The 57,671-nt window shown below is 43.9% G+C and carries 47 protein-coding genes, 1 tRNA gene and 4 pseudogenes (1 of these 52 running past the window's edge); 28 read left to right on the forward strand and 24 right to left on the reverse strand.

Translation table 11 applies throughout. The annotated features are described in order from the left end of the window. Positions 1-458 (forward strand): DUF2062 domain-containing protein (locus F6K57_RS07010; RefSeq protein ID WP_293066078.1); only part of this gene is annotated, 458 nt, incomplete at its 5' end. A gap of 29 nt (positions 459-487) precedes the next feature. Here F6K57_RS07010 and dndE read toward each other — a convergent pair. Then, positions 488-883 (reverse strand): DNA sulfur modification protein DndE, encoded by a 396-nt coding sequence (dndE, locus tag F6K57_RS07015; protein WP_293066081.1) that lies wholly within the window; start codon positions 881-883, stop codon positions 488-490. Between the two features lie 203 nt (positions 884-1,086). On the opposite strand from dndE, the gene F6K57_RS07020 reads away from it, so the two are divergent. Then, entirely contained in the window at positions 1,087-1,605 is a 519-nt protein-coding gene (locus tag F6K57_RS07020) for a hypothetical protein (RefSeq protein ID WP_293066084.1), read from the forward strand. Here the strand turns inward: F6K57_RS07020 and dndD are convergent. The 4 genes from dndD to dndC all read right to left on the reverse strand — a co-directional run bounded on the left by dndD (position 1,595) and on the right by dndC (position 5,956). Then, the gene (gene dndD / locus F6K57_RS07025) at positions 1,595-3,595 is read right to left on the reverse strand and encodes a DNA sulfur modification protein DndD (RefSeq protein ID WP_293066087.1); all 2,001 of its coding nucleotides are present in this window, start codon (positions 3,593-3,595) and stop codon (positions 1,595-1,597) included. The two genes, F6K57_RS07020 and dndD, sit on opposite strands and share 11 nt — an antisense overlap. Continuing rightward, positions 3,582-3,722, reverse strand: a complete 141-nt coding sequence (locus F6K57_RS07030) for a hypothetical protein (RefSeq protein ID WP_293066090.1) — start codon at positions 3,720-3,722, stop codon at positions 3,582-3,584. Before F6K57_RS07030 ends, dndD begins: the two co-directional genes overlap by 14 nt. Positions 3,723-3,796: 74 nt before the next feature. After that, positions 3,797-4,384: a DUF924 family protein gene (locus F6K57_RS07035; protein WP_293066093.1), complete on the reverse strand. Its 588-nt coding sequence runs from the start codon at positions 4,382-4,384 to the stop codon at positions 3,797-3,799. Positions 4,385-4,405: 21 nt separating this feature from the next. Continuing rightward, positions 4,406-5,956: a DNA phosphorothioation system sulfurtransferase DndC gene (dndC, locus tag F6K57_RS07040; RefSeq protein ID WP_293066096.1), complete on the reverse strand. Its 1,551-nt coding sequence runs from the start codon at positions 5,954-5,956 to the stop codon at positions 4,406-4,408. Between the two features lie 277 nt (positions 5,957-6,233). Between dndC and F6K57_RS07045 the strand changes: the two genes are divergently transcribed. After that, positions 6,234-6,407 (forward strand): hypothetical protein, encoded by a 174-nt coding sequence (locus F6K57_RS07045; protein WP_293066099.1) that lies wholly within the window; start codon positions 6,234-6,236, stop codon positions 6,405-6,407. Positions 6,408-6,513: 106 nt separating this feature from the next. Continuing rightward, the gene (locus F6K57_RS07050; protein ID WP_293066102.1) at positions 6,514-8,115 is read left to right on the forward strand and encodes a DGQHR domain-containing protein; all 1,602 of its coding nucleotides are present in this window, start codon (positions 6,514-6,516) and stop codon (positions 8,113-8,115) included. A 55-nt stretch (positions 8,116-8,170) separates the two neighbouring features. On the opposite strand, the gene F6K57_RS07055 is transcribed toward F6K57_RS07050, so the two are convergent. Further along, complete coding sequence (locus tag F6K57_RS07055) at positions 8,171-8,650, reverse strand: DNA phosphorothioation-associated protein 4 (RefSeq protein WP_293023306.1); 480 nt, start codon at positions 8,648-8,650, stop codon at positions 8,171-8,173. A 441-nt stretch (positions 8,651-9,091) separates the two neighbouring features. Here F6K57_RS07055 and F6K57_RS07060 point away from each other — a divergent pair, with 441 nt between their 5' ends. From F6K57_RS07060 to F6K57_RS41875, 4 genes are all read left to right on the forward strand, one after another. After that, positions 9,092-10,483: a DUF2252 family protein gene (locus F6K57_RS07060; protein WP_293066107.1), complete on the forward strand. Its 1,392-nt coding sequence runs from the start codon at positions 9,092-9,094 to the stop codon at positions 10,481-10,483. Between the two features lie 171 nt (positions 10,484-10,654). Further along, the gene (locus F6K57_RS07065) at positions 10,655-10,972 is read left to right on the forward strand and encodes a hypothetical protein (protein WP_075900184.1); all 318 of its coding nucleotides are present in this window, start codon (positions 10,655-10,657) and stop codon (positions 10,970-10,972) included. 122 nt (positions 10,973-11,094) lie between these two features. After that, positions 11,095-11,940, forward strand: a complete 846-nt coding sequence (locus F6K57_RS07070; RefSeq protein WP_293066110.1) for a YdcF family protein — start codon at positions 11,095-11,097, stop codon at positions 11,938-11,940. A gap of 177 nt (positions 11,941-12,117) precedes the next feature. Continuing rightward, complete coding sequence (locus tag F6K57_RS41875; protein ID WP_364301692.1) at positions 12,118-12,591, forward strand: hypothetical protein; 474 nt, start codon at positions 12,118-12,120, stop codon at positions 12,589-12,591. A 177-nt stretch (positions 12,592-12,768) separates the two neighbouring features. On the opposite strand, the gene F6K57_RS07080 is transcribed toward F6K57_RS41875, so the two are convergent. Together F6K57_RS07080 and F6K57_RS07085 are read right to left on the reverse strand one after the other, a co-directional pair. Further along, positions 12,769-12,996 (reverse strand): ferredoxin-thioredoxin reductase variable chain, encoded by a 228-nt coding sequence (locus F6K57_RS07080; RefSeq protein WP_293023313.1) that lies wholly within the window; start codon positions 12,994-12,996, stop codon positions 12,769-12,771. 179 nt (positions 12,997-13,175) lie between these two features. Next, positions 13,176-15,182, reverse strand: a complete 2,007-nt coding sequence (locus tag F6K57_RS07085; protein ID WP_293023316.1) for a protein phosphatase 2C domain-containing protein — start codon at positions 15,180-15,182, stop codon at positions 13,176-13,178. A gap of 229 nt (positions 15,183-15,411) precedes the next feature. On the opposite strand from F6K57_RS07085, the gene F6K57_RS07090 reads away from it, so the two are divergent. Beyond that, positions 15,412-15,843: an NfeD family protein gene (locus F6K57_RS07090; protein WP_293023318.1), complete on the forward strand. Its 432-nt coding sequence runs from the start codon at positions 15,412-15,414 to the stop codon at positions 15,841-15,843. 318 nt (positions 15,844-16,161) lie between these two features. Then, complete coding sequence (locus F6K57_RS07095; protein WP_293023320.1) at positions 16,162-17,154, forward strand: SPFH domain-containing protein; 993 nt, start codon at positions 16,162-16,164, stop codon at positions 17,152-17,154. 189 nt (positions 17,155-17,343) lie between these two features. Here the strand turns inward: F6K57_RS07095 and F6K57_RS07100 are convergent, their stop codons facing one another. Continuing rightward, positions 17,344-17,556 carry a hypothetical protein gene (locus F6K57_RS07100; protein ID WP_293023322.1) on the reverse strand — a complete coding sequence of 71 codons (213 nt, stop codon included), beginning with the start codon at positions 17,554-17,556 and terminating at the stop codon, positions 17,344-17,346. Positions 17,557-17,807: 251 nt separating this feature from the next. Beyond that, on the reverse strand, positions 17,808-18,215 hold the full coding sequence (locus F6K57_RS07105) for a transcriptional repressor (RefSeq protein WP_293023325.1): 408 nt from the start codon (positions 18,213-18,215) through the stop codon (positions 17,808-17,810). Between the two features lie 302 nt (positions 18,216-18,517). Here F6K57_RS07105 and purS point away from each other — a divergent pair, with 302 nt between their 5' ends. From purS to arsC, 7 genes are all read left to right on the forward strand, one after another. Further along, positions 18,518-18,799: a phosphoribosylformylglycinamidine synthase subunit PurS gene (gene purS, locus F6K57_RS07110; RefSeq protein WP_293023328.1), complete on the forward strand. Its 282-nt coding sequence runs from the start codon at positions 18,518-18,520 to the stop codon at positions 18,797-18,799. Further along, positions 18,796-19,491 carry a phosphoribosylformylglycinamidine synthase subunit PurQ gene (purQ, locus tag F6K57_RS07115; protein WP_293023330.1) on the forward strand — a complete coding sequence of 232 codons (696 nt, stop codon included), beginning with the start codon at positions 18,796-18,798 and terminating at the stop codon, positions 19,489-19,491. Before purS ends, purQ begins: the two co-directional genes overlap by 4 nt. A 303-nt stretch (positions 19,492-19,794) precedes the next feature. Then, on the forward strand, positions 19,795-20,097 hold the full coding sequence (locus tag F6K57_RS07120; protein ID WP_293023332.1) for an MSMEG_0570 family nitrogen starvation response protein: 303 nt from the start codon (positions 19,795-19,797) through the stop codon (positions 20,095-20,097). 14 nt (positions 20,098-20,111) lie between these two features. Further along, positions 20,112-20,249 carry a hypothetical protein gene (locus F6K57_RS07125; protein ID WP_293023334.1) on the forward strand — a complete coding sequence of 46 codons (138 nt, stop codon included), beginning with the start codon at positions 20,112-20,114 and terminating at the stop codon, positions 20,247-20,249. A 175-nt stretch (positions 20,250-20,424) separates the two neighbouring features. Continuing rightward, on the forward strand, positions 20,425-21,681 hold the full coding sequence (gene iscB / locus F6K57_RS07130) for an RNA-guided endonuclease IscB (protein ID WP_293023337.1): 1,257 nt from the start codon (positions 20,425-20,427) through the stop codon (positions 21,679-21,681). Positions 21,682-21,766: 85 nt separating this feature from the next. After that, on the forward strand, positions 21,767-22,483 hold the full coding sequence (locus tag F6K57_RS07135) for an MIP/aquaporin family protein (RefSeq protein ID WP_293066118.1): 717 nt from the start codon (positions 21,767-21,769) through the stop codon (positions 22,481-22,483). 197 nt (positions 22,484-22,680) lie between these two features. Beyond that, a complete protein-coding gene (arsC, locus tag F6K57_RS07140; RefSeq protein ID WP_293023341.1) occupies positions 22,681-23,076 on the forward strand; it encodes an arsenate reductase, glutathione/glutaredoxin type in 396 nt (131 codons plus the stop codon). 44 nt (positions 23,077-23,120) lie between these two features. On the opposite strand, the gene coaBC is transcribed toward arsC, so the two are convergent. The 6 genes and pseudogenes from coaBC to F6K57_RS07170 all read right to left on the reverse strand — a co-directional run. Then, entirely contained in the window at positions 23,121-24,365 is a 1,245-nt protein-coding gene (coaBC, locus tag F6K57_RS07145; RefSeq protein WP_293023343.1) for a bifunctional phosphopantothenoylcysteine decarboxylase/phosphopantothenate--cysteine ligase CoaBC, read from the reverse strand. Next, positions 24,362-24,574 carry a DUF2555 domain-containing protein gene (locus tag F6K57_RS07150; protein ID WP_075900150.1) on the reverse strand — a complete coding sequence of 71 codons (213 nt, stop codon included), beginning with the start codon at positions 24,572-24,574 and terminating at the stop codon, positions 24,362-24,364. The genes coaBC and F6K57_RS07150 overlap by 4 nt, the downstream gene beginning before the upstream one ends. An 861-nt stretch (positions 24,575-25,435) precedes the next feature. Beyond that, positions 25,436-26,731: a carboxyl-terminal processing protease CtpC gene (gene ctpC, locus F6K57_RS07155; protein ID WP_293023347.1), complete on the reverse strand. Its 1,296-nt coding sequence runs from the start codon at positions 26,729-26,731 to the stop codon at positions 25,436-25,438. 476 nt (positions 26,732-27,207) lie between these two features. Next, positions 27,208-32,409: a hypothetical protein gene (locus F6K57_RS07160; protein ID WP_293066123.1), complete on the reverse strand. Its 5,202-nt coding sequence runs from the start codon at positions 32,407-32,409 to the stop codon at positions 27,208-27,210. An 854-nt stretch (positions 32,410-33,263) separates the two neighbouring features. Further along, positions 33,264-33,407, reverse strand: a pseudogene (locus tag F6K57_RS07165) (IS982 family transposase); the annotation flags it as partial. 19 nt (positions 33,408-33,426) lie between these two features. Further along, positions 33,427-33,707 (reverse strand): annotated as a pseudogene (locus F6K57_RS07170) (hypothetical protein); the annotation flags it as partial. A 799-nt stretch (positions 33,708-34,506) separates the two neighbouring features. Here F6K57_RS07170 and F6K57_RS07175 point away from each other — a divergent pair. Beyond that, a pseudogene (locus F6K57_RS07175) lies at positions 34,507-35,267 on the forward strand (IS1 family transposase). 904 nt (positions 35,268-36,171) lie between these two features. On the opposite strand, the gene F6K57_RS07180 reads toward F6K57_RS07175, so the two are convergent. After that, positions 36,172-37,491: a P-loop NTPase fold protein gene (locus tag F6K57_RS07180; protein ID WP_293025339.1), complete on the reverse strand. Its 1,320-nt coding sequence runs from the start codon at positions 37,489-37,491 to the stop codon at positions 36,172-36,174. 433 nt (positions 37,492-37,924) lie between these two features. Between F6K57_RS07180 and F6K57_RS07185 the strand changes: the two genes are divergently transcribed. From F6K57_RS07185 to F6K57_RS07200, 4 genes are all read left to right on the forward strand, one after another. After that, on the forward strand, positions 37,925-38,767 hold the full coding sequence (locus tag F6K57_RS07185) for an FtsQ-type POTRA domain-containing protein (RefSeq protein WP_293025338.1): 843 nt from the start codon (positions 37,925-37,927) through the stop codon (positions 38,765-38,767). 218 nt (positions 38,768-38,985) lie between these two features. Beyond that, positions 38,986-40,257 carry a cell division protein FtsZ gene (ftsZ, locus tag F6K57_RS07190; protein WP_293025337.1) on the forward strand — a complete coding sequence of 424 codons (1,272 nt, stop codon included), beginning with the start codon at positions 38,986-38,988 and terminating at the stop codon, positions 40,255-40,257. A 107-nt stretch (positions 40,258-40,364) separates the two neighbouring features. Continuing rightward, on the forward strand, positions 40,365-40,514 hold the full coding sequence (locus F6K57_RS07195) for a hypothetical protein (protein WP_293025336.1): 150 nt from the start codon (positions 40,365-40,367) through the stop codon (positions 40,512-40,514). 72 nt (positions 40,515-40,586) lie between these two features. Next, the gene (locus F6K57_RS07200) at positions 40,587-41,165 is read left to right on the forward strand and encodes a hypothetical protein (RefSeq protein WP_293025335.1); all 579 of its coding nucleotides are present in this window, start codon (positions 40,587-40,589) and stop codon (positions 41,163-41,165) included. Between the two features lie 491 nt (positions 41,166-41,656). On the opposite strand, the pseudogene F6K57_RS07205 reads toward F6K57_RS07200, so the two are convergent. Both F6K57_RS07205 and nagA read right to left on the reverse strand, forming a co-directional pair. Further along, positions 41,657-42,432, reverse strand: a pseudogene (locus tag F6K57_RS07205) (IS5 family transposase). A 203-nt stretch (positions 42,433-42,635) separates the two neighbouring features. Then, entirely contained in the window at positions 42,636-43,745 is a 1,110-nt protein-coding gene (nagA, locus tag F6K57_RS07210; protein WP_293066128.1) for an N-acetylglucosamine-6-phosphate deacetylase, read from the reverse strand. A 46-nt stretch (positions 43,746-43,791) separates the two neighbouring features. Between nagA and purE the strand changes: the two genes are divergently transcribed. The 4 genes from purE (at position 43,792) to F6K57_RS07230 (ending at position 49,396) form a co-directional block, all read left to right on the forward strand. Continuing rightward, on the forward strand, positions 43,792-44,319 hold the full coding sequence (purE, locus tag F6K57_RS07215; RefSeq protein ID WP_293024152.1) for a 5-(carboxyamino)imidazole ribonucleotide mutase: 528 nt from the start codon (positions 43,792-43,794) through the stop codon (positions 44,317-44,319). Between the two features lie 312 nt (positions 44,320-44,631). Then, positions 44,632-45,168 carry an adenylyl-sulfate kinase gene (cysC, locus tag F6K57_RS07220; protein WP_293024150.1) on the forward strand — a complete coding sequence of 179 codons (537 nt, stop codon included), beginning with the start codon at positions 44,632-44,634 and terminating at the stop codon, positions 45,166-45,168. Between the two features lie 125 nt (positions 45,169-45,293). Further along, positions 45,294-46,481 carry a sulfate adenylyltransferase gene (sat, locus tag F6K57_RS07225; RefSeq protein WP_293024147.1) on the forward strand — a complete coding sequence of 396 codons (1,188 nt, stop codon included), beginning with the start codon at positions 45,294-45,296 and terminating at the stop codon, positions 46,479-46,481. Between the two features lie 608 nt (positions 46,482-47,089). Next, complete coding sequence (locus F6K57_RS07230; RefSeq protein ID WP_293066133.1) at positions 47,090-49,396, forward strand: caspase family protein; 2,307 nt, start codon at positions 47,090-47,092, stop codon at positions 49,394-49,396. A gap of 218 nt (positions 49,397-49,614) precedes the next feature. On the opposite strand, the gene F6K57_RS07235 is transcribed toward F6K57_RS07230, so the two are convergent. The 4 genes from F6K57_RS07235 to F6K57_RS07250 form a co-directional block, all read right to left on the reverse strand. Then, positions 49,615-50,181, reverse strand: a complete 567-nt coding sequence (locus F6K57_RS07235) for a Uma2 family endonuclease (RefSeq protein ID WP_293029288.1) — start codon at positions 50,179-50,181, stop codon at positions 49,615-49,617. 26 nt (positions 50,182-50,207) lie between these two features. After that, a complete protein-coding gene (locus tag F6K57_RS07240; protein ID WP_293066136.1) occupies positions 50,208-52,790 on the reverse strand; it encodes a sigma 54-interacting transcriptional regulator in 2,583 nt (860 codons plus the stop codon). A 251-nt stretch (positions 52,791-53,041) separates the two neighbouring features. Next, positions 53,042-53,114 (reverse strand) — tRNA-Arg (locus F6K57_RS07245). 139 nt (positions 53,115-53,253) lie between these two features. Continuing rightward, entirely contained in the window at positions 53,254-54,543 is a 1,290-nt protein-coding gene (locus F6K57_RS07250) for a peptidoglycan DD-metalloendopeptidase family protein (protein WP_293066138.1), read from the reverse strand. A 300-nt stretch (positions 54,544-54,843) separates the two neighbouring features. On the opposite strand from F6K57_RS07250, the gene F6K57_RS07255 reads away from it, so the two are divergent. Both F6K57_RS07255 and F6K57_RS07260 read left to right on the forward strand, forming a co-directional pair. Then, a complete protein-coding gene (locus tag F6K57_RS07255; RefSeq protein ID WP_293066141.1) occupies positions 54,844-54,969 on the forward strand; it encodes a hypothetical protein in 126 nt (41 codons plus the stop codon). A 581-nt stretch (positions 54,970-55,550) separates the two neighbouring features. Then, positions 55,551-55,814: a hypothetical protein gene (locus tag F6K57_RS07260; protein ID WP_293029301.1), complete on the forward strand. Its 264-nt coding sequence runs from the start codon at positions 55,551-55,553 to the stop codon at positions 55,812-55,814. 668 nt (positions 55,815-56,482) lie between these two features. On the opposite strand, the gene trmFO is transcribed toward F6K57_RS07260, so the two are convergent. Further along, on the reverse strand, positions 56,483-57,671 hold the 3' portion of the coding sequence (gene trmFO, locus F6K57_RS07265; protein ID WP_293066144.1) for an FADH(2)-oxidizing methylenetetrahydrofolate--tRNA-(uracil(54)-C(5))-methyltransferase TrmFO. Its footprint extends 176 nt past the window's final position; only the last 1,189 of its 1,365 coding nucleotides appear in the window; its start codon lies beyond the right edge, outside the window; its stop codon occupies positions 56,483-56,485.

Consider the following 57,671-nt stretch of genomic DNA (forward strand, 5'->3'; position numbering starts at 1 on the left):
GTCTCCAGTTATTTATAGGGATTTTGCTGGCGGTACTCTTGCGAGGGAACAAAATAGCTGCTACTGCTGGAACTTGGATTAGTAATCCCTTGACTTATGTACCGATTTTTGCATTCAACTTTCACGTCGGAGAATGGCTACTGAATCAGGATGAATTGGCTAATGTGAGTTTCCAATCTTGGCAGGAATTTAGAGAATTGGGCTCAGAAATTGTCCTAACCTTATTTGTTGGTTGTTTTGCCGTTGGGTTGGTTTGTGCTGTGGTTAGTTATTGGTTGAGTGTAAAGCTGATCTATCGATTGCGGAGTGCTCGTTCCTTGCAGCATCAGAAAAAGCGATGTTCCTTTGGAACTGCTTCGCGATGCTCTGAAAGAACTGCTACGCAAACGCACCGCATTGAACACTATAGTTCTCAATCCTCAGTGCTCAGTGCTGAGTCCGAGAATGCTAACTCCTGAGTCCTGAGTAAGACTTCACCTTTTATACTTCATCCTTGATCCTTGATAACAGCCAGGGCGATCAAATCCTCAATTTTTTTAATAGTGGTATCCCCTGCTAAGTAACCAATACCTCGATGAAGGTGCAGGCGAAACTGATTCCCTAGAGTTTCTGGCTCAAAACTTAAGCCATCGTTATGGCACCGTTGTTTCAGAGCAATCAGGATCAGATCAGCCATATCTCCTGCTATAACGCTCCAAGTGAGTTCGAGTTTACTATCAGCAGGTATGGTAACCGGGGAGGGCATTGTCGGTTCAGCGAGGGAACGGCAGATTGCCCAGCGGCAAAGGACATTCCACTGAGGGATTTTGGTTTGACGTTTGAGTTTTATTAGTTGGTCTTTGGCAGTTTGGGAAAGTGTGATCTGGTTTATTGGGGGTTGCATGTATATATTAATGAAATCAGGTTTACGGTTTATGAAAAACTACTTTAGTATTTGCCCAAAGTCGTGATAGTTTGGCAATTTGAATACTTGTAAAAAGATAGAAATATTCAGATCATGATTTAGCTATAAGTACTCAGCCGTCAGTAGAACTTTTTAGGGTAAATTGGCGTCTTTGATAGCAAATAGCGATAAAATTAACAAGCATGTACATTCGTAAAACTGTCTTCGCCATTGCCCTATTGATTAGCCCGTTATTGATTACTGCTTGCGGCTATAATGAGACAAAAGAGTTAGTAGAAGAACCACAGTTACTGTCAAAACCTCTAACCATCCGGACAATACTAGATAAAGAGCAACCAATTACTGCTGGAGAAACTGTCCAATTCGCTTTTAAAACTGTTGGTGACCCTGTCAATATCTTAGAGCCGATTCCGTTGAGAATGACTCTCTACCTACCAGATGGTAGCCAACAACAGTTTATGGTCGATTTGCAAAGTCCAGTTGTCTATTACCCTTGTGATCCTATACCAGGGGAAGACGATTCTTGTAACTATCCGAGGGTGGGTTTGGATCCTACGGCGGATCCTAGTCAGCCCTATCAACCAGGCCCTAGCATTACCTTGGAGCAAGAAGGAGAATACAGGATTACGTTAGACCCTGTCCTAGAAGTAGTGCAAGACAAATTACATGGGCAATCAACAACATTTATGGTCATGCCGTGACCTTTTCTGAGTCAAAGTAACCCGATTCCACGGTTGTTCGATGTTTTTCTGGGTCATAATTGAGTATATACTGTTGTGCGATCGCATCAGCTTCTCGTAATTGTTTAGCTTCGACCTTACCAATTTCCGTATCTGTAGACAGCAGAATCACCTGATGGGAGGCAGCGGGGAAGTAGCGTTCCACTAGGTTGCTGCGATGGGACGAGTCCAATCGTCCGAGGGGGGTATCAATGGCTACGGGTAGATTACGTCCAGAAACACGGGCTAGTCCCCACAATAATGCGATCGCTAATAATTGCTTTTCCCCAGCCGATAGACGATGTTTCGGTACAAGTTTTCCTTGTAGGTCGTACAGGGATAGGCTGAAGCTGTTGGTGTCGATGGCAACTCGATGGACTAGGTCAGATTTATGAAGGAGATAAAGAAAGCATTCGGTTACCTCATGTTCTAATTTATTCAGTTTTCTCAGAGTTAACTGTTCCCGGAAAACCTTAAGGCTCTGTTGGACTAATGCAGATGCTGCAAGCATATGCTGATCATTTTTGCGGTCAATGGTTTCTTCACCATACCTGGCTAAGTCTTTTTTGCTTTGTGCGATCGCATATCCTAATTTATCACAGCGGCGTTTAGCGATTTCGTAAGCTGCTTGAGCTTGAGCCAATTCCGTTTGTGCCTGTTTTAGTGCATCTTCGAGTTCTTGATAGGATTCCGGAGGAGCAGCTGTTGCTAGTTGTCGTTTAGTAGCATTAATATCTGCTTCCAGATTTTTGCGCTTAGCTAATTGCTCTTCAGCTAATTGCTTTTGAGTTGGTTGGTAGTAAGTCAGGAGATTAGTTAGGGAATGAAACATTTCTTCCTCAGCTCCTAACCAAGGGTCTTTAACCTCCCCAGCCTCTTGCTCTATTTGTTGATTTTCTTTTCCCAAGAACGCTTTAATTTTATCAAATTTTTTAGCAGGCAACTTGAGGGCAGTCAATAAATCTACCAGACGTTGATCACGCTGTTGTAAAATATCTCTAGCTAGTTTAGCCTGTGATGCCCGCGATTCTTTTTCTGCTTGAGCTTGAGCTTGGGTGAGTAGGGGTTCAATTAACGATAGAGGCAAAATACCAGCTGCTAATTCCCTCATCTGTTCACGAATTTGTTCAACTTTAGTATTGTAGTAATTTAGCTGACTCTCTAGTTGGTTCCGTTGGGCTGCTATTTTACCACCATCACAGACAAATTTATCAAAAGCTTGTTGCTGTTTTTCCCTGGTTTGTTCTAGCTGTTCTTGAATACTACATAACTCTTGTTTAGCTAGCTCATAGTCTGATTGTTGAGAGGAAAGCTTTTTTTCGATATCTTCCAAATTAGCAAGTTGCTGTTGATTCGCCATAGATTTGCGTTTGCGCGTCACTAAAATATCAAGGTCAATGGCTAAGCGGTCAGCAAGTTCTAGACCAAGTAATGATCGAATCGCTTCCACAACAACCGGGGGTGGTGTTTCCACTTCTGCTAGTTCTTTAACCTGTTCCCCATCAAAAAGAAATAGGTTTGATATTCCTAAGGGCAACAGATTTTCAATGTACTCGTCCCAGGTATTGGTTAGGGCAGAATCCAGCCAGTCTCCCTCTAAAATACCTAAGTTATCCTTACCATCTTTCGGTTTTTTTGTCCAAGTGCGTACAATCCGATACTCCATCGGCTGGTCGTTCTCAATATGTTCAAAAACTAATTCCACTCGGGTGTTGTCAATAGGTAAGGCATTGCGATTGACTGACTGAGTTAGAAAGTCGCTATAACTCAAATTGCCACGGGTGGAACATTGAGCGCGGTGTCCATATAAAGCCAGACGAATCGCATCCATCATAGTGGTTTTGCCGCCACCATTCATACCACCGACTAGAATAATAGGTCGAGAGTTATCATCTCTTTTTGGACAGAGATTGATTACCTGACGCCCGAGATAGGGGCCAAAGTTTTCTAGGACAAGTTCAAGGAAAATCACAGGATTTATCAAGTATGAATTTTCTAGGGAACAGGGAACAGGGAACAGGGAATCGGGAATCGGGAATCGGGAATCGGGAATCGGGAATCGGGAACAGGGAAAAGAGAAAAAAGTATGTGTACCTCATAACTATGATAAACGCTATAGTTGGTGTTAATCGTTTACCGTTAAATCTCAACGATTAAGTCTAAATAATTAACGCTAAAAAGATGAACCGGGCAGCTTTATAAATTCCTCCTCTTCTGGAGTATTAACCCGACCAAGGATTTTATTGCGATGGGGAAAGCGACCAAAACGTTCAATCACTTCTAGATGACGATAGGCATAATTAATGGTACTGGCACTATCGGGATCATCTTTAAGAGTCGAGAATAATTCAACACAGTAGCGCTGATGTTCGATATTTTCGCTATGCTCAAATGGTAAGTAGATAAACCAGCGCTGGACTGGTAAGAGTTCTTTGTCAAAGCCTCGATCAACAGCATACTGGGCAGTAGACAAGGCTTTGGAATCAGTAGCAAAAGCTTGGGGTTGACCCCGAAACATATTGCGAGGAAACTGATCGAATAGGATAATTAGCGCTAGGCAGCTATAGGGTGATGTTTGCCAATTATCTAACTCCCCAGTCACGGCTTGTTGATAGATGTCGAGGAAACGCGATCGCATTTCTTGGTCAAAATCTGGGTTCTTAGTAAACCAGACTTTGCGGGATTTGCCATATTCGGGTTCGTCCGGCTTACCAAACCAGAAATTTAATATCTCATTAAATCTATCCAAAGCCTGTATCATAAGTTACTCCAGTTTTAAGGATTACGAATTTTGGACTGGAAATTTTAAATTTGCCCAAGCCAGCTGCTTGACAGTGTCAACATCCCCTTCATCAGCAGCTGTTTTTAAATCTCGTTTCAAGTGAGCATTAGCGATCGCATCTTCTTTAGACCGAGAACTAGTATCAAAGCACCGCTCCAAAGCCTCATAGATACCAATACGACGAGACCTAGTCACATACTGGCGTTCTGTGTCTAGCAGTTTTGCCATTAGTTCGAGATGCATAGCATCATTGTCACAGATTTCTTCTAAGACCTGCCACTCATCAACACCAAGCAGATGGTTTTCAGCGCCAGGACGGATGTCTTTGAAAGGTTCACCAGTAACTTCCTCATAGATGCGGGGCAAACTGTCGTCAAATTCGTGTTTTTCTTCTAGCCAGATGCGACGAATCTCACTAAGTTCCTCTTGACTAATCAAGGTGATGTCCCCCATATTGTCTGGACAATTCTGACGAATTTCAGTTTCAACAGTAAGCAATCGCCTCAGCCAATACTCCCGTGCTTCTTTGGTATAAGGACCAGGAATTGGCTCAACAGAGATTTGTCCATCTAAATTCCGTTCATACAGTTGGACATTACCATTGCTACGTCTAAAATCTCGTCGCTCACGGTTTTCTCCAGGCTCCAACTCCTTTCGCAAATCCAGTAGAGGTTCCAGCCATTCCTTCTCTTCGTCATTATCAATCATCGCTGTCAGGGATTTATCCTGACTCACCAGTGTACAAACCCAGCAACCAAAACGAGAGCTACCACAACTAGGAGTAGAGGTATCCACAACTAATGGACATTCGTTATCAGCACTAGCCCCTCGATACATAGCAAATAGATCTTTATTGCTGTATTCCCAAGGGTTTTCCCATTGCATGAGATAGAGCCAAACCTCATCATTTTGCCAATCTTCAATGGGGCTATAAACCAACGAGTTGGGTAAATTCATATTAGGAGTTAGACGATCACGTACTCGTTTAGCTTCCATTTTTTTCATCCGTCTTGCCCGTTGTTGGCTTTCAGCTTTGCGAGTGCCTAAAACAACAATAGCCTCTCCACTAGATCGGATAACATTCCGAATAAAACGGTTAGAGGGTTTAATTTTCAAACGTTCAGTACACCAGCGAAATTTCCCCCGTGGGGCTGGGTAACCTTTGCCAATTAAACTTACCCAGTAGGTTTCTTTAACCTCCGGTTGTAAGAGATGGGGTTCAAAGGGCAATCCTTGAGCTTCAGCTGCCAACTTAATCTGTTTTAGGGAATTGCGAACCCAAGCTGAAACAATCGGATTCTCTACTAAGGTGTCTGTAGTGATGACATAGATAGTCTTAGTTCGCTGTTCTGGTGGCAGAGCTGCGATCGCATTCCATACCAGCTGTAGAGTGGCGGTGCTATCCTTGCCACCACTATACCCTATAACCCAGGGAATTGCGTCTAAGCAGTACAACTGTTGAATTTCGGTGGTCAGAGCAGTAATCTCTTCCACCAGCTCAGCCACAGTGCGATTTTTTGGCTTATTTTCTGAGAGTTTTACCTGATTCATCAGTCTTCACGGCAGTGGGGAAACCCCCTCTGGGAAAGAGCGGGGTGCTTACTCTCTGCTAAGACAAGGCTTGGCAGATTGGTCCTTTTTTCGAGCTTATCCCAAGTTTTGAATAAAATTTCTTGACAGTGGATCTAACGTTTTTCTTCCTAAATTGGTATGATTAATAGTTTTACTCTATCGAACCTCGAGTATAGGGAAATCAGCTAATTTGATTGTTAAAAACTTGTGCTAGTCTTAAAAATATTTATCGTAAGCATATGCGCTACGCGCACGCGTGCGCGTTCAGCGGTCAGCGGTCAGCCGTCAGCTAAAGGCTCATGCTACGGGAACAGCTTATTTTATTCAAAAGCACCGATTGCGCTACGGGCATGCTGCGCGAACAGTAGCGTGGCACAGGCTTTGGCTTTTGGCCACGCTGTGCGAACGACGCTGTGAGGTAGCGCATTAGCTGAATGCTGAATGCTGAATGCTGAATGCTGAATGCTGAATGCTGAATGCTGAATGCTTACTATTTATCGATAGCTTCTACAACGCAGCATTATGGGTTTAAAACTATGGTGATCAAAACTGAAAATCATCCCAATGACCTCGCCAAGCAAATACTTGAACAAGAAAGCCGAGATCGACAAGCGCTGGCGTTATTGCTCGATAGACATCTGGCTAGAAACGATCAAATCTTGGTGCAGAAAACTCACATGGGCACTACAGAGGCATTTATTGGCTCAGTCACTCTGGAATGGTTAGCGATTCGCGTCCGCTACGCCTCCCAACTACCGCTATTTCAACAAAAGTTTGATCAACAAACGAACAATATCGTCAGGGATGCCGATACCATCGAAGCGCTTCAGCAGCGTCCCCTTGATTGGTCACGTCAAGCTGCTCTGGCTCAATATCTAGCAGCCCGCAAAACTCACAAGTTTCCCCCAGTCTTGGTAGTGCTTAGCTCTGGGTGGGTAGATAATGCCCAAGCTGCTCAGTGGGATAAGAATCAACGCGCTCGGCAGTCCGCAGCTGAGTTCACCAGTTTAGATAAAGATCGCACAGTCGGACTGCTTGATGTTTCAGACCATGTTTCAATTTTTGCCTTAGATGGTCAACATCGACTGATGGGAATCCAGGCTCTGATGGAATTGATTAAAATTGGTACGCTCCAGAAATATAGCAAAGGGAAAAAGCCAATCGGCTCCCTGATTACAGTGGATGACTTGATTGAGGAGTATCACATCTCGCCAGGTTATCTCCAAAGTCTAGCGACAGAAAAAATTGGTATTGAGTTTATTCCTGCTGTCGTTCAGGGAGAAACCCGTGAAGAAGCACGGCGACGCATCCGATCGATTTTTGCTCACGTTAACCTGATGGCAGTAAGGTTGAGCAAAGGACAACTAGCGTTGCTCAATGAAGACGATGGCTTCTCAATCGTTGCTAGAAAAATTGCCATGACTCATCCTCTACTGAGGGAGATGGAAAATCGTAATCCTCGGGTTAATTGGGATAGCGCTACGGTTTCTGCTAAGTCAACCGTCTTGACTACCCTACAAGCTCTCAAACATATATCTGAGCTCTATTTGGGCTACCAATTCTGTCACTGGAAACCCTGTGAGAAAGGTCTAATTCCCATGCGTCCTGAAGATGAAGAGCTAGAGATGGGAACTAAAACATTGACAGAGCTTTTCGACTATCTCGCTAGTTTACCCAGCTATCAAAAGCTCGACCATGGAAAAGAAACACCCCAGCTGCGTCGGTTTAACCATGAAAGGGGTGGAGGAGAAGGAAACATGCTATTCCGTCCAGTAGGACAAATCGCCCTCGTTCAAGCTTTGGGTATCCTAGTATGTAACAAGGATTTCTCCCTCAAAAGCATCTTCGAGAAACTTCAAAAATACGATGGTTCGGGTGGCTTTAGTCAGATCGATCACCCACAATCCCCTTGGTACGGGATTTTGTATGACCCAAATCGAAAGCGAGTGCTAGTTTCTGGACGAGAGTTAGCCTCCAAAGTGATGTTATATCTTTTGGGTGGTGTTACAGAGCGTATGGAACGTGCTCAACTGCGCATCGCTGTGGCTAATGCCAGGAGTGTTGGCAAAGATCAAGGGATCAGCTTTGAGGGCAAATTTGTGAAACTGAAGGAGGTAGGATTACCACCTCAGCTGTAACAGAAGTAGTGACAGCGCCTACACTTCCCTATCGCGTAAGTGTAGGCGCTAGCTCTCACAAAAATCGACTCAAATCAAACTCTTGTTGCTCATTTTCTTTATATTCTTTCTTCTTATACCTATCATTATTTAAAATTAACAAAAGTCGCTCGGAATAGTCTACTGCACCTCGCAACTCATTGCGCAAAATATCAAGCCCTCCATTGGCATACTCCTCAAAAATATAGATGCGTTTGTCCTCAGACTCTTTATCGATAGAAGAAAGAATTTTAGTATCTTTAATCTCAGCGATCGCAATTAATTTAATTACTACCTCATATCCCCTTGAGACAAAAATTTCCAGTCCAATCGGACCAGGCTCTCGTTTAGAAATTACCTTCAGGGGCGATCGCTTTTTACGCTTTACTCCTAAAGCAGCTGCAAACACCATCACATCAGCATAAGTCTGAAACGGTCCGGTTTTTCCATCGGAAGCGGTTAGGTCTTTCACCAAAGCCGCCTTATCTTTAGCAACCCTGATTCTGTTTCCAGCCATTGTCTTGGTGTCTAGTTTTAATAAATCTTATGCACAAGGCTAAGCGCAAAAACCGTAAAGTGCGGTAATCTATTTATTATACCATCAATAAAAAGAGTAAAGGAATAGCGTAAGCTATCAGCTATCAGCTATCAGCTATCAGCTATCAGCTATTAGCTATCAGCTATCAGCTAATGCCTCCCAGCGTCGAAGTCTGTGCCACGAGTCAATGGACTTTTCCCCAGACTTTCAATTTTCATTAATCTAGAACTATTAAATTATCTCGTTCTAGGTTGATTTTAAGCTGTTTGCGTAGCGTGAGCTTTGAGCTGACGGCTGACGGCTGACGGCTGACGGCTGACGGAATAGCCTCTTAGAGATCTATTGCTTGATGTTTCATAGATTAACGTAATTTTGAGTTTATTGAGTTGAATGATGAAGACTTGTAAGCAACTAGTTTATGTGAGTGCGTTTGCAATCCTACTTTTACTGACTAACCTATCCTGTGCCTCCCCCGACCGACCGGACCCCCAAATGAAAACCAGCGATCGCGCAACGGTAGTCGTGAAAACGATTCAGGAGGCAAACAGTGACATTTCTAAGCAAGATCGAGAAACTAAATATTGCAAAATGGCTTGTTCTGAATTTGTCTTCTACCGTGGCACTAACCAATTATTTTGGAAAGATTTTGCTGGCGATAATCGCCTCAAGGATTTTGGAAATGCCAAAACCAAGATTTGGTTATCCGGAGATATGCATGCCGAGAACTTTGGGGCATATGATAATAATCGAGGGGAAATCGTTTACCCACTCGATGACTTTGATGATGGGATTATTGCTGATTACCAATATGATGTCTGGCGCATGGGAGCTAGTTTAGCATTGGTCGGTCGTCAGAATGGTTTGTCTGCTGAGGAACAAAACAAGGGGATTGATGCCTTTAGTGAGTCCTATCTTGATACTATGGCTTCCTATCGCGGTAATGATCGTGAACTGGAGACTTACTTCACTAAAGACAATACTTATGGGAAGTTGGATGACTTCCTAGAAGGAGTGGAAGCTAGCGAAAGCCGCCAAAAAATCTTGAAAAAATGGACAGAACTGGACGGAAATCAGCGTCGCTTCGATTTATCCAAGGTTAAGTTAGGCAAAGCTACTGCTTCCGAGCGACAGGATATTCAGAATGCGATCGCAGATTATAAGAAAACGTTGACAAAAAAATTTAAATATGATAAAGATTACTTCCGAGTCAAAGATATTGCGCAACGTTTACTGGCTGGCACTGGTTCCTTAGGAGTGCCCCGGTATTATCTCCTAATTGAAGGCGAGACGTCTTCCCAGAAGGATGACCGGATCTTGGACATTAAATTCCAATCTTCCCCTACTGCCTATGATTACTTGAGTCAGGAGGAACGGGAAAAGTATGATAAAAATTTTAACAATGAGGGTCAACGTCACGCTTTAGCCTATCGAGCCTTAACCAAGTACACCGATAATCACCTGGGCTGGATGAAACTAGGGGATGGGTATTACTCAGTGCGAGAGCGATCGCCATTTAAGGAAACCTTTGATATCACTGAGCTAACCAAAGAGAAACGCTTTGTTAAGCTAGCTGAACAATGGGGTCAAGTGTTGGCAACAGCTCACGCACGAGCTGACAAAGATTTTGATGCCACCTTAGTGCCTTATTCCATAGACAAACAGGTGGATAAGTTGACTGACGGTCGCCACAAGGAGTTTCGGCAATTGGTAAGGGAATTGGCTTTGACTTATGCTGATCAAGTTAAGAAGGACTATGGTTACTTTGTGGACAAGCTGAAACCCAATAGCTGCTCTAGCGGCAGTTGTGACTAATCCTTTTAGTTTAATTGGCTTTGGTAGAATGTAATCCGTTGATATGGCAGAGGGGAAAGCTTCATTAACAGGATAAGCGGTAAAGGGAGGGTCGCGATCTAGTCCCTATAATCTATAACCTCTAACCTCTAACTTAGAAACAAAACAGCTACATACCTTATATTTAATCAGATGAACGGTAAGAAAGACGGTTTTTTAAGCGGGCTTCAAATTTTGGTGTTTTTTATCTTAGCCCTTGCCTTGCTGGGATACGACATCCAATTCAGCTTACTATTTGGTGGCATCGGCGCTTTAGCCGGTGGTTTGATAGTTGACTGGTGGCACCACCCAGACAAACCCAGGGACTTACAACCCCAGCAAGCAGAGTATCCCGAGGAAGGTACTTCTGACTTAACTGGCATCCGTTTAGCTGTACAGGAACGAAAAGTTAGAGAAAAGAGGCGCTCACAAGGGTTACTCAATCCTATTAGTAGATTTTTTAGACGTTAAGCAAGAGGAATTAGTTATTGCTATTGGTCAAAGGTAAATACCGAGATATTTAAGATAGATTAGTGGCAACTGCCACACCACTCTATGGAATAGATGTGGTTTGATCGTCACTAAAATCTAAAATGTTTATATTTATCTCAAAGCTATTGCCACTCTTTCTGTACCCCTTGGGCCTGGCTTGTGTGCTACTGGTAGTAGCTTTGGTAATGTCCTGGCGCAACCCTCGCTGGGTACCGATACCCGTGGCTTTGGCATTAATTGTGTTGTTGGTCTCAAGTAATACTTGGGTGACTAACAGCTTAATACGCTCCCTGGAGTGGCAATATCTTCCTACTTCAGAATTACCTGAGGCTGATGTGATCGTGATCTTGGGGGGAGCGACCAAACCGCCTTTTCCACCACGACCTACTCCAGAAGTGGATGAAGCAGGCGATCGCGTTCTCTATGGTGCTCAGCTATACCGTGAAGGGAAAGCTCCCTGGGTGATTCCTGCTGGTGGTCGGATTGTTTGGGGTTCCAGTAGTAATAACTCTAGCCAACGACTTTCTTCCCAAAGTGCTCAATCCTCACAACGGTTGGCCCCTGAATCAGAAGACATGGCACAGATTCTAGAAGACCTGGGTGTTCCAAGAGCCGCTATCATTCAAGAGTCTAGGTCTTTAAACACTCACCAAAATGCGGTCAATGTGCGGAAAATTTTGGATCAGCGGGATTTGCGCAAGGTATTATTAGTAACTTCGGCCATCCATATGCCTCGTTCTGTCCTGGTGTTCCGGCGTCAGGGTATTGATGTGATCCCAGCACCAACAGATTTTCTAGTGTCTCAATATGAACTGGATGAACCTAACAGTAGTAGTCAAGCTGCTTTGCTACATTCTCTGCCAAATGCTGATCAATTGTCTAGGATTACCCGTGCTATCAAGGAATACATTGGAATAGTAGCTTATCGCATTCGCGGTTGGGTGTAATAAGATTATTATTGTTGCTGAAATATTAGGCTCTTCCGTACTTGTTATGCTAAATAAACACTTTGGCGAAGGGACTTCGGAGCAGGGACTGAGGCCGTTGGCCACGCGGGGCGCGTTCGGAGCAGGGGAAAGAGGCAGTATTTAGAAAATTTGGTTAATTAAATAGCCTCATAACCCTTGTACAGTAAGCTTTATGAGTTTTTTGAATTTAAATTTAGCATAGCAGGTACTGAAGAACCAAATATTATCCTTGATAATAGCTTTTATCATAGCTATGAGGTACACAGGATTTTTTCCCTCTTTCCTCTTCCCTTTTCCCTAATTTCTACTCCCTGTTCCCTGTTCCCTGTTCCCTGTTCCCTGCTCCCTAAAACCCATGAATTTGTACCTCATGAGTTTGAAAATAGCTATATTTTCCTAGTTACTATGCCAGAAGAATTCCAACGGATTGTCCCAGCACCACCACCAGCAGCCGATATGTTTGCCACTTACCAGCTAGCTTATGAGTTTAGCCAAGAAGTAGAGCATCGGCAAGAATTTGAAGACTATTGTCAGTGGTATTATTTGACAGCACAAAGCCATCGAGAGGAATTAGAAAAAATGCGTGGTGATATCAACCTTTTTGGTTGGTTCAGTCGCGGCAAGTCGTAGATTAGAATAAACGGATAGCTTATTATCTTAAAATATGGTTGAAAAAATTAAATTTAACACGGATAGTAATAGATATCAATAGATACAGTAATTATCTAACTTTTTCCTATCCGTGCCAACCTGTTTAAAAATCCCTATGATGGTTATTATGATTGCTATAGCTAATAATATAGCCGCCTAGGGGATAATTTCTAATTCATCTTCACGGAAGTGAACTTTTTTAAATTTTTTGTCAAACTTGACTTGTATTGGTAAATTGGCGCTCACGGGCCTACCTTGCCACTCAGAAATTATTCCGGTAACTTCCCCTTCGAGACCTTTAATATCAAAAGGTTTATTCTTGTGTTCGGGATGGGTATATACCACAACTGATTCTTTGACTCGGACGCGATCGCCAACTTTCATATAAGTAACTCTAACTATTATACGGACATCCCTTACCTAAGCTAGGGTTGGCTCAGGCAACCTAATTATTGTCTCACAGAGTGGGTTGTTTACATCTAGCTATCTGATGCCGATGATTCTTGCTTAAAATTATAATAGTGAATTATAATATTAAATTTATTCACGCGCTGGTTTCACCCTTAGTTATCTGGGAGCTCCTGCTCGGTAGGTGAAGACTCTGGTAGATTGGGATCCGGTGATGGTAAAAAGCGATCGCGCATTTTCTGGAAGCCCTCAGGAGCTAGTATCCATTGGGTAGTCAGTAAAATAGCACCAGCCCCAACAAGTATACCGACTACCCCCAGCAGCCCAAACACGGCTCTAATCCAATCCCGGTATGAGCGGGTGGTTTCGGGTTTATTGTCATTGGTTGTGGTTATTTCCGCTGGTACTGATGAAGTCAGAGCGGTTTGCTGCTCCAGATTAACCACCTGTAGTTCTTTTGAGCTAGACATGTCTCCCAAATTTAGCACTGTCGGATATTGGGGAGAGACAGCACAGTATGTTAGCACCACCGAAATGTCATCTTGACCATTATGTTGAAACGCCAGGTCAATTAAAGACTCAGCTGCCGATTCGACGGAAATTCGGTGGCTATTGACTTTTTGCGGTAAATCTCGACCAAATTTTTCAATCAAGTTGTTGTTGCTCAAGCCATCGGAACACAGCAGCAGCAAACCATCTTCTTCCACAATAAAGCGTCGCACAGTGGGACGAAGTAATTCAGCCTCCTTTGTCCCTAAGGCTTGAGTGAGTGCTTGTGCATCAGATCGCTGCAACGCTTGTCGATAAAGACTACGCCCAAGCTTCACCTCCCGAGTAGCCACATCATCATCTACAGTTAGCTGCTGGCAATAGTCGGGAGTAAGCCAGTAAGCACGACTATCTCCTACACTAGCGATATAGATTTCGTGACCATTGGTTTTCCCTTCTGGTGTATTCACCATTTGGGGAAGTTGTAGCGCTAAAGTTAAGGTAGTAGCCATGCGACGCCGGGATTCTCGTTCTTGTTGATCGTTGCGAGAAGAAATCATGTTATTAGCAACCCGGATAATTGCTGATAGATTCTCGGTTACGAGTTCTGGTGTCATCAGCTCCGGATCTTCGTTCAACTCAGCCAGTAATGCCCGAACCTGTAATTTAATCGACTGTAGTGCTAACTGGCTAGCAATTTCCCCCCCTTCGTGACCACCAATACCATCACAAATAATCGACAGGTGAGGAATCAAGGGGTCTTGGGGTTGCTCTGGGTCCTTAATCAAGTCAGCCTTAGTGGGATAGCAACTGTCTTCATTGTGGCTGTGACTTGAACCAGTTGCGGTGATACCAGCAATTTTTAACCGTAACGGCTGCTGAGCAGCTTGCTCAAGTAATAGGTGGTTAAGTTGGGATGCGATCGCACTTAAGGAGGGGTGTTCAGTTTGCAGGTGTTGGGCAATAGCTTGTAGCGGATCCGCCACAGACACTGATGCTTTGCGACACCAAGCTTCCCAGCACTCTCCTAGCTGTTTAAGACTAGCATCGACAGAGGGTTCACTCACAGAATTCGGTTCGCCAGGGGAGTCTGGGGAAACCAATGTATCAAATCCTGTATCAAATCCCCTATCCTCTAGACCATTAGACGGTACAACTGGTGATATACTCGTATCAGCCATGGTATCTTGATATAATTCCCGTAGTCGCAGCCGCCACCCTTCAACTCGCAAATTATTTGGTACTAACAGGCTAGAAGCCACACCCAATTCTGATAAGGGTATCCATAATTCCCAAATTTGCCAAAGCCAATAGACTTGACGCACTGCGGTAGCAGAAGTCCACATCGACTCCATTGAGGGATATAAGTTGCCATTGGCATCGATCGGGGCATTTTCTAGCAAAATGACCACATCTTGACCGGGTGTAGACAGGAAATTCCGTTGCTGTGGCAACTGGCATATCCCATAAACCTCTGGCACATGGAGGCAGTGGGGATACAAGCGTAGGTAAGGAAGAATATGGCCGTTGAGTTGTTCAGGAAAATCCGGTGGCAGTTCTGGCTGCATATCCTGCCAAATTTGCGGGGCAACTACCTGGTAGCGGTCTGCGACTTGTTCTCCAACTGGTAGCTCTACGGCAGCAGAACCCACTGCCCAAAGATAACGATCCACGGCTAATACCTATGAAGTTAATTTACGGCTATACGGTCAAATTCTAGACGGCTGAGATAAATTAGAAGAGGGGTTGTTTGAGCTTTTCAACATTTTCTATCAAAGTTGTCTAGTAAATTAAAGAAAATTAAAATAACTCAGCAACCTATATCTTTGTCTGACGTCAGACAAAATAAAGTAGAGTTACCTGCAACTACTCACCCCATACCCCGTATATTATGATGAGCCGATGGTAAGTTCCTCGATGCTTTGGCTAATTGCCGGGTCAATGCTGTGCTTAGTCGAGCTGTTTGTGCCAACAGCGTTTGTTGCTTTCATGATGGGCATCAGTGCTTTGGTGGTAGGATTTGTGATCTCGATTTTGCCCATACCTTATACCCTACAAGTGGGGTTATGGTTGCTGCTTTCCACTGCCTCAGTCTTTTTATCCCGTCGCCTGATGCCCCCTGCCAGAGTGGGCAAAAATTTGGATGCGATGGAAGCTCAAACCTTGACAGAAATTCTGCCAGGGCAAACTGGGCGGGTACTCTATGAAGGCAACTCATGGCGTGCCCGTTGTGAAGACTATGCAGATGCGATCGCATCCAACCAAAAGGTCTACGTAGTGCGCAGGGAAGGCACTACCCTGATTGTTGTGCCTCATCACCTATTGCATGACTGAAGCTGATCGACCATGGGTGCTCTACCAGGTTCAGGGGATAGTGATGGGTTAATGGGGTGATGGAGTAATAGAGTCAACGTTAGATCTATTAGTCCCCCTAGTTACTAGTTGTTGGGAGTCTCCCTGCTCACCGGGTCCAGTATTTTTTGACAAAAGATACGTGGAACAGTCAGGTTGGACAGAGGGTCATAAAGTCAGCTTCAAGCACTTGAGAATCAGACTAAATCAGTCTAAATTAAGTTTTCTGCCCTTCCCCACCCATCCGCTCCCCCTCTAACAACAAATTTGTAAAACACTACCCGAAAGGGAGGAAAGAGCGTGTCACAGTGGTTTTTGCTTGTCTTTTTAGCTTTGGGCGGTTCAGGTCTTCTCGGTTCCGTCAAGATTATTAATCAAGGAAACCAAGCCTTAGTGGAACGATTGGGAAAATATAGTGGCAAAAAACTCGAACCTGGGCTCAACTTTGTCATTCCCGTGATTGAGCAAGTGGTTTACCAGCAAACCATTCGGGAAAAAGTCCTTGATGTGCCACCTCAGCCTTGTATCACCTCCGACAATGTTTCCATTACCGTTGACGCTGTGGTTTACTGGCGGATCATGGATATGGAGAAAGCTTACTATAAGGTTGAAGACCTGCGCTCCGCCATGCAGAACTTGGTGCTAACCCAGATTCGAGCCGAAATGGGGAAACTGGAACTGGATCAAACCTTTACCGCTCGCTCTCAAATCAATGAAACCCTACTGCGGGAATTAGACATTTCCACTGATCCTTGGGGGGTTAAAGTCACGCGGGTGGAACTGCGGGACATTGTGCCGTCTCAGGCAGTGCAGGACTCAATGGAGTTGCAGATGTCAGCAGAACGCCGCAAACGGGCGGCAATTTTGACCTCTGAAGGGGAACGAGAATCTGCGGTTAACACTGCCAGAGGTAAGGCCGAGGCACTAGAGTTAGATGCTGGAGCCCGTAAAAAAGCTGCGATTATGGACGCTGAAGCTCAACAACAGGCAATAGTTCTCAAAGCTCAGGCAGAACGACAGCAGCAGGTTCTCAAGGCACAAGCCACTGCTGAGGCTCTGAAAATTGTGGCTAAGACTCTTGATAATGACCCCAATGCTCGTGATGCTCTCCAGTTTTTACTGGCTCAGAATTATATCGATATGGGTATGCAAGTTGGCACTAGCGAGAGTAGTAAAGTTATGTTTATGGATCCTCGCAGCATTCCGGCAACCATTGAAGGGATGCGTTCGATTGTCGGTGATGGCGACAAGGTTAACCCTAATTCCCTAGGTATGAATGTGAATCAAAGGTGAAGTTCAGCTTCAATTAGCCATACCTAGACGGGTATCACCGTTTAGGTGGGGCTTATGTCTTAAACTAAAAAATCTTCCCATCAAGCAAACCCAGAGCTGTTAAGACAGCCAAGGGATATAGGAATCTATTGAAAGCGGTTTTAGCCAAAGCAGTTTGAACCCGTTGGCAGTAGGATAACCAAAGGATACCTATATCCCTTGAGAAAGTTGCTTGGAACAGAACATCTCACGAGATTCTTGCTTAACATTACCATTCATCACAGCTAGCTGCAGTTTCATGAAGGCATTTAAGTCTTCCAGTGGATATTTTCTAGTTAGAAGCTGCCGTAGCTTATCTTCTTCTGTTACACTCAAATAGCCAGTTTTGAGCGCTTTTTGTACAACTTCCCTGATATTAGCCATAACACAAGCACCTATTAAAATTAGTTAGCACTTTGGAGGCTGAAAGCCGTGCAAAAGCCAATTGAGACTATCCCTCTAAAGTGCTTATCACCATTTTTTAACCTTTTTATGATGTAGACGACACTTAAGTTCTGTGCAATTTTCCATTGTACATTGTACTCGGATCGTGTCTTTGGCTAGCTAAGCCGCTAAGCCAGCATCACCAAGCTTCTGTTAGCACGGCTGTATTAGGTGATTGTGGTATTATATCATTATGGCTCTTGAGATTCTGTAGCCTTAGTTACAGAACACTGTTCACATAATCCGAAAAACTCCAAGGTATGGTAAAAAATCGTGAATTGATAAGAATCTTGCAACTTCTTCTGTAATTGAGGTATGGGACATTCTTCCATGGGAATAGACATGTCACAATTGAGACAAGTGAGGTGATGTTGATCATTTTGTACACCACTGTAGAGGGATTCTCCACTACCAAGAGTCCGGACTTGCACCATTCCTTCTAGTTTTAAAGCATCCAAAGCGCGGTAAACTGTAGCTAAACCCATAGATTGCTTACGTTTGCGCAGCTCTACATAAAGATCTTGGGCCGACATAGCCCGATTCAAGCTTGTGAGCAGTTTCAGAATTCGCTCTTGGGAGCGGGTGCGTTGGCCTTTCATTAATCTTTCTTTAATATCCTATTTTTTTGATGTTAATCGTGCTTGTTGGTTCAAACTGTAAAGAAGGATGAATGATCAACGGATCATCAGCAATAGTGAGCGCGGCTGTGCCCAAATCCCAGGATTAGGCTAGGGCTGGTTACACGCTGTGGCAGCTAAAAAAAATACTAGCTGAAAAAATACTAGCTCAAAAAATATTGCTCAGTAACCTATCAGTAACCTAATTGATAGAATTTTTTAATCCTTGATCGTTCATCCTTGATATTATATCCATTATCATTATATATTGAAAGGGGAGAGTTGTGATTAACAAATATCAGGCTTATATTTATGTTACACTTAGAAACTCGGTATTGGATCCAGCCGGTGTAGCTGTTGAGTCAGGACTGAAGCAGCTAGGCTACGAGAGTGTAGAACAGGTGCGTATTGGTAAATATATCGAACTTAGCCTGAGTGCTGCTAATGAAGATATGGCGCAAGAGCAATTGAATCAGATCTGTGACCAGCTGTTAGCCAACCCAGTTATTGAAAATTATCGCTTTGAATTGGTTGAGATGTCAGCACAACTAGGAGTGGAAGCATGAAATTTGGGGTGGTGGTCTTTCCTGGGTCAAACTGCGATCGCGATTTGGCCTATGTTACAACTAGCTTACTCCAATGTCCAACCAGGATGGTTTGGCATCAAGAAACCGATATTTCTGACTTAGATGTGGTGGTACTCCCTGGGGGCTTTAGCTATGGGGATTACCTGCGCTGTGGCGCAATTGCCCGGTTTTCTCCAGTCATGCCAATGGTGGTAGACCATGCTAAACAGGGTAAATTTGTCCTAGGCATTTGTAATGGTTTCCAGATGCTGACGGAAATGGGGCTGTTACCAGGGGCATTAGTCAGAAATCGGGACTTACATTTTATTTGCGATCGCGTTCCAGTTAAAGTAGAGCGCACTGATTTACATTGGACTACAGCTTATCACCCAGGAGAAATTATAAGTCTACCTATTGCCCATGGTGAAGGGCGCTACTACGCTGATGCTGAAACTCTCAAAGCTCTCGAAGATAATGGTCAGGTATTGTTTCGTTACGCTACTGTTTCAGGAGAGATAGAGACAACAGGTAATCCCAATGGTTCCCTGAATAACATTGCCGGAATTTGTGATACCACTGGCAAAATTTTGGGTATGATGCCCCATCCAGAACGAGCAGCTGATCCGATGTTAGGCAATATCGATGGGATGAGATTGTTTCAGAGTTTGTTAAAGACTTTTGAAGATTGCTAGTGTTATCGATACCACTAATTACCGATAATCGCGACCGCTACATGGGTTCCCTAAACCTTATCTGTCTGCAATAGATTGCAATTATACGGGATCTGGTTGACTGATAAATATTGCCATAAACTGAAGTTTATACTTTTTGTAAATCTGATTAAAATTAGTGGCTGTTAATGCTCGAAAGAGTATTTTAAAAAGTATAAAGAAGCAGAGGTTAGTCGTTGAGTGGACAGCGAGTGTTTGTTAAAATTTATCGTTATAATTAGTAAAATAAAAAAATATAAATATAAAATCGAATAAGATAAAAAAATGCCTGAAACTAACTTTCAAATTGAATGGCCTGATGGTAATCAAGAACTTTGCTATTCCCCTTCTCTAGTGGTCAAGAAATATTTTAATGCTGAGCAAGACTATTCCCTTTCGGAATTTGTGGCACTATCTCGGACTGCGCTTCAGGATGGTAGTGATCGCGTCAAAGCTCAATTTGGTTTCTCTTGTAGCAAAGCACTAGGACAACTGAAGATAATAGAAGACAAAGCGAAAAAGTATAGTAATCTATCTGAACCAAAAGTGCGATTACTTAAATTTATCGATGTCCAACCCACAGAATAATTCAATAAAAATTGATGCAAGCCACTTCTCCTCCAGACTCCACTACTATCCTCGCTGGCTTCCATGCTCTTTCCGATCCCCTGCGCCTGGCAGTGATTGAGCTACTCTTCGTTAAAGCCTGGCAATTCCCGGTAAACTCTGGGATTGCCTAGCGAAGATGCAGACTAAGGATTAGTTTCCTACGTTGGTCTGGTCAGGATACCCGAGGGTGACCTCCAGCTCCCGGCTCTATCGCTAACTATTAAGAAAAGGCAAAATGTGTGGTTAGCATGACAAGCCATTCCAACATTGTCGAGGAACACATTACCGAATTGAGTTGCACTAATCATGCAGAATTACGTATTCGTTATTGACACAAACAAGCAACCATTAAACCCTATTCCACCAAAGAAAGCTCGCCGGTTATTAAACAAAGGTAAGGCTGCCGTTTTTAGGATGTACCCGTTCACAATCATCTTAAAGACTGCGATCAATAATCCAACCATCTCACCTTGTCAAATAAAGATTGACCCTGGTAGTAAGGTAACTGGATTTGCCCTAGTCCAAAACAACCAAGTTATTTGGGGAATGGAATTAGAGCACAGAGGAGGATTAATTAAGAAAAAACTAGAGTCTAGAAGCGCTGTAAGGCGTAGGAGACGTAACCGCAACACCCGCTACAGGAAACCCAGATTCCTTAACCGTAAGCGTCCAGAGGGATGGCTTCCACCTAGTCTAGAACACAGGATTTTGACTATTCAGACTTGGGTAAAACGATTGATTAAATTCTGCCCAGTCAATGAGATTTGGGTCGAAAGGGTTAAGTTTGACACCCAAAAAATGCAAAATCCTGAAATCAGTGGCATTCAGTACCAGCAAGGAGAGTTAGCCGGATATGAGGTTAGAGAGTACTTACTTGAAAAATGGGGAAGAGAATGCACTTACTGTGGTAAGCAATCCGTTCCATTGCAAATCGAACACATTCACCCAAGGTCACTTGGTGGAAGCGATCGCGTAAGTAATCTTTGTTTGGCTTGTAAAAAGTGTAATCAACGCAAAGGTAACAAGCCTATAGAAGACTTCTTAAAAAAGAAGCCAAGTCTACTGCAAAAAATCAAATCTAAAGCTAAGCAGCCATTAAAAGATGCAACAGCAGTAAATGCAACTCGGAACAAGTTAGTTAAGGTACTTCAATTAATCAAGGTTGTGGTCACCGGAACGGGAGCGCAAACCAAATACAACCGGACTAGATTAGAACTACCTAAGCAGCACTGGATTGATGCCGCTTGTGTTGGGGATATTGAGACCTTAGTGTTGAGAACCTCTCAGCCGCTGTTAGTCACTTGCAAGGGACCCGGAGGGAGACAGAAAGCAGCACTTAACAAATACGGTTACCCCATCAGACACAATCCATTAAAACCAATCAAAGGCTGGGTTACTGGGGACATAGCCCAGCATCCTCTACTAGGAATAGGCAAAGTCACCCCTAGAAGCAAAGGAAGCTTTGGATTTACCCCGTTAGGAACCAAGGGCTACAAAAGTTGCAAACCTCAAGATATATCGGCAATATACCGAAAAGATGGATACACTTATAGCTTTTGCTAGTATCTGCCGAGATTTACCAGGGAATAGTTGTCCTGGAAGTTCCTGTTAAATCCTCCTGCTGTGGCTAAATTTAGATCACCATTAAATGAGAATCCGCAAACTGATACCCAAACAAACTCTCTGGTCCTTAATATCCCATTGCTGGCGAGAGGCAGTAACTGAGGGCATGGCTACATTTATCCTAGTCTTTGTTGGCACTGGTGCTGTCATGGTGAATCACATCACTAGGGGAGCCTTAACTCATCTGGGCGTCAGTTTTGTGTTTGGAGCAGTGGTCGCTGCTTTAATCTATGCCACAGGACATATTAGCGATGCCCATATTAACCCAGCTGTGACTCTTGCTTTCTGGGCTAGTGGCTTTTTTCCCGCTCGCAAGGTGTTACCTTATATCCTCGCTCAATGCATTGGTGCGATCGCTGCTTCAACATTACTGTTGTTGACACTGGGGTATGTTGCTGATCTTGGCGCAACTCTGCCTCTACAAGGGAACTGGTTTCAATCCTTAGTGCTGGAAGTAGTACTCACCTTTATCTTAATGTTTGTGATCTTAGGCTCTGGTCTCGACCGCCGTGCTCCCATTGGCTTTGCTGGTTTGGCTATTGGCTTAACCGTAGCATTAGAAGCAGCTTGCTTCGGACCAATTACCGGTGCCAGCATGAATCCAGCCCGTTCATTAGGGCCAGCCTTAGTAGCTGGGATTTGGCAACATCAATGGATTTATTGGGTTGCCCCAATTGTAGGAGCGCAATTAGCCGTGATTGCTTATCGGCAACTTTCCCATGGATTTCGGGATATTCAGTAAAAGCATAGCTAAGCTAAAACGCATTTAAAATGGGTTTTAGCAAGGCAATAGGCAATAGGCAATAGGCAATAGGCAATAGGCAATAGGCAAAAGAGGAGTGGATTCTATTTTTTTTAGTTAATTTCAATAATATACAGTTTAAATGTATAAAATTTAAGCTAAAAACTAACAAATAACAACTAACAAAAAAAATAACTATGAAACAAATCATGTTTGTTTGTAAAAGAAATTCCTGCCGCTCTCAAATGGCAGAGGGGTTTGCTAGAACCTTAGGACAAGGAAAGATTTCTGTTACTAGTTCTGGACTAGAAGCAAGTCGAGTTCATCCTACGGCAATTCAAGTCATGGATGAAATTAATATAGATATTACTGACCAGACCTCTAATCCTTTAAACGATTTCAAGGCTGAAGACTATGATGCTGTATTTTCCTTGTGCGGCTGTGGTGTTAATTTACCAGAAGCCTGGGTATTACGAGATGTGTTTGAAGATTGGCAGCTCGATGATCCTGATGGGCAACCACTAGAGACGTTTCGCCGTGTCCGAGATGAAATTAAAGAACGAGTAGCTAAGTTAGTGGAAACCTTGAGCTAATTAGTTGGTTTACGGTTAATTTCAAGGACTTATAAACAGCCTATTTATCTAGTAATTATTTGATACTTTACATTACTATTACCTTCCGGAGGATTTTGGATAAAATCAAATAAATGGTGAGCTAACTCTAATTTAGTGCAGCGATTAATCTGTTGATGGCGTCCTCTGTTATCAATCAAAATTGCTTGGTTGGTATCACTGCCAAAACCAGCATTTGGTTTGTCAACTGGGTTAGCTACGATGGCATCCAATCGTTTCTTGTTTAATTTTTGTAACGCAGGCTTGATAATATCTCCAGTTTGTGCAGCAAATCCAACTAAGTACTGATTGGGCTGTTTCAGTCGTCCCAATTCAGCTAGGATATCTGGCACTGGTTTTAAAGGTAGAGCAGCAGGAAGTCCATGCTTCGGTATCTTCATCTCCTGGTAGATTCCAGGGGTTATATCTGCTACTGCTGCTGCCATCACAATCAAATCAGCATTGGCAAAATCTGCTAGCATCGCCCGATGCATCTCAGTAGCACTCACTACTGGAATTGTCCGGATACCCATCGGTGCTTCCCAAGTAGCTGGTCCATGAACTAGGGTGACAATTGCTCCCCTATTTCTGGCAGCTTGGGCTAGGGCTAGTCCCATCTTGCCTGTGGCAGGATTCCCGATAAAGCGTACTGGATCTATATATTCCCGAGTGCCACCAGTACTGATTAAGACTTGTTTACCGGTTAAGTCTCGTTTGCCACCAGTGTACAGCAGGGATTGGATAGAGGCGATTATCTCCTCTGGTTCTGCCATCCGTCCTGCACCAATGCGATCGCATGCTAACCGTCCTGCTGTTGGACCAACACTATGATACCTGGGGTCACTTAACAGCTGTTGCCAATTTCGTTGCACTGACTGCTGCTTCCACATATCTGTATTCATCGCTGGTGCCAACAAAATAGGGCAACTAGACGCTAGAACCGTATTGGTTAGTAAGTTATCGGCTAAACCATAAGCCAACTTACCTAGGGTATTAGCCGTCAGAGGAGCAATCACCAATACTTCTGCCCATTCCCCTAATTCAATATGCACCGGGCGTTCGTGCTTTGCTTGCCAGAATACGTTGTCCGTATAAGCTGGATAGCGAGAGAGGGTACTAAGAGTCAAAGGAGTGATAAATTTTTCAGCTCCCTGGGTTAGAATTACCCTTACTTCAGCAACCCCCTTAAATAGGGTAGAAACAACCTCACAAACTTTATAGGCAGCGATGCCCCCACATACACCAATTAAAACTTTTCTACCCTTATTCACGCCTCGTCGTAAGCTTCCATGTCCAGTAAGTAGATATAGGGTTCTGCTAACTCTGGACGCTGAAAGGCCAGTGCCCGCAGCAGATGCCAATCTTTGAGTCCTTCAAATGCGCCAGAGTAATCATCCAGCTCTAGACGTGCAGCCAACTTGGCAACGTCCTCTGCACTGAGAGCTGAAAGGTCACGTTGGGAAATGGTCGTAGTTGCCATTGCTCACGCCTCTCTTACTTAGCTTTTTTGTTAACAGTTGTACGTCTTCGACAACTTTACTTCTATTATCCCTATTTAGTGACACGACTGAGTATATATCATACCAGCTTTAGCGTGAAGTATTCGTAAATTTTTTATCAGTTTTTAGGGGTCATTTGTATGGAGGCTTACTATAGAAATATCACTTATTCATAAACGAACTATTATTAGTTGGTTATATTTATTCAGTTTAAAAGCCCTGGCTCTGATTAGGTGGCACAGATTTTTGGCAATAGCGATCGCTCTTCCCAAGTGCTCCGCAGTCTCCAGCAGTTGTATTCAACTCGACTAGTGCTGATCGTTGGTTCATTAGAGATTTAGCATGCTACGTCTCTACTTTTTCGTCACTAAGGAAATTTAAAGGAGATTTATCTGACGGGTAACCGGGCTAGGATCCTCATGATTTGGTAATTATTCTGACTTGTGGTACAAAAAAAACGGTCTCAATTATCAAAAAGACCGCTTAATCCAAAAAATGCTGACTCAATGTATAGTAAGTCCGGAATAGCAAAATTTTTATCGGGATAAACTACTTGGAAAGCCCGATCACTTACCAAGTCTATCACTACTACATGGACTTAGAACATCATACTTTGCTTGAAAGGGAAAGGGGAAGGTTAACCTCATATCAGTAAGATATCTTAACTTAATTACATTTTAACTTATAACCATATTGCGTTTGGCAATTACCAATTACTCGTTACCAATTACTCGTTACCAATTAACAATTATCAATTAGAAATAGTTGGGAGAATTGCTAACATAAAATCTCCCATCTCTTGCCACATTCGACCCACTCTCAATCAGTGAAAGGTTTAAGGCTTAACGAGCTTTACCTTCTGCCCTTGAGCCTTGTTTGGCAGCAATTTCCTGCATCAAAATCTGAAACGCTTTGGCATACTGAGCATCTTCCAAGGTGCCAACTTTTTCACGATTTTTCTGCAAGTCTTTACGCTGTTCATCCGAAAGCTCAAACACAATATCTGGTTCAATTCCGGACTTATTGATATCGCGACCACTAGGGGTAAGGTACTTAGCAATGGTTACTGCCAGACCTGAGCCATCTCCAAGCCCTCGCACGGATTGGACTAAGCCCTTACCAAAAGTCTTAGTTCCTACCAAGATGGCACGTTGATTGTCTTGTAAAGCACCCGAAAGAATTTCGCTAGCACTGGCTGAACCACCATCCACCAGTACCACTAATGGTTTATCGGTCAGAGAGCGATTAATTGCTTTCTGGTATTCGGCTTTGCCGATGCGGTTAACTGTTGAGACAATCGTACCGGAATCAAACCACATCCTAGCAATTTCAATGCTGGCATAAAGTAGCCCACCAGGGTTAGAGCGGAGATCTAAAACATAGCCACTCACCTTCTGATCTTCTAACTTTCGGATTGCTTCGCCCATCTCCTTGGCCGCGTTAGCACTAAATTGAGAAAGGCGAATGTAGCCGATGCCATAACCATCTGAAGTTTCCCGATAGCTATACTTTACAGGGTGGATTTCAATCCTAGCTCGTGTGATCGGATAGTCCACTACCTTTTGGCCTCGCTGAATGGTCAAAGTCACGGAAGTTCCTGGCTTGCCTCGAATCAGTTGAACTGCATCGTTGACATCCATACCTTCGGTACTCTTGCCATCAATTTTGATAATGATATCCTTTGCCAGGATTCCCGCTTTAAAAGCTGGGGTATCCTCAATTGGGGAAATCACCATCAACTTTTTTGTTTCCTCATCCAGGGCAATCTGAATACCTACACCAGTTAATTCCCCAGATGTATCAATCTGCATATTCTTGAACTCTTCTGGATCCATAAACCGGGTGTAAGGATCGTCCAAGGGCTCTAGCATTTCCCGGATTGCCTTGTAGGCTTGTTCCTTGCTGCTGTAAGAGCGATTCAGATAATCTTGGCGAACTTCTTCCCAATCAACCTGGTTGAAGGTAGCATCTACATACCTGCGGTTAATAATTTGCCAAACTTCATCAACTAGCTCCTTAGGACTCTCGCGAAAGAAAGCCTGACTTTGAGATAGATGAAGACCAGCTCCTGTAACTGCTACAGTTGTTAGGACTACTGCTGTCGCACCAAGAACCAGGCCACGTTTTGTAATTACCATAATCCTTTCGCTTAAGGTCGGGAAACTAATGCAAAGGAGCTAAGCTAAATCTAACGAACGGGGATGTCAGACAGCTCCTATGCAAATCAATCTGAGACTGACACCCCCTTGTTCAATTTTGGGTAGTATAACCCTGGTAATATACCCCTATGGCTATAGCCTTTTAGGGGTCATCTATGTTGTTGATTAGGGTCGTGAGGATATTATTTATCCATACTAACCTCATTAGCTAATCACGCCATCATACCACCACACCACACCACCATAATCCCATCTAGCTAGGATTTCAAGAAATAACCTATCCTGACTAAGGATAAGGAAGCTGGGGGTATCAGTCCCATATTATTAATTTTCCTCCCACCCAACTTCCCCTCCGGAAAATTATTGTGGTCATTGGTTTTCATCGTTAGTTGTTCAATGATTACCTATTCACTATTTCCCAGTCTAACATTACCGCAAAGGACTTACTGATTATTCTATTTCATATGGCTGTTTGTGATCAGCTGACAGAGTTGGCGATCGCTTTCTCTGACTTCTGGGTTGTTTTGGAGATAATTTCTGAGCCAGTGGCAGCTTTTATCTAGCAGATCGTCTAAATTCAAATTCCAAATTGCCACTGTAGCATCTTCACTAGCCACTGCCAAAGCTGTTCCATCATGGCTCCAGCTAAGATTTGTGACGCGATGCTCACCAGCTTTCAAGGTTTTGATCAGGGTGTCGTCGAAGCGCCATAGCTGAACCTGGTTGTCCCAGCTGCTGGTTGCCAAAATTTTGCCCTTGGGGCTAAAATGGACTTTCGCCACACTATCAGTATGGCCTTTGAGGGTTGATTGTAAGGTGCCATCTTTGCGCCAGAGTTTCACTGTGTTATCATAGCTTGCTGTTGCTAAGAACTTGTTGTCGGGTGAGAAGCTGAGATCCAAAACCCAATTGTGATGACCTGGTAGTGTTTTCAGAAGTTTCCCATCAGCACTCCACAGCTTTACAGTTTTATCATCACTGGCCGATGCCAATCGCTGACTATCCTGGCTAAACTTAACTGCATTAACCCGCTCACTATGACCAGTCAGGGTATTAATCAATTTACCAGTGCGATCCCAAATTTTTACTGTCCTGTCCCGACTGGCAGACGCGAGGCGCTTCGAGTCAGGACTAAAACTAACATTCAATACCCAGTCCTGATGTCCCTTTATTGTCTTAATCAAAGTACCGCTACGATGCCACAGTTTCACGGTGCCATCTCGACTACCGGAGGCAATTAGCTCACCATCAGGACTGAAACTGATGCTATAGACGAGATCATGATGCCCTTTCAAGGTGTGGAGCAGCTTACCGTTGCGATCCCAAAGCTTAACAGTTCTGTCATTACTAGCTGTCGCAATCTGTTGAGAGTCTGGAGAAAAGGTGACATCCTGTACATCATCCTGATGTCCTCTTAAAATTACGTGAGACTGATTAATACTACTCCAGAGCTTGATAGTTTTATCGTGGCTGGCTGAAGCCAGAATCAGTTGGTCAGTTTGAGGGTTGGATGGTTGTAGAGGAATATGGGACTTGCTGTAAGCTAGGTTGTTTTGAGAACTAAAAGGTTTAGTAGGACTGAAACTGACACCACTAACCCCATCGCTGTGTCCCTTAAACGTGTTTATTAAAGTGCCTTCACGGTTCCATAGCCGCACTGTATTATCATCACTGGCAGAGGCAATCAGTTGACCATCAGCACTGAAAGAAACACCATTAACCCATCGCTGGTGCTTGGGAAAGGTTTTGATTAGCTTGCCATTGGCACTCCACAACCTGACCGTTTGATCATCGCTAGCGGAGGCAATTAACTGACTATCTGGACTAAATACTACACAATTCACCTGAGCGCTATGTCCTCTAAGAGTATTTAGCAATTTTCCCGTTTGACTCCACAACTTAATGGTGTTATCCGCACTAGCAGAAGCAATGATCTTGCCATCTCCACTAAAGCTTACCGACCGCACTACACCCCGGTGACCGGAAAAGGTTTTAATTAATTTGCCATCAACGGTCCATAATCGAATTTTCTTATCTTTGCCAGCCGCAGCCATCATCTGGCCATCTCGACTAAAACTGACACTGTATATATGACCAGCATTAGTGGTAATTGTTCTGACTAGCTGGCCAGTTTGACGCCATAGTCTGACTGTGCCATCCCAGCTACTAGAGGCAATTAACTGACTATCTGGACTAAACGATACGCTGGTTACACTATCTTGATGACCTTCTAGGGTTTGGATTAACTTGCCATCAGGATGCCACAGTTTTACCGTTTTATCGCGGCTGGTGGAGGCAATAAACTGACCATCTGGGGAAAAACTGATGCTCGAAACAATATCACTATGTCCTTCCAGTCGATTGTGTTCGGAAACTGAATAAACTGCCTGGGACAGAGCTGTGATTACTTGTAGACGGGTATCTGCATCTACTGTTCGAGATGGTAGATATTGCTGCTCTTCCTGCTGTAGTTTTTTTGCGGCTCTTAACCCTTCGAGCAAAGCATCAAAGGTTTTATTAGACACGAAAAGAGCTTCTGAAGAGGCACTCAGCGCACTAAGCATAGCATTGATTCGTTGAGCTTCGGCTCGCCATCTCAAGCCACCATTGGTCACTGCTAAAAGTGCCATCACTGTGCTAATGGCAATGGCACGCAGTCGTTGTTTACGAACCCGCAACAGTTGACTCTCACTTTGTTTTAGCCGTACTCTAATATTAGATTGGGTACGTTGCTTATATTTTTGACGAATCGGTAGAACTAGATAATCATGAATTAGCTGATATCGGTTTTGTGGTGTTTCTGGCACTCGGAAGACTAAACCAGAACCTACCAAAATTTCCAAAATCAAGGGGATTTGAGTTAGTTTGGCGTTGTTACCATTGGAGACTGCTAACTCAGCTTGGGTTTTTAACGGACGGGTACCTCGTTGATCGGTTAAGGAAAATAAAACCTCCCAGACGGCATCTTCATTCTCTGGCCCACAATCATAGATAATTTGGGAAAGCGATCGCTCGATTAGAACTGTCTTGGGGTCATTTCCCAAAGCTCGGTATCCTTCAAGGGTAGTAATTTTTTCCGCTTGTAGCTGAGCACCCACGACTTGTAACTCAATTAAGCGCACCACTCCGGTATTGGTGACTAAATCCTTTACCAGTGCTTCGATTAGAGCAGGTTCTAACTTAAACTGAGATACTGCTGTTAAGGAGTGAATAACGTTTTTGGCATTCTCTGGGGACAGATCACCTAAGTGATAACGCAGCTTCTGATCTAGGATATTGTTGTTAATGACACTGAGATCCTTAAAGCGCTCAAACTCTAACAAGTAATGTAGATAATCTTCTCGCATAGACAAGATTATTTTTACAAAGGGGAGATTGAGAGCCTGGGCTAAAAAATTATAAAACTGATGTCGTTGCTCTAAGTCGGTGGCAAGGAAAAAAAATTCTTCAAACTGGTCAAAAATCAGGACGGTTAATAAGTTATGCTGGGAACACCGATACAACTTATCGAGAATTGGTTTAAGGATTAAAGGTTGTTCACCGCAGGCGTTGGAGTCGGGTAAGTTGTTAGCCGTAGGCGTTCCCTTCGGGTAGATTGTTCGCCGTAGGGGTTCCCTTCCGGTAGGTTGAACGGTTGAAGGTGAAAGGTTGGCATCTTTAAACTTGAAGACTACTGTACTTGCTAATTCAAGGTCTAGACGTTTTTCCAGCTCACCGAGCCAATTCCTGTAAACGGTTTGCACCACCGTCAAGGTTTGTCTAGCACCAATAATTCTGGAGCTAAGTGCAGGAACTAAACCAGCATTAATCAGGGAACTCTTGCCAACGCCGGAAGTCCCGTGAATCACGGTTAGTTTGTGGTCATTGCGGCTAATGCGTTCGAGCAGGCCGTTGACATCGGTTTGACGTCCAGCTGCTGCGATTTCTAGGGCTGATGGACAAAAACCTTTCTTGGTAATCGTTGCGTCAGTTTCTCGACTTGGCCCGACACTCTGTAAGGGAGCCATACCAGCAAAGGTAGAAAACCTAAACTGTTGTTCTATCAAGCGTTTTTGTTGCTTAAGTTCAAACCCTCGTTGGTATGCTTTTTGCTCGAAATAGAGCGATCGCAATTCCTCCAACAGCTCCATGAACAGTTGAGGCTGCTGCTGTAGAGGGTTGGGCTCGATAGTTTTGAGGTTTATAGCTTGTTCAAGATAATTAATGGCAGATTTTGGCTTGCCCAGCTGACGCACAGATCTAGCAGCTAGCAGCAGATAGGAACCTCGGTGGCAAAGGTTTTTAGCGTTGAGAGTTGGCTGAGATGTCTCCAGAGTGCGCACAGCTGTGAGGGCTAAGTCTATAGCATGGTTCCAATTCGATTGCTCATAGGCAACTGTTGCCAAAAAGCCATAGGCTCGAGAGAGCTGAACTGGATTATCTTGAGTGTGAGGTTGTGCCAGAAACGCTAGCGCTAAAGCTTCTAATTCTGTCCAATGTTCCAGGTGTTGTAGGACTTCTCCCAATTTTATGGTCAACTGAGCCACCAAGTCCAAGCGTCCTGTTTTAGTAAACAGGTCAATGGCAGTACAGAAGTTTTTCTGGGCTTGCTCCCACTGATGGCAACCGATGGAGCCTTGCAACTGGGCTTGACGGCAATAGCACAAGCCGATGTGATGGAACACTAAACCAAGCCGTTCTAAACCTGAAGGGGTGAGGGGGGGATCACATAAGGGGGGTATTGAGTGTTTAGTTTGTCCGAGAGGTTGATCAAAACATGTAGCTGTGTCCCTTGTGCCCTCTTTTCTCTTCCTAGAAGCTTTACCTTGGATAGTTGTACATACTTTTACCGGTTTAAGGTTTTTATAATAGTGTTGCTCTGAATGGGGAGCCTCACTGCCCAAGCAGCCGCCCCATTCTCCTATATCCTGCTGCCAACAATTTAGACTCTGCTGATAATGCTCCAAGGCCAGATTAATCTGGTCATTTTCAAAGGCATCTCGCCCTAGAATAAAATGCTTGGTAGCTAGTAGGACAGAATCTACGCTGATATCATGAGATTGCAAATCCTGTAATGCCGACTCAAATTCTTGGCGTCGGGGGCAATCGGGAGCCAAAGAAAGCACCTTGTTGGGCAAAAACTCTCCCAAGTCTCTAGCGAAAATATTGCCAAAGATTTCATCTGCCGTTCTGTAACATAAAGCGAGTAATTGGTCAATGGTAAGTTCAAACCGAATCGAGGTAGTAGCCCAATTTTTAAAATAAGGAGCAAGCCTGATCAACTTTTGAAGTCCCTGGTCAGTTACCCATACCACTAAAGGACAGGTTAAGCATTTGGGCAATTCATCTCGCACCTGGTTAGCCGAAAGTAGTACCTGGTTGATGGCATCAACTGACTCTAGACCCGATACCATTAGGGCAGATGTTGTCCCATACTGTTGGGTGCTAAAGATATTACTAAATAGAGTTTGACTAGACTTGTTAAGAACTAGCTCACCATAGGTGAGCTCTGTGATTTCTCGGACGTACTCCCATATTTGCTTCCTAAATAACTCGTAGTTGCATCGCACCAAAATCAGTGCAAATTCTCCTTGGGAGAACATTATTGCCCGGGATAGGGTTAATAGAGAGCGAGCACTGTATGGGGCTAGTGTTTCTGGGGGATTTTGCTGCTTCATGTCACTAACCTTTTGACCCCTACTGGTAGAAATTACCTATTACTAGGGTGATTTTCCCTCTAGATAGTAAGATTACTATCAGAACTTATCGGTAAGTATGGGTTTTTACTGATAAAAAACAACAAGCATAATCAGGCATTACTCAAGAAAAACGTCTATCATAAGTACCTTGATAAAGAATTCAGTAATTACTACTACTTATTTAATAAATATATTTAATGAAAATCCTGAATAACAATGATAAATTCACTTATTGAGCCTGAAGTCCATAGCGTGGATATCAGTGATTTCCCGGAATTTTTGATTTTTTATAGTGGGGTGGAACTATAAGTTCCTAGACGAAAACATGTAAAACAGTTGAACTATCAGGACTTCCGCAAAACTGGGCACCAAACTCTACCTGTAGGCGCACAGGGCTTACTCCCCTACAGGTAGAGTTACTGGGGAAGTCCTGACTAGATCGGTTTGGGTGCATCTCAGTTTTGCAATTAGGCAAAAATTCCCGCGAAAATTCCCACACTTCCCACACTTCCCGCGCCCCCGCCCCACACTCCCCGCGCCCCCGCCCCACACTTCCCACACTTCCCACACTTCACATCTTTTTTACAAATATGAGATGCACCCATCGGTTTTCAAATCAATTAGGGACAAAATTTGTCCCTTGAAAGCAATTAGTAGGTGGTAGGTGGTAGGTTATACATGAGGGGATGTACCTTACCTCAGGGGGTGAACCTGAAGGCTAAACTAATTTCATACCAAGCTTTGAGAGAAAGTTCTCCCTCAAAAAGAAAAGGGTGATTAACAGCTAAGGTAACCTCAGTTCGGACCCGGGCAGATTGAGGTAAAAGCCAGTCCAGATTAAGGCTCGGTTTCTTGGGTTGATGACAATATGCAATCAATCCGCACAGAACATTGACGCAAAAATTAACCGGTGAGCGATGACGATAATGTTCGATTTGATAAATATTTTTGAGTTGGTAATTAATGGTTTCAATCAGAAATGTTGAATCTACCTAATTATTTACATAAAATTAGACACACTATACCTATAACACACCAGATAACTTCACGAAAAAACCATCTGATCAAACCAATATTATTTTCACACATAAAAGCTGGTAAATATCGGAGTTTATCTAAAATTTTATTGCCGAAATCGGGATAACCACTAATTGTAATAAGACATAAGCTATGAGACAGGTATAAATTTGGTACTCAATTCCCTTGACATTCTTTGTTATTAATCTGTCCAGTTTTAGATGCATCTTCAAAAACTTCCAGAACAACTCTATTTACCAGCCAAGGAGACGAAACCTTAGAGAGGGTCGCCTTATTCATATAACTTAAACCTTTTACCCATAACCTGCCGACATTAAAGGCGACCCTCTCTTACGGTTCAAATAAACGATAAAAATTCCCAACTTCTTCATTACTTATACCTTATTCTTATGCTTCTGGTAGGTTAGTCACTAGTCTAAATTCCGTCTGAGTTTCGAGGTCACAAAAGTTGACAACTCTCCCTTGTACTTACTCTTTTTCTGTTCCGATTAGATTCTGCCTGAAGGGGCGACCCGTGGCGAATTTAATAATTAGATGGGTCAAGGGCACCTAAAACATTTCTAGCTTGACATTGTTTTTAATTCTTAAGACAAAATAACGATTATGTTTGGTCTTTAGGGTTTCGATTATCAGCAAACTCGCCAATCCTCTATCCATTACACTGACTCCATTTTTTGGAGACGAAACCTTAGAGAGGGTCGCCTTATTTCATATAACTTAAAAGTATGGTAGTGATAAATAAGTAGTGATACCAAATCCGGTTATTATAGGCTGATTACAAAAAATACCCAAATCTGCTCTGGGCAAGGACTTTGTGTTTTTTTGAATATAGCCTTGGTAAAGCGGATTTGGTATGATACAACATTGTATTCCCCTTAAATAAGATATTTATTAAGTAAAAATCTACCAATTTAACTATAATTAATTATAAAACATTATCTAAATTATAATAAATACTGATTAAATAAAACTTACAAAACTGCTAAAGTTTTATTAGTCAAAAAAAACTTCTCAAGGGAAAAATACACTATCTTAACCATGAATACAGTATCAAATTTAATCACCCGACCCAATTGCCCTTACTGCAATTGTGAGCAAACAGTAAAAAATGGAAGCACTCATCATAAAAAACAAAAATATCTCTGTAAAAACTGTAAAAGACAGTTTTTTTAAAATCCCACAAAAAAGCCAATACCATTGTCGAAAAAAAACTAATATATCACTTATTACTTGAGAAAATATCTTTGGCGGGTATTGCTCGATCAGTTGGAGTTTCAAAAACATTGCAACAGAGAAGTATGTTAATAAAAAATATGCCGAAACTCCCCAAAAAATAAAGGGTTCAGAAAAACCAAAAGGTAAAATTTCCATAGAATGTGATGAAATGTGGTCTTTTGTTAATAAAAAAGATAATCAGCAATGGATTTGGTTGGCCATTGATGGCCGTTGGCCACGCTACGCGAACAAGAAACTAGAGAAATAGTTGGAGTTTATATTGGAGATCGCACTCGCGAATCGGCAAATAAATTATGGAAGTCTTTTCCTCCAGTGGTTCGACAATGTGCTGTGTGTTATACAGATTTTTGGGAAGCTTATCAAAAAGTTATACCTAAAAAACGTCACAAACCTGTAGAAAAAAAACCTGGAAAACTCATCATATTGAAAGACAAAATAATACCTTAAGACAAAGGATTAGTCGTCTGGTTAGGAAAACTTTGTCATTTTCAAAAAAATTAGAAAATCATCTAGGAGCTATTTGGAATTTTGTTCATCACTATAATAAATGTTTATCCGGTTGATTAGGCCATCACTACTTGTGTACCACTACCGGTTTATATGGCCAAAATTGGGTAAATTTTAAGGATGTTTGTCTAGAATTAGTAACCGAGTTAATGAAACGCGCATCCTAATAAGCGATGCAGCGCGGTCTTGGGGGTTTCCCCCATGAGCGACTGCATCAAGACACGAAAGTATTATCAACGAGGTCTAAGGGCTAGGTCGCTTATAGAGTCTGCGTTTTAACTTATTTCGTCGCCCCCCCAGCACAATATCTACAAGTTTATGCTTCGGTTCCCGTTTGAATCTTGGGTCATCCAATGGCTCAAACTGATTAATCACGCTATGTTTGAGCTGTTTCATTGTCTTTGAAAGGGGGGATGGGGTTGGAGCACCAAAACCAAATGACATCACGGCCGTTGAGAATGTGAACAGACTGATTTAATATCTATGCAGTTTCCTTGATTCTGGAGAAATTGTCTAGTCCGAATTATTACTGGGCAAATGTCGGTTTTGTCAAGTACAATTTATACCAAATATCTGCGATTACCCTGCTTTTACCCTAAGCCGACTAACCATAAAGGCTACCCTTCTCTTGGTCAACTTCTAACCAAGGTTTCATCTGAGGCCTTATTACAAAAGAAAAAACCCTTTTATTCATAACCGAGCACCCATTTTGGCCTCCGCCGAATCCAAGAGAAGGGTAGCCTTCTTACAAGAGAAAAAACCCTTTTACCCTAAGCCGACTAACCATAAAGGCTACCCTTCTCTTGGTCAACTTCTAACCCCTGTTATATGGGAACTTCAAACTCCCCTTTGGCCGACTGCATCGCTACCAAGGTTTAAAGCTCCTGATGTTTCCCGACACCCCACACCCGGTCACCCCATACCCAGTAAGGCACCGAATGCTGCTTGTCACCCCGTCAGTCACAGAACTAGAGTCCGAAACTTTTCTGTTTCTGCTAAGGCTGGGTTGATCCCAAACCAGCGCCCTTGTTCATCTTGGTATTCATAGACAAACATACTGCGCAACAGGGTTTGATATTCTTGTTCCCCCTTGACGGACTGCTGTTGCACGACTTGAGATAGCAACTTCCACTCTTCCTCTTCAACAGCCAGAGTCAAGTCATCTCGGTATCCCTTAATCACACTCTCTAAACAACTCCTGGAAAAGGGTGGGTCTTCATGTTGCAAACAGTTATAGAGCAACCCTAACAAGTTACGGACATGACCCCCACTAATGCGACACATCCGGTCGAGGGTTTCTGGGCTATCAAATACTAGTGGAATCAGGTTTAGCCGCTGTTGAGGATCAACCATTGGAAAAGCTCGGGCTAGCAATAGCTGTCGCAGCAGTGCCATACCTTCTGGATAGTCACTACCATCCCGTAACTGTATGGGCACCATGGGCAAAATTTTGGGAGCCACACCACCACCGACTCGATTTTTGAGAGTTTCGTACTCGTTGGAGAACATTAAGGACAAGGGTAGAGTGTAAACCACATGGCAGTTCAAACGCCTTAACTGAGTACCACGGTCGATAAACAGATACTCTGGCTGGGAGCGACCTGAAACCATGGAGCGATTATCAACTCGGTCAAGATTATCAATAATCACCACCAAACCCCTTTTGCCAAGTAACTTCAGCTGCTGAATCGCTGATTGTAAAATTTCTTCGTTGATCGCATTCAAAATGCTTTGGGTGCGGGGTTCTAGGTGCTGTCGTAGCAGTTGGCGTTGCTGAGGACTGTCTTTACTTCTGGCTGTAATCTTGGCAATGCCTACGGAAAATTCGGCTTCTGTTGAAAACTCGATAGGAGTTTGCAAAAAGTCTTTGATTTCATTAAATAATTTACTAAAGTAACTGGGTCTGAGCTGTATGCTGATCGCTTCTAGGCTTTCACAGACTGACCTAGCGATGCTCAGTAAAATGTCACTGACATCAACATCCACCATGTCTAGGTCTTGAGAGGACTCAAAATAAACAACATGAAATTGCTGCTTCTCCAATTCAGCTTTAAGTCTTAACAACTCAGTAGACTTACCACAGCCAATATGACCAGTAAACAATTGACAGGTAGGTTCATCTGGTGACAGACGGGTAATGGTTCGTCCTAAAGCTTCGATAATCTTTCCTCCCCTGACAGCGGAAAAATCGATATAGTATGGATGGTCTTCTGGATTACCCATATCTAAGGTTTTAGCTGGGTTACACGCTTTGAAAAATCTTGGTAGATGCAGTTCCATAAATTAACCTCCCACCGTTGTGGTGATGGTTGTGGTTTACAGAAGGCGGTTAGAAAGCCCACTCCTTCAACAGGGTGATATAGGAAGCGTGGCCAGTGATTAGTCTTTTGTAAAAGACTAATCACTAATCACTGGCTCATCCCACGACCAAGGTACGTGGAATGAGTTAACTATATAGGACTGATTAGGCACCAATGCCTTTTTCCATCAGGCTGATGGAACCTGTTAAGTATAAAACGTGGGAACCTAGTAGTGGTTAAATTAAAAAAAGTATTTGGTGCTCACTGAGGAATTGCAAAGTTCAAACCTTGTCGTTACCCAGATTTTTGGGTAGATTGGCGTGAAGCGATCGCGCCGCAGCGCAAACGCCCACGCGCCAATTGTCAGGCTTACTTCAAGTCATAAATGTACTCTGTCGATTGATCGGTAGTAGATGACCAACATCGCATCAGTCTCTCAATCACAATTGTCTAATCGACGCAAACAACTGCGACGGACACGCCGGATTCAATTTTATCAAAGGATTTGGCGTACACTTTTGGTGGGCGGTATCGCTGGAAGTTTACTCTGGGCAATAACTTTACCAGATTGGATGATTCGTCACCCAGAACAAATCGAGATTCAAGGGAATTATTGGCTTTCTGCTGAAGCGATACGCTCCCTGTTGCCTTTATCCTATCCCCAGTCTTTACTGCAAGTACAACCCCAAGTCCTTGCCAAGTTTCTGGAGTCTGAAGCTCCTATTGCTTCGGCTCTAGTTAGCCGTCAACTAATACCACCAGGATTGACAATACAAGTTAGAGAGCGTCAACCAGTGGCTATTGCTGAGCAGAGTAAGCTCCAAACCAGAAAAACTAAAAACTCTACCCCAACCTTGGGTTTAGTCGATGAGCACGGGATCTGGAGCCCCAAGAGCAGTTACGAACCACTCTCGGCCAACCTGCAGTTGCCGAAGTTGAAAGTGATTGGTCAAAATTCCGTTTATCGCCCTTACTGGTTCGATGTTTATCAAGCTGTGAGTCAGTCGGCTGTAAAAGTTTTCGAGATCGATTGGCGAAATCCAGCCAACTTAATTCTGAAGACCGAGTTAGGAAATGTACATTTAGGTCCTTACACTGAACGCTTCCCCACGCAACTGAGAGTTCTAGATCAGATGCGAGAATTGCCGAAGCGCACACAAAAGAGCAAAATAGCTTACATTGACCTCCAAAACCCAGACTTACCATCTATTCAAATGATGACAGACCATGACAGTGTGCAATCGGGAGTTAAATAAGGATAACGAAGAAGGTCAGACAGGTGATTAGCCCTACTCTGACGGCTAAGCCGAGGTGATATTTCCAGAACCATTGTTTTGTTTCAGGTCAGTTATCGGGTATAGAGCCAGCCGTTGCCAGGGTCTTTGGTTTTTCAATCAACTTACTCTATAGTTAACTCAGACGGCTACATATAACTTATAAAGATAAAGATAAACACTTACCCTCACCTGTTGCAATGACGCTTAATAGTAAACTAGGGCTTGCTGCTCAAAGTTCTAAAATCATCGCAGAAGCAGATCTGTCATTAGGATCCGACAATACACATCCTTTTAGTAACTCTGTATTACAATTCGGTCAAACTTATGATTCTAATCGCATACCCAGGGAAGAAACTAGGAGTGACAATATCGTGCCAGGTAGCGTTGCAAAAATCAAGGTCATTGGTGTTGGCGGGGGTGGTGGTAACGCAGTTAACCGCATGATTGCCAGTGATGTCAGTGGAGTAGAGTTCTGGTCAATTAACACAGATGCTCAAGCACTAGCCCAATCATCAGCCCCCCAACGCTTACAAATGGGGCAGAAGTTGACCCGAGGGTTGGGAGCAGGAGGGAACCCAGCCATTGGTCAAAAAGCCGCAGAAGAATCCCGGGAGGAAATTGCCCAGGCTCTCGAAGACACTGACTTGGTTTTCATTACTGCTGGGATGGGGGGTGGTACTGGCACAGGAGCTGCCCCGATTGTAGCAGAAGTCGCTAAAGAGATGGGTGCTTTAACTGTGGGAGTGGTCACTCGTCCATTTACCTTTGAAGGACGCCGCCGTACTTCCCAAGCCGAGGAAGGAATTGCCGCTCTGGGGAGTCGAGTCGATACCCTAATTGTTATTCCCAATAATAAACTCTTGTCAGTGATTTCAGAACAGACTCCTGTTCAAGAAGCATTTAAAGTAGCTGATGATATCCTACGTCAGGGGGTACAAGGGATCTCTGATATTATTACTATTCCTGGCTTGGTGAATGTGGATTTTGCCGATGTGCGAGCGGTGATGGCAGATGCTGGTTCGGCTCTGATGGGCATCGGGATGGGTTCTGGAAAATCCCGAGCCAGAGAGGCAGCAGTAGCCGCCATTTCTTCTCCTCTGCTGGAGTCTTCTATTGAAGGGGCTAGAGGGGTAGTTTTAAATATTACTGGTGGCAGTGATCTGACCCTCCATGAAGTGAATTCAGCAGCAGAAACTGTTTATGAAGTGGTTGATCCCAATGCCAATATCATCTTTGGAGCAGTAATTGATGATAAGCTCCAGGGTGAAATTAGAATTACTGTGATTGCTACTGGATTTACCGGAGAAGCCCAGTCTGCACCTAAATCTGTGGAAACTCCCCTGAATCGGCGACCGATTGCTCCTACACCGATGCCCCCTACTCCCAAGGTTGAGCCTAAGAGTAGACCAGGATTAGATATTCCAGAATTCCTGCAACGGCGTCGTTTTCCTAGAGGACCAAAGGAGTAGAAAAAAACTGACGGAAACCAAATGGCATGGAAGTAAAGCAAAGCAACCTATAGCCAAGGCAAGACTATTGTCGGTCCCCTTGGTAATTGCTGATTTTACTAATAGGCGTGAAAACTTCCCTAGAGATTGCTCCTGAGCCTGAACCCATGGGAAACTTTTTTCGGTTATCACTATCAATAGTCAGCCAGACTATGGAGCGGGAGTTTTTTTTGACTATCTCCCTAGCTTTTAGCCAACAAGGGCTGCCCACAGATTAAAATTTCAACTATTCTTGCCTTGGATGAAGTTTAGCTATACTTATGACTTCTAATCACCGAACCAACCCCCCTATGCCCAAATCCAGTAGCGATCGTTACCCTAGTTCAACATCGGCAAACAAATCGAATACATACTGTCCATCAGTACCAATTTCTGTCTACCGGGAACTAGCAGCTGAGTTGCAAGCAACACAGGCGATGTTGGACTCTCTCCATTCTCAAAATCAGCATTTAGTTAAACAACACCAGCAGCTGCGACAGGAAGTTAAAAAAGTTATTAATTCAGCTCTGCATCTACAGCAGGTGATCAATTCCTTAGAACCAGTGAGTCCAGCTGAAGTCCATCGACCTCAGCCAGTAAAGCCGCCGGAACCCCGTCAAGCTCCACCAATTCCACCCCAGCGCACCTCTACAACTATCCCAGGGGGTGAATTTTCCCCACCTCAGAGGAAACCTCAAACCCCTACCTCTTCCTATCGAGAAACTTTAGTGATTGAACAAGAAAACAATCGCTCCCTGCGAAGTTCGCAGCCAGAGGCAGTCTCATATGTCAATGGCTGGGTGTTGGTTATAGCTATCTTGGGAATTGTCTTGAGCGCATTTGGTGCTGGCTTTTTGGTGGTGAAACCGATACTAGATAGTAATCGTTGAACCATTTTGCTGCTTGATTAATCGATTAATGGCGGGTTCTTTGAGATTCATCCGCCAATCTATTGTTGTACTAAACCTCGGCTGTATTTACCGCTATTTTCGCCTCCGCATTGCACCATTAATTGGAAAATTACCATCATTACTGCCAAGGGAAATCGGTTTGTAGCAGTTAATGGCCAGGTCTATAAGGTTTGCCAGGGTCAATTGTGCCCAGAACATTGGCTGATCACAGATCTGTTTACTTAGATCAAATCTACAGTCATTAGTCAGTGGTGAAGGGCAAGAAAAAACCTGCTCAACCTGAGTTCGATATAAGCGATCGCTCCACGAAAGAGTAAGGGATACAAGCTTTGGGCAACTAGGGTATATTAAGGCTTTCAGCGTTACGTTGAACTCAGGTTAGGGACTCGCGGAAAAAAAAAATCCCCTAGAATCAGTATTGCATCAGCAGATGTTGTGTGCTCAGCGATGTATAACTCTAGGGCGTGTCATCAATTAAGCCAGATGATGGCAGCAGCGAGGTGGATCGCACCATTTGAAATTGCGAGCTGTTTGATCGTACCGTGTCGCAATTGCCCTGTATTGCTTGAGTTTTTGGAAGAGATTTTCGTGATTGTTGCCGCCACTTGTACATGTCTTTATCGTATTCCCGTGCGTTGAGTGCGGTTGCTTTTGGGAGGAATGACAGCCTTGCAATTGGCCTCTTTGAGGCGCTAAGCGCACACGTTGTTCTGCATCATAGGCTTTATCAGCAAGTAGCGCACCAATCTCATCAATGGAATCCAACAAGACGTCAGCGCCTTGTAAATCGTGGGCAAGGCCTGGAGTTAGATGAAATCCTGTGGGATTGCCCAAGGCATCGCTTGTAGCATGAATCTTGGTTGATAGTCCCCCAATGCTTAGGCCTATGGCTTGGGTAATGCAGGTATCATCAGGTTTTTTTTTCGCACCAGCGCACTCGTTGATGGGCACGCACAATGGTTGCATCAATGGCGGCATATTCGTTGTCAGCGTCTTCGGCTAAAACATCGAAAACCTTCTTCCAAACGCCTTTTTCAGACCAACGGGTATGCCGGGTATGAATGACGCGAAAATCCCCAAAACGCTCCGGTAAATCCCGCCAGGGAATTCCGGCACGATAGCGATATAAAACGGCTTCAACAAATAATCGATTGTCAATGGCCGTAGCACCAGGGTCGCCCTCTTTACCAGGTAAGAGGTGCTCGAGCCTTTCCCACTGGTCATCTCGCCAGCCATAACGTTTCATAATCATTTATGCCCACCTATTGTGATTGCAGGATTTACACGAATATCCTATCAAGCTACTTCTGTCAAACATTTTGATTGATGACACGCCCTAGGCTTATATACAAAGAGAGTACAAAGCAAATTGGTTAGTCTTAAGCGTAGACTAAATCAAAAATCACTAAGCTTTCTATCATACCACGAAAGACTTTTGCAAGAGGTATACTATTGTGTCGAACAACCCTGGTGGTCTAGGGTTGGTAAACCGATGGCTTGGCGAGGGGAAACCGTTGCGAGGGCAATGCCATTCTCAATGCTACAAATCCCCCACTGGACTAAATTCTCTACCCCTACCAATAATGGCAAGGTTGTCCCAGATAATGTCCCATCTGGTAGCCGTGCTGTCCCATTTTTGACCTCTATCTGGCGGGTGTCCCAGGGATAGACGCCATCGGGTAATCCTATTGGTGCTAGGGCATCGCTAACTAGAAAAATCCCTTGTTCATAACCCCCAGCACGGAGCAGCAATTGGATCATGGTGGAACAAACGTGCTGACCATCGGCAATTAGTCCACACTGGACACCGGGAGTAACTAGGGCAGCTCCGAGTAATCCTGGTTTGCGGTGATGGAGTCCTGGCATGGCATTAAAAGCATGGGTTACCATGGATGCCCCATGTTCAAAGGCGCTTTGGGCTTGCTCTGCTGTAGCTTGGGAGTGACCAAGACTAACGATTATGTTGCGCGATCGCAAATACGGAATCACCTCACCAATGCTATCTAACTCTGGCGCTATGGTAATTAGTTTAACCAGATTACCATAGTATCCCAAAACTTCCTTGACATTTTCAAGAGTAAGTGGTAATAGATACTCAAGAGGATGAGCTCCCCGTTTTTGGGGATTGAGAAAAGGCCCTTCTAGATGGACACCCAAGATGCGGGCGCTTGGGGTCTGGTAAGGTTGGGAAGGGATAAATTTAGCAAAGACAGAAAGCGATCGCTGAATCTTCTCTACAGAAGTAGTCACCAGAGTGGGTAAAAAGTGATCGACACCCTGATGCCAAAGGAATTGACAAATATCCTGGAGTAAAGGGATGTGGTGAAAATCCACATCGGTGAAGGCTAAGCCTAGCCCCCCATTAATCTGCAAATCCACACCCCCTAGGGAGACCCAATCCCCAGCAACGTCAAGGATAGCCGGGTTAGGAAGAGTTTCTAGCTTAGGAAGAGTTTCTGGGTTGGGTGCGATCGCGTCAATAATTCCATGAGCATTAATGTGAATATTCTGTAAACCGTGGTAACTAGGGACACGAGCATTGATAATATCTAGAGTCATTAGGGAATGTGGCGAAGTCTAATTCATCTACCATCAAACATGATCCATGACCAATAACCAACCGTTAATTGGGATTATTATGGGCAGCGATTCCGATTTGCCCACCATGCAAAATGCGATCGCAGTATGTGAAGACTTCGGTGTTCCTTCGGAAGTGGCGATTGTCTCCGCCCACCGCACCCCTGAACGGATGGTAAATTATGCCCAAAACGCTCACAAGCGTGGACTCAAAGTTATTATCGCTGGTGCTGGGGGGGCGGCTCATCTGCCTGGGATGGTAGCGGCCCTAACACCCTTGCCTGTAATTGGGGTTCCAGTGTCTAGTCGTCACTTGCAGGGTATCGATTCCCTATACTCAATTGTTCAAATGCCTGGGGGAATTCCCGTCGCTACTGTAGCAATTGGTAATGCCAAGAATGCAGGGTTGTTAGCAGTGCAGATTTTGGGGACTCATCAGCCGGAATTACTAGAGAGAGTGCAGCAGTATCGCCAGAATTTAGCCCAATCAGTGATGGAAAAGCAAGCATTGCTGGATGAGTTAGGTTATCAGCAATACTTAGGGCAGATGAGTTAATCTGGTTGCTGAGACTTTCAGAAGGTTAGCATTGAAAAAGGGCAAAAATACCCATTAAATTGCCATTAGGGTAAGCCACTATAGGGGGGATGTGACAGAAAATAATTCGAGGGCAATCCGACTCGTTCTACTACGTTAAGTTGGGGTATCTCAAAAGCATGCTACGGAAGGGAAGCATCTGTTATAAATGAGCCGAGACTAAAGGCCATAGGACTTACGAGGTTGAGTTTGGTGTTCAGCTGAAATACCAATACCCGATCCACACCAAATCCAACTCATGTCAACAAAAAATCTAGGAGGTAAATAAATTTAATGGAACATCGTGGTGTTACAGTATGGTTAACTGGTCTTAGTGGTGCTGGAAAGACCACTATTACTAAGGCATTAGAAGAAAAACTAAACGCCAAAGGATGTAAGCCCGAAGTCTTGGATGGGGATATCGTCCGTCAGAACTTAACCAAAGGACTCGGATTTAGTAAAGAAGACCGGGATGAAAACATTCGCCGCATTGGCTTTGTTGCCCATCTTTTAACCCGCAATGGAGTTATTGTATTGGTATCCGCTATCTCTCCTTACCGTGAAATTCGAGAGGAGGTCAGGCAAAGGATTGGTGACTTTGTAGAAGTTTATGTTAATGCTCCCCTAAAAGTTTGCGAAGGCCGAGATGTCAAAGGACTTTACAAACGAGCTCGTGATGGAGAAATTAAGAATTTTACTGGTATTGATGACCCCTATGAGCCACCATTAAATCCGGAGGTAGAATGTCGCACTGACCAAGAAGAATTATCAGAAAGTGTGGACAAAGTTCTGAAAAAGCTGGAAGAGTTAAATTATATTTCTAGTACTTGAAGCAGAATCTTTATACCTTAACTAAAGGACTCCACGTACACGCTTTGGAGTGGGAGTCGTATCTTGAGACAATTCTTGAGACAATTCTTGAGACAATTGTAGAACCTAATTATTATTCCTAGAGTATGCAAAGCCCGGTGTTAAGCCATCCTTCACAAACTATCCCAGCTCACGGTGGTCAACTGGTCAACCGTGTCGCTACACCTGAACAACGGCAGGAATTTTTGGATAAAGCTGAATTTCTGCCCAGAGTCACACTGGATAAACGGGCTGTCAGCGACCTTGAAATGATTGCTATCGGTGGCTTTAGTCCCCTGACTGGCTTCATGGCCAAAGAAGACTACGAATCAGTGGTAGACCGGATGCGTCTAGCCAATAACCTACCGTGGTCAGTTCCGATCACCCTCTCGGTTACCTCTGAAGTAGCTGCCCCTCTGCAAGAGGGGGGGTTAGTCCGTTTGGATGATACCAGTGGTCGGTTTATTGGTGTATTAGAACTGACAGAAAAATATTCTTACGACAAAACCCATGAAGCGGTGCAAGTTTACCGCACTGATGAAGACAAGCATCCTGGTGTGAAAGTCGTGTATGACCAGGGAGAGATTAATTTAGCTGGTTCAGTATGGTTACTGGAACGGTTACCCCATCCCCAGTTTCCCTCCTACCAAATCGATCCAGAAAAATCGAGAGCCATGTTCTCGGAACGGGGTTGGAAAACAGTGGTAGGTTTCCAAACCCGTAATCCCATTCATCGGGCTCATGAATATATCATCAAATGTGCTCTAGAAACCGTAGACGGTCTATTCCTTCATCCCTTAGTGGGTGCTACTAAAAGCGACGACATCCCAGCCGATGTGCGCATGCGTTGCTATGAAATCATGTTGGAGAATTATTTTCCCAATGACCGCGTGATTCTGGCAATTAACCCTGCTGCCATGCGTTATGCAGGCCCAAGAGAAGCCATTTTCCATGCTTTGGTACGGAAGAATTATGGCTGTACCCATTTCATTGTAGGACGAGACCACGCTGGTGTGGGAGACTATTACGGCACCTATGATGCCCAACACATTTTTGGTGAGTTTGAGCCAGGTGAGTTGGGGATCATGCCGATGAAGTTTGAGCACGCCTTCTACTGCACTCGCACCCAAGGTATGGCTACCGCCAAGACTAGTCCAAGTACACCGGAGCAGAGGATTCATTTATCCGGTACTAAGGTACGGAAAATGCTGCGTGAGGGAGAATTACCACCACCGGAATTTTCCCGACCTGAAGTGGCAGCAGAACTGGCTAAGGCAATGCACGAGAGGAGTTGAAGGTTGAAGGTTGAAGGTTAGACCGTTGAAGGTTAGACCTTTGAAGGTTAGACCGTTGAAGGTTGAAGGTTAGACTGTTGAAGGTTGGAGGTTAGACCGTTGAAGGTTGGAGGTTAGACCGTTGAAGGTTGGAGGTGAGGCGGTTATTTGGTTATTTGGTTATTTGGTTATTTGGTTATATTCCAAACCTTAAACCTGTAACCTTAAACCTATAACCTTAAACCTATAACCTTCAATCTGTAACCTGTAACCTGTAACCAAATAACCTTCAACCTGTAACCTGTAACCTGTAACCTGTAACCACATAACCTTCAACCTGTAACCTGTAACCTGTAACCAAATAACCTTCAACCTGTAACCTGTAACCTGTAACCAAATAACCTTCAACCTTCAACCTTCAACCTTCAACCTTCAACCAAATAACCTTCAACCTGTAACCTTGGCCTTTCGGCCACGCGCTTCGCAGCAAAGCGGGACGAAGTCCATCGCGTTAAACCTTTAACTAGTGAACTAGTGAACTAGCTCAACTGGGAATCCCACGGCTTGTGGCCGTGGGAGCGCCAATCCTGGTAGGCTGATAGCTGAAATCTGAAAGCTGAAGCGCGGATATGGGACTTAATCGCCGGACTTTTCTGCAAAAAGCTAGTTTGGGATTGGCAACATTAGGAGTAAGTGAAACATTACTATCCCTCCTAGGGAATAGTGGTTTAGCTGTTCCTGGAATAGACCGTTACTTCCAAGTATTAGCACAACCCCTTGGGCGAAAGTTAGCCCTACTAGTGGGTATCAACAAGTATCCTCGTAGCACAGTCTTGGATGGCTGTGTTACTGATGTAGAACTACAACAAGAACTATTGATTCATCGGTTTGGCTTCAACCCGAAGGATATACTGATACTTAAAGATCACCAAGCGACTCGCGAAAATATTGAAACGGCTTTTATTGAACATCTGACGGAGCAAGCGAAAGCGGGTGATGTGGTAGTCTTCCACTTCAGTGGCTTCGGTAGCCAGGTCAAGCTATCTCAAGGGTATCAAACCGATACGTCTGTTGCACTTCAAAATAGCTTGGTTCCAGTAGATGGGAGCCTGACCAAAAAAAAACCTAAGGTAGCCAACGATTTACTGGAAGAAACTCTAGTTTTGCTATTGCGATCGCTCTTCACTGACCAAGTCACTACAGTACTTGATACTAGCCACACGGTAGCTGATAGCCTCCTCCAAGGAAATATTAAGGTACGCTCTAGTACTAACCCACCAGCCCAAGAGGCTAGTCGGGACGAACTGGCTTTTCAAGAGCAACTGCGGCGGCGGATACAGGATTCTGGGAAAGGGATGGTAAACCAGAAATCGGTCTCGGTTGTGCCTGGATCGATGAATCCTATGGCAGGTCTGGTTCTCACCGCTGCTGAACCAAATCAAATGGCCATGGAGGCTAAATGGAATGGTTTCAGTGCTGGCTTATTTACCTATGCTCTTACTCAGTATCTGTGGCAGGCAATACCAACAACGACAAGTCAGGTGAGCCTGAGTCACGCTGGTGTGATGGTTAATCAACTGACAGGTACACAACAACAGCCCAGGCTAGGGGGTCAAAGTAGTCTTGAGCCAATACCTACCTATTATCTGCCCCCTGACCCTAGCATGGGAGCGGATGGTGTGGTCACCGCCGTGGAAGATAATGCTCAAACTGCACAGTTGTGGTTGGCAGGATTACCAGCAACAGTTGTGGATTACTATAGCAATAACTCTGTATTGGAATTAGTCGGTGCTAACTCGGGAGCCTCCCAACTACAAATAACCTCTAAAGATGGTCTGACTGCTAAGGCAAAATTTATTGGTGCTAGTACTGATAATAACAATCAGCTACAAGTTGGGCAGCTGGTGCAAGAAGCTGTCCGGGTGTTACCCCGTAATATTGGTATAACGGTAGCTCTGGATGGGAACCTAGAACGAATTGAACGAGTAGATGCTACCAGTGCCTTTTCTGGTATCTCTGCTGCATCGGTAGTGCAAGCAGGGGAACAACCTGCTGATTACTTGTTTGGCAAAGCACTCTCTTCCACAAATGCTGGGGGAGGGGGTTATGGAATCTTCTATCTCGACGGTCAACCCATACCCAATGGAGTTGGGGAAGCTGGGGTAGCCGTGAAGTCAGCAGCTATGGGATTGGCTGGTAAACTGAACACCTTGCTGGCAGCAAAATTGCTGCGACTAACTGCTAATGATGGGTCTTCCGGTCTAGGTATTCGGGTATCCCTACAGATGATTGAACCAGAGCAAAAGCTAGTGATGCAACTCGAAACATCACGGACGGCTTCCTCCTCACGGGTAGATTTGGTAGCTGAGGGTGAAGCTAAATCTCAGGCTGAGTTGACAAAAACTGTGGCAGAAGCAGGTGTTCCTATTTTGCCGGTAGGGAGTCGTCTCCATTATCAGATCGAAAACTACGGTGACCAACCGATCTATTTCTTGCTATTAGGCTTTAATACCAATGGCAATGCGATCGCACTATATGAACTGCCATTTTTGGAGACATCACAGACTTCAGAAAACTCTCCATCTATCAAAGATGCTGTAATTGCTCCTGGGGAAACCCTAACTCTGCCATCAGCCGTAGCTTCTGTTGGTGGGATTGTCTCAGGTCCTAGTGGAATGGTGGAAATGCAACTGATTTGCAGTCGCTCTCCCTTCACTGAGGCCAGTAAAGCTCTCGACGCTGTGCCATCTCGTCGCGGAATCGGAGCACCAATTGATGATTTGTTTAACCCCTTGGACGTAGCCAAGGCGGTGTTGCAAGACATACATGATGCTAGTGCAAATTCCCTAGATTCTTCCCTCAGTATAGCTGCTGATTCCTACGCCTTGGATGTCAATACTTGGGCAACTCTAAGTTTTCTCTATCGGGTGGTTTAATTTCAGCTTGTTAATTGTCAATTGCTAATTGGCAATTAACAATTGATGCATAAGTGTTTAAGAGGAAATAGGGAACAGGGAACAGGGAACAGGGGGAACAGTGTGAGGAGAGGGAATTTTTTTGTAAAATAACTAAGGATTTCTAGTTATTTTTTTGGTTAAACTATTATTATAACTGTGGTTATTTCAAAAACATAAATTTTATTTATTCTGAGTCATTAACCCTTCTTAGGTAACCTCGCTTTCCCAAACACTTGCTCCGGAGTAAGTTCCAAGCCTTCAAAAAGCGAATCAGTGATCAGCGCAGCTTTGGTATAAGTCCGTGGTGGCGCATCTGGATAAAAAACTGTGATACTTCTCGCCTGAGGATCAACAACCCAAACTCGTAATACTCCCGCTTCTAAATAATCAGTTGCTTTCTCGGCTAATTGCCCAAAGGTTTGTCCCGGTGAGATAATTTCAATGGCTAACTCTGGGGGTACTGGACAAGCCTCATCTTCTATAACTTCTGAGGGCAGACGTTGAACAGAAATGTAGGTTAAATCAGGTACAGGTACCCAGTCTTGACCGTGACGTTGCAAGGCTATTGTCCATTCTGGATTGACTTCACCCTTTTCCTGACACCACTGATCCAAAAGTGTATATAAAGCACCACTTACCCTAGCATGAAAACGTTTAGGAGACATTTTCGGTACTGCAACCCCCTCAACTAATTCATAGGTTACATCGGTCGAAGGCATTGCCAGAAATTCTTCCAGGGTCAGTCTAGTTTTTAGTTTTTGCATTTTTATAAAACCACGATATCATTATATCAAAACCCCACAATAATCCACCACAAACTAATCCCTAAAACTATCGTACTCACATGGTGTGGTAATAACAAACTAAAGGGTTGACGTCCTATCTTATGGGTCAAAAACAGGGATAAAAGTACTCCTGAAATTAACGTAGTTCCCTGCAAGAATGCAATTACTGCTGGATGGGCTACCAACACAGGTAATCCTTCACCACTCAATCCAAACGTAGCAAACATTACCGGTAAAATCCTTCCCCCTTCTCCTAAACCAAGCCGCCAATAATGAGCCAAATTACCAGCTAACACTAATGGTAAATATCCATAAGCTAATTTAACAAAATAACTCGGCTTACGAATTTCTTTTACCTGATATAATCCTACCATTATTCCTTGAGCCAATAGTGGGACAATTGCTGGTAAACTCAACACTGTTACCGAGAGCAAACCATGAGTCCAAAACTGACTCAAATCCCACCCTAACCCCAGGTTTTCTTGCAATTCTGGTAAACGGTGCAAAAACACTGCTCCTAACAATAACAATAACAAAGCTACCTCATAACTGCGAGGCACATGGGTAGTCCACAATTCAATACCTGGAGGACGTAAATTCACTTCTACTGAACGATGGGGACAGGCTTTCAAACAGGTCATGCACAACACACAATCCCGGTTATCTTCCAATTGTGCTGGGTGAGAGTACAAGGGACAGCCATCCGTTTCCATTCCCTCCCCTTTTTCGGGACCACCTTTATAACATTGATAGGTGCTACATTCCGCTGAACATATCCCTTGTTGTGCTCGTAATTCCGTTATCGATAGTTTAGCGAACATGCCATTCATGCCGCCAATGGGACATAAATAGCGGCACCAGAAGCGTCGCTCGAAAATAGCGGAACATATCATCGCACCCGCTGTAATTAATAACAGTAGACAAGCGGAAAGATAAGCGGTATTTTCCAAATCCCACAATTCTTCCCACAATAAAATCAAGAAGAATAAGCCAAACAAAAACCAACCTCCCCACTTTTGAGCCTGTTCTCGGGGCCAACGTTTTAACTTACGGGGAAATAGCCACAGGGATAATTTCTGAGTAACTTCCCCATAAATCATGAATGGACAAACTGCACACCATAACCTACCCACAAAGGGAAAACTAATTAATACTAAGGGCCACCACCACGCCCAGAATAAATTAAGCGCAAAGTTTTCTTGACGATTCTGGGGTCCGATAAATAAAATAGCAACAATAATCGCAAAAGCGGTTAAGGTAAAGCCATAATTAATCCGGTCTGGCCACCAAGGGCTGCGGAGAAAGCGACGTAACCCTGGATAAGAATTTAAGAGATTGAGACGGAATTTATTTTTCTTACTTTGGGAGGGCCAGATAATTTCTTCGGTTACTTCTGAACATCCTTCTAGCTGCACAATGGCTCGTTCAACTAAATTGTATAATTCCCTGAGATTATTGGGAAAATCATACGCCTGTAATCGCCGTAATGCTTCGGGAGTGATCCGGTTTTTATTAATACATTTAGCACGAGATATGATACTAATATAGTAGTTGACTATGTCACCAATGTCGGCTTTTCGTACCCGTAGTGGTGGTACTTTAATCAATTTTTCTGCCACCGAATCAATCTCTGGCAGTTTTCTCTCGGCAATCATGATAATCCGAGCCTGACTAGTAGAGACGTTGGCTGCTGCAACATCTGTATGTTCTGAGGTAGCGCGGTCTTGGGGGTCTCCCCCATGAGCGACTACCGGTTGGGAACGGTTGACTGGAGTATAGGTATTGGTTCTAAGTAAATTAGCGATTTCTGGAATAAGTTCTGGGCTAAGTTCTTGAATATTATTTAATAGTAGAGTTCCTTGACCTAAGGCTTCAATTAACCCAGGTTTTCCCCCTGCACGACCAAATAATTCTGCGACCCTGGCTTGTAATTTAGAGCAATCGACTTTAATCATGGCTTCTCGCCGATAGGGAGAACTAAAATGAATCAAGGCTGCTATGTTATCTTTTTCTAGTCCAGGTTCTCCGAAGATTATCACCGATTCGCGGTTTTCCGCTGCTTGTTTAACTTGCGATCGCAGTCGCACCCCATAGCGACTTTTCCCAATAATCCCCCGTTTAGCTTTACTAACCAGATACGGTCGTAAGATGGTTTGACGCTCTTGTTCATAGGCTAGCTGAGCGGATAACTCTTCTACTTCTTCAGCCAGTTGTTGGGAGAAAGCCTGGGTAATTTCTGGATAGTGTTCCACGAGTGCCCGAAATTCGGAAGCACTGACAAACCAAAACTGACATTCGTTGAGGGTAATTAAGGTTTGCTCAACAGGTTTGTTCAATAATAGAGCTTGTAGATTAATCACTGCCCCAGGGAGTAAACCCACAGCTTGCCAATCCTCAGTATTGCTTTCGATCCGACCTGAGCGGAGAATATATAATCCTGCGGGAGGGGTGTTGGCTAGCACTAAGGTTTGGTTTGCGGGCAAAATCCGCTCTTCCAGCTTAGGTGCTAGATTCTGTAACACCTCCTGAGTCAAAATACTCAGAGCAGTTCGTTGTTTTAGCCACGTCACTAAGTCTGGAATGGTCATGATTGGCTCTGGGATAAACAATGATGGGAAGTTCAGTTAATCAAAATATTATTATGGTTAGGAAAATTTTGTTAATTGTTTATTTTTAATTGTTTATTGTTAACTGAATAATAATTGGGAAGAAGCCCTTTCAAGCTCCCAAATGATAAGTAAATCTACAACTTTCACTATAATCTAGCTCTGGTCGTGCCTAACGCCAGAGCTAGCCCTTTGAAGAATACAATTTAGACTGCTATGTTAATTTATCCAAACGAGCACGGAGGGATTTGAACCCCCGACACCCAGAACCGGAATCTGGTGCTCTATCCACTGAGCTACGCGCCCTTATGCTTGAGTGACTATATCTTAGTTACTCTATCTTATTAGCTTTGATAATAGCACACTATTGCCAGTTTTAACTATACAGGACTTGAGCACCGAGAAGTGTAAACTGTTTGAAATCTGCCTTAGCAAGTGCCATCGGCTAGAGATAACTTGCCGGATCGACAGGTTCACCGTTCTTACGAACCTCAAAATGGAGGTGGGGACCGGTAGAGAAACCCGTAGACCCAACAGTTGCGATCGCATTTCCTCGTTTGACCGATTCTCCCTTACTCACCAATAGTCTACTGGCATGACCATAGAGGGTAGCAATACTGTCGCCATGGTCAATAATTACTGTATTGCCATAGCCACCATACCAACCCGCAAAAATTACTATACCGCTATCTGCTGCTCGAATAGTACTGCCATAACTAGCCCCAAAGTCAATTCCAGAATGGAACCGAGATGTACCTAGAATGGGGTGACGTCGCCAACCAAAACTACTGGTAATGGAGCCATTACTGGGATAAAGCAGCTGACCAGTATTAAAAACAAAAGTTTTGCGAAGCCTTGCCTTCCTAGCTGCCGCAATCTTGTTTTGACGGGCAATCTCTCGTTGAATCAAGATGACAAGATTTTTAGAATCTTCTGCTAACTGGGCTTGGGATGCTTCTAAAGCTTGTCGGTTAGAGTTAAGTCGGTCAATCAGTTGTTGCTGTTTCCTCAGCTGGGCTTCAAACTGCTTCTTTTTGGCTAGGAGTTGTTGTTTAAGTAGGGAAACTCGGTTTTTCTGAGCCTCTATCTCGGTTTTGCGTTGGTTAATGCTGTCGGCTTCAGCTTTTAAACTAGTTAAGATTTTCTGGTCTGTTTGATAGACTAACTTCAATCGGCGGCGTCGAGCCAGAAATTCGTTGATATCTTGACTCTTGAGGAGGAGATTCGAGCCAACTTCAGCATTGGGCTGGCGCTGTAGAAAACGCAGTCGAGCAATGATTGCAGCCCGATGCAGGTAATAGCTTCTCTCGGCAATTGCTAAATCCTCCTGCAACTGGTCTAGACGCTGGTTAGCCAGTTGGATTTGCCCATTGTAATCCTGGTTAGCGGTATCAGTGGACTTGAGATTAAGCTCAATCACACCCAGCTTCTTCTGGGCAGATTGCTCCACATTAGATATGCGATCGCTTTCCTTAATAATAGTAGACCGTTGCTGCTCAATATGTTGCTGTATCTGTTGCAGGGTATCTACTGCTCCTGGGTTTACTACTTCTGGGTTTACTACTCCTGGGTTGGGTGAGGGAGAAGTACTCCCTGGAATTGTGACGATTAGCAGCCAAAGAACACAGCCTAGACAAACTCTCCCTATCCCGTGTAAGCCATACCAATCCCTAACCTTACCAGACGGGTTGACGTTTTTGGTATAGGTTGCCCTTTGCCGGATTTCCTTAACCACAGACTATCTCAGTATTGTGAACAATCATCGAAAAAATTCCCGAATACAGCTGTCAACGGTTGTAGATCAGTTCTATATAAATTGATGCTGACGAAAGTTAAACACTCCTTGGATATTATCTACTACTACTGGCCGATAGTGAATAGTGAGGGGAAAGCATTAGTGTTGTCATTATGGGGACTGGTGTTTACTATTTAGGTATCGTAAGCTATCAGCTATCAGCTATCAGCTATCAGTTATCAGCTATCACCTATCAGCTATCAGCTAATCCGCTATGTGTCCCAGCGTCGTTCGCACAGCGTGGCCAAACGCGCCCCGCGTGGCCTAAAGGCCAAGGCCAAAGCCTGTGGCACGCTACTTGAGGTGCTTTTGAATAAAACAGGTAAGCATTGGAATAATGCTGAGTTACGTCAGCATCTCAAGTAGCGTGAGCCTTTGGCTGACGGCTGACGGCTGACCTCTGACCTCTGACCTCTGAATGCTTACATTTGAGCTGGGAAATTATACACGAAAGTAAACACCACAAACCCTAGCAACAACCTAAGCACAAACCTCAGTCCTCTAGTCTATTTAAGTAAGGGAAATCAAGTATACAGCGGGTTAAAATTCCGTGAAGTACAGTATATATCTCGTTTTTTAGCAGATTACAACAGGCAACATAAGACTTGATCGTTCTGTTTTCGGTTCCCCTTTACCCGTTCCCTAACTATTCACTTTGGGGGAATTTAGCCCTTTGTTCACTAAAACTGTTACTTTAGCCTAATTTTCGGTAACTCTGTAAATGTAGCTGATCTCAAATCCGGTCAACTAATTATTATATCCCTGATCGGGTAATTGGTAACTCGTAATTGGAAATGAGTAGTTGATGATTCCCCATTCCCCATTACCAAACATAGAGGGAATAGTTAACAAACCAGTAATTAACCGGATTTGATCTCATCAGAGTTTTCAGTCAATCAGACCGAATGAAAACTTGTAATTAACCAATATTAGGATAAAATTTAGTTATGACGGTACTAGCAGGATTTTACGTTTCTGGCGCTCTATACTTTTTTGCGATCTGGTTTCAAGCTTTCCAGAAAGACACTAATTTATCTCCTGAGCAAATCCGCATATCTTGGATAGTGTTGACGATAGCAACCGTTTTTTGGCCAATTGTTGCCCCGATTGCTAATCTGGAGAAGAGTTCTATAAAAAAAGCTTCTTTAGTTCAGGAACAAGATGTGGATGCTAATAAAACAGCGATTTCAGCTAAGCTATCCCGCACTTAATTGGTAAACCTAAATTGAATAATGCTGATATTATATTCGGTAACATCAGTATTGTAAAAATTGGGTAATGGTAAATTGGTAACTTTGATTACTCCCAAGCCATTACCCATTTTCATATCTTGCACTTGCACTTAAAAGCTCTAAAATTTAGTAATATTAATTCAGGAGCTTCGAGTCAGAATAAGTCAAAGTTATGTTGTTGGAATATAAGAGTTCTTAAGAGGTTGTCTGAGAAGTCTAATTTGCTACATCCAAGCCCCCGTTGGTCCCCCAATTTTGGGGGACTTTTAGAAGCAAATTGACTCTTCCCCCAAAGTTGCAGGGCTGTTTCATTCTCGCCAAAAATAGATGGGGAGATGGGGAGATGGGGAGATGGGGAGAATTTTGGACGAATAGTCGTGATTTTGGCCAAATTTATCTAACCCTCCTCGAAGGCCGAATCACGAATTGTTAGTCATTGGAGTTGCTTCCTCCCAACTAATTTGTCAGATTTTAATGACTAAATTGGCGGATTTTTCGGGAAATTTTAGTTGATTTCCCTATCCCCCTATCCCCCTATCCCCCTATCTCCAATAATCGTTAACTTATTAAAGTTTGAAACAGCCCTGCCCCAAAGTTGGGGGGCTAGGGGGGCAAAATGCAGTATCAAAAAACTTTTCAGATATCCTCTAAGCTGCAGATACGCGCAGCCTACTCAACCAACCATCAAGATCTGCCAAAGCGCGATCGCGATATGCTCCATACCGTTCTCGCTTATTCTTTATCCGCACCGCCAATTCGGGCAAAATCCCAAAATTTGGTGGCATAGGCTGAAAATGCTTGGGTGATGCGGAACTGATAAAGTCAAATAACGCTCCCATCATCGTAGTGGGTGGCATCGTTACCAGTTCCAATCCCAATACCAGTCGCGCCGCATTTGTACCAGCCAGCCACCCTCCCGCAGCTGCTGCTGTATAACTTTCTGTTCCTACCAATTGACCAGCTGCCAACAAAGTAGAGCGTTTTTTGAACTGTAGGGTTGGTTGCAATAACTCAGGAGCATTCAGAAAGGTGTTCCGATGCATCACCCCCATGCGCACAAACTCTGCTTCTTCCAAACCGGGAATCAGTCGAAATACCCGTTTCTGCTCACCCCAGCGCAAATTAGTTTGGAATCCTACCATATTCCACAGCTGACCTGTTTTATCTTCCTGTCGCAGCTGTACCACAGCATAAGGACGGTGGTGCTGATTTTCCGGAGCGCGGAAGTCTCCCTTACGGGCATCAAACAGTCCCACTGGCTTCAGAGGACCGTAGCGCATAGTATCTTCCCCCCGACGAGCCATCTCCTCAATCGGTAGACACCCTTCAAAAAACTTAGCAGTTTCTTGCTCAAAGTCTTTCAATTCCGCCTTTTGAGCTGCACACAGTTCCTGCCAGAAGTGACGATACTGCTCCCGATTCATGGGACAATTAAGATAAGCCGCTTCTCCTTTGTCATACCGGGATGCCATAAAAGCAATATCACGATTGATGGATTCCCCCACCACAATCGGTGATGCAGCATCAAAAAAACTAAAGTATTCTAAACCAGTGAACTGTTGCAGGTCTTCGGCTAAAGCAGGACTAGTCAACGGACCGGTTGTAAGTACCACCACCCCTGTGGTAGGAATTTGCGGAACTTCCTCCCGCTGCAACTCGATCAGGGGATGACTAGCTAAGGTTTCCGTCAATTCCCGACTAAATACTGCTCGGTCTACAGCTAAGGCACCCCCAGCTGGAACAGCATGTTGATCAGCTTTGCCAATAATAATTGAATCAAGGCGTCTCAATTCTTCGTGCAACAAACCCGCAGCGCGATCGCTTGATTTAGCACCA

The organism is Moorena sp. SIO4A5 (assembly GCF_010672005.1).
Taxonomy (GTDB): domain Bacteria; phylum Cyanobacteriota; class Cyanobacteriia; order Cyanobacteriales; family Coleofasciculaceae; genus Moorena.

Coding starts and splice junctions, on each gene's coding strand:
- F6K57_RS07135 (WP_293066118.1), top strand. CDS start 21,767: ATGAGAATCCGCAAACTGATACCCAAACAAACTCTCTGGTCCTTAATA.
- F6K57_RS07030 (WP_293066090.1), bottom strand. CDS start 3,722: ATGAGGTACACATACTTTTTTCTCTTTTCCCTGTTCCCGATTCCCGAT.
- sat (WP_293024147.1), top strand. CDS start 45,294: ATGCAAAGCCCGGTGTTAAGCCATCCTTCACAAACTATCCCAGCTCAC.
- F6K57_RS07055 (WP_293023306.1), bottom strand. CDS start 8,650: ATGGCTGGAAACAGAATCAGGGTTGCTAAAGATAAGGCGGCTTTGGTG.
- F6K57_RS07100 (WP_293023322.1), bottom strand. CDS start 17,556: ATGGCTAATATCAGGGAAGTTGTACAAAAAGCGCTCAAAACTGGCTAT.
- F6K57_RS07260 (WP_293029301.1), top strand. CDS start 55,551: ATGACGGTACTAGCAGGATTTTACGTTTCTGGCGCTCTATACTTTTTT.
- nagA (WP_293066128.1), bottom strand. CDS start 43,745: ATGACTCTAGATATTATCAATGCTCGTGTCCCTAGTTACCACGGTTTA.
- F6K57_RS07090 (WP_293023318.1), top strand. CDS start 15,412: ATGGTAAGTTCCTCGATGCTTTGGCTAATTGCCGGGTCAATGCTGTGC.
- dndE (WP_293066081.1), bottom strand. CDS start 883: ATGCAACCCCCAATAAACCAGATCACACTTTCCCAAACTGCCAAAGAC.
- F6K57_RS07120 (WP_293023332.1), top strand. CDS start 19,795: ATGCCTGAAACTAACTTTCAAATTGAATGGCCTGATGGTAATCAAGAA.
- dndC (WP_293066096.1), bottom strand. CDS start 5,956: ATGAATCAGGTAAAACTCTCAGAAAATAAGCCAAAAAATCGCACTGTG.
- F6K57_RS07200 (WP_293025335.1), top strand. CDS start 40,587: ATGCCCAAATCCAGTAGCGATCGTTACCCTAGTTCAACATCGGCAAAC.
- F6K57_RS07230 (WP_293066133.1), top strand. CDS start 47,090: ATGGGACTTAATCGCCGGACTTTTCTGCAAAAAGCTAGTTTGGGATTG.
- F6K57_RS07105 (WP_293023325.1), bottom strand. CDS start 18,215: ATGAAAGGCCAACGCACCCGCTCCCAAGAGCGAATTCTGAAACTGCTC.
- F6K57_RS07160 (WP_293066123.1), bottom strand. CDS start 32,409: ATGAAGCAGCAAAATCCCCCAGAAACACTAGCCCCATACAGTGCTCGC.
- ftsZ (WP_293025337.1), top strand. CDS start 38,986: ATGACGCTTAATAGTAAACTAGGGCTTGCTGCTCAAAGTTCTAAAATC.
- F6K57_RS07080 (WP_293023313.1), bottom strand. CDS start 12,996: ATGAAAGTTGGCGATCGCGTCCGAGTCAAAGAATCAGTTGTGGTATAT.
- ctpC (WP_293023347.1), bottom strand. CDS start 26,731: ATGGTAATTACAAAACGTGGCCTGGTTCTTGGTGCGACAGCAGTAGTC.
- F6K57_RS07020 (WP_293066084.1), top strand. CDS start 1,087: ATGTACATTCGTAAAACTGTCTTCGCCATTGCCCTATTGATTAGCCCG.
- F6K57_RS07070 (WP_293066110.1), top strand. CDS start 11,095: ATGTTTATATTTATCTCAAAGCTATTGCCACTCTTTCTGTACCCCTTG.
- cysC (WP_293024150.1), top strand. CDS start 44,632: ATGGAACATCGTGGTGTTACAGTATGGTTAACTGGTCTTAGTGGTGCT.
- F6K57_RS07235 (WP_293029288.1), bottom strand. CDS start 50,181: ATGCAAAAACTAAAAACTAGACTGACCCTGGAAGAATTTCTGGCAATG.
- F6K57_RS07240 (WP_293066136.1), bottom strand. CDS start 52,790: ATGACCATTCCAGACTTAGTGACGTGGCTAAAACAACGAACTGCTCTG.
- F6K57_RS07065 (WP_075900184.1), top strand. CDS start 10,655: ATGAACGGTAAGAAAGACGGTTTTTTAAGCGGGCTTCAAATTTTGGTG.
- F6K57_RS07150 (WP_075900150.1), bottom strand. CDS start 24,574: ATGGCAACTACGACCATTTCCCAACGTGACCTTTCAGCTCTCAGTGCA.
- arsC (WP_293023341.1), top strand. CDS start 22,681: ATGAAACAAATCATGTTTGTTTGTAAAAGAAATTCCTGCCGCTCTCAA.
- F6K57_RS07180 (WP_293025339.1), bottom strand. CDS start 37,491: ATGGAACTGCATCTACCAAGATTTTTCAAAGCGTGTAACCCAGCTAAA.
- F6K57_RS07185 (WP_293025338.1), top strand. CDS start 37,925: ATGACCAACATCGCATCAGTCTCTCAATCACAATTGTCTAATCGACGC.
- purQ (WP_293023330.1), top strand. CDS start 18,796: ATGAAATTTGGGGTGGTGGTCTTTCCTGGGTCAAACTGCGATCGCGAT.
- F6K57_RS07035 (WP_293066093.1), bottom strand. CDS start 4,384: ATGATACAGGCTTTGGATAGATTTAATGAGATATTAAATTTCTGGTTT.
- iscB (WP_293023337.1), top strand. CDS start 20,425: ATGCAGAATTACGTATTCGTTATTGACACAAACAAGCAACCATTAAAC.
- purE (WP_293024152.1), top strand. CDS start 43,792: ATGACCAATAACCAACCGTTAATTGGGATTATTATGGGCAGCGATTCC.
- F6K57_RS07125 (WP_293023334.1), top strand. CDS start 20,112: ATGCAAGCCACTTCTCCTCCAGACTCCACTACTATCCTCGCTGGCTTC.
- F6K57_RS07050 (WP_293066102.1), top strand. CDS start 6,514: ATGGTGATCAAAACTGAAAATCATCCCAATGACCTCGCCAAGCAAATA.